The organism is Mesorhizobium sp. B2-1-3 (assembly GCF_006442495.1).
Lineage (GTDB): Bacteria > Pseudomonadota > Alphaproteobacteria > Rhizobiales > Rhizobiaceae > Mesorhizobium.
In genome coordinates this window covers 1-57,671 of record NZ_VFWL01000026.1, presented here as the reverse complement: position 1 = coordinate 57,671, position 57,671 = coordinate 1, and the positions used below count along the sequence as shown (strand labels likewise).

Sequence of the window (57,671 nt, the reverse complement as noted above, 5' to 3'; positions counted from 1 at the left end):
GGAGCCACTGTCGGCGAGCGTGCGCAGCATCGACATCACCGGTGTTATGCCGCTGCCGCCGGAGAGGAAAAGCGGCCGGTCGCTCCGCAGGTCATCCCAGTTGAAGCTGCCGGACGGGCCGTCGATCTCTATTTCGCTTCCCTGTTCGAGATTGTCATGCAGCCAATTGGAAGCGAGGCCGCCGGGGACGCGCTTGACGGTTATCCTGAGGTCTCCCACCCGGGTTGGCGGCGAAGAGATCGAGTAAGTCCGGACGGCCGGAGCGCCGTCGATCACGAGGTTCAGAGTGATAAACTGCCCGGCTTTGAACTGGCCGGCCTGCCCGCGCTTTGGACAAAAGACGAAGGTCTTCACCTCGTGCGTCTCCTGAACGATGCCGCGACAGATCAGCGTGTGACGTCCGCTGACGCGGTCGGATCGGCAGGAGGGAGCGAAAGAAACGAGGGCGTTCATCATCTGGCTCCCATTAAGGGGCCAAGAATGCCAGCAGGCCTACGTTCGATACAGGAGGAACCTCAAGCATCTATGATCGACAATATCGATCAACCTTCCAGCGACATGACCGCAAGATGAAGCGCGCGAATGCCTTTCTTTATGATTGGCTCATGCCGGCGTCGCGCGAGAATTGCGGTGTAGACGGGCTGATGCAGAGTTGGAGCACCTTCCACAATGTGGGAGGGTTGCTCGGCGGCGAAGCGACGCGCATCGTCGGCGCGCATGTAGCAGGTGCCGCCTGCGCGCCTCAGCATATTGTCGGCCAGCGTTTCGGAGCCCATCGAAAGCCGGCACGCAGTCAGATTTGGCAACGCCTCGGCATGAGCCTTCTCGAGCGCAACGGTGTAACCCGGCCGGATGTAATTGTCCGGGCTTACATCGCTAAGCCGGCGTGCCTTGGTCGAGACCATTGTATATTCCTCAACCATCAGTTGGTCATATGTGATCTCGGGCAGGTAGCGTGGAGCATAAACAACAGCAATATCGAGGTTTCCCAGGCTCAGATCAGATATCATCTGCGGCGAGTAGTCGGATTCGACATGGATCGAGGACCGCGGCAAGACCTGCAGCAGCATTTCCAACCAACCCGGCAGGATCGAGCGGGTCATTCCAACCTGGGCAGCGACCCGTAGGCTGCCTTCGAATCTGTTAAAGGCGCGCACGTCGTGACGGGCCTGGGACCAGGTCGACAACATTGACCGCGCGTAAACCTCAAACCGCCGCCCTGCCGCGGTCGGCTCGGCACCGGCGCGGCCGCGATGGAAGAGTTCGGACCCCACGGCGGCCTCCAGGTTCTTGACACGGGTGCTGACCGTCGATTGCGTCAGTCCGAGGCGCTCCGCCGACCGGTTGAAGTTTCGCGATTCAATGATGTCGAGAAACGTCTCTATTTGTTCCAACTGCATGGGCGAGCCATCGATTTTTGCGATCGTATCTAGCTGTTCATACGCTTGATCCGTGCACTATCAAAGCGGAAGTTCGGTGCAGAAGCCACGGTCTGTGACGGCCGCATCAAAGGAAGAGGGAAAAGTGTTCATAGTCGATTGCGATTGCCACAACTATTGGTCCAACGCGACGGTGCTGGAGCCCTACCTGTCCGGTGTCTGGAAAGACATGTTCATCGAGGGCGAGAAGACCGGCCCGGTCGGCGCTTTTCCGCACGGCCATCGCCCCTGGTTTCATCCGCAGGATTTCTCCCGCAAGGATGTGCGACCGAAGGTGGAGGCGGACAACTACCTGATCATGAAGGAGAAGCACCTCGATAAATACAATGTCGGAGTGGCAATCCTAACTGGCGACGAGCCCATCGAAGCGTCGACACTGGCAAATCCCTATTACGCTAGCGCGCTGGTAAGCGCCTACAACGACTACCAGATCAATGAATGGCTGCCGAAAGACAGCCGCTTCATGGGCTCCATCATCATCGCACCGCAAGACCCGCGCCTTGCGGCGGCGGAGATCCGGCGCCTCGGCGCGCATCCCCGGATGGCGCAAGTTCTGGCCTCCCAAGGCTCTGTGCGGCCGTATGGCGACCCGTTCTATCACCCGATCTTCGAGGCCTGTGCCGAGGTCGGTTTGCCGTTCGCCATACATCTTGGTGGACATGGCGGCATCAACTGGAACGCTGTCGCGCCAGCGCCCACCACTTTCTTCTGGGAGACCCATGCGATCCTGCACATGTCGGCCATGTCGCATGTGGCAAGCATGATTGCCCATGGCGTTTTTGAGAAATGGCCGGACCTCTACTTCGTGATCATCGAGTGCGGCGTCGCCTGGGTCCCGTCGGTCCTGTGGCGCCTGGATGCCGACTACAAAGCACTGCGAAAAGAGACGCCATGGCTGAAAATGCTGCCGTCGGAATATTGCCGGCGTAACATACGTTTCTCCACCCAACCGCTGGAGCAGCCTTCGAATGTCAACCACCTCTGGGCGATCCTGGAGGCCATGGACGGGGAGCACACGCTGCTGTTTGCGTCCGACTACCCCCATTGGGACTACGATGACGTCAACACTTTGCACATCCCGCCGGAATGGCGCCGCAAGGTGCTCGGCCAGAATGCGCTGGACGTTTACAAGCGCATTCCCCGCCCGCAAGCCGCTGCTGCAGCGTGACGACCTGAGATGGCTGAGAAGACGTATATTTGTCGCGCCGACGAGATCCAGGTCGGAACGCCGTTCATCGCCAAGGTGCGCAGCCTGTCGATCGGCGTGTTCCGGATCGGCGATAGTTTCCATGCGCTGCTGAATGTATGCCCGCATCGAGGGGCCCCCCTTTGTGAGGGACCGCAATGCGGAACGACTGCTCCCGTCGAGCGAGCCGAATTCATCTATCACCGTGAGAATGAAATCGTTCGCTGTGCCTGGCACGGGTGGGAATTCGACATCAGGTCGGGCGCAGCATTGGTCAACCCGTCCGTTCGCGCGAGGACGTTCCCAGTCTCCGTCGAGGCAGGGAGCATATACGTGACGGCCTGAGCATGGAGACACCCTCTGCCTACAGAGCGGGTATCGGAATCTCAACGACCGCCTTATGCGCTTCATCGTTTTTGCTAATGCGGCACAATTTGGGATGGATTGCCTGCACGTTTCGCTAACTTGACCAATAAGCTGAGAAAAATCAGCGCAACTCAACTGGGGAACGATATGAAAAACCGACTTCTTGCACCATCTCTCGGCGTTCTATTGTTGGCGCCGGTATCGTCGGCGTTCGGTGCAGACGTGACTATGCCGGATCCAAACTATGCTACCGCAACGGCGGTCATGAACGTCATCAAGAACGCGGCCGAACAGGAGCTTGGGCTCGACGTTTCCACCGTCACCACCACCGCAGTCCCCGTCATTTGGGAAGCCATGGATCGCAACAAAGGGGAGGTCGACATCTGGCCAGATGTCTGGCTGCCGAACCAGCAGGGCCTGGTAGACAAATATGTCAAAAGCGCCGGCACGGTGAAACTCGCGCAGAACGGCTACGAAGCCAAGCAAGGCTACTGCGTCACCCAGGTCACGATCGACAAATATGGCATCAAGGATGTCGCGGATCTCACCAATCCGGACAACGCCAAGATCTTCGACACCAATGGCGACGGCAAGGGCGAAATCTGGATCGGCGCGTCAGGCTGGCAGTCGACAAACATCGAAAAGGTGCGGGCCCGCGACTATGGATTCGCCGATTTCTTCGATCTCCAGGTGACCGACGAAGCGGTGGCCGCGGCATCGCTCGACCGGGCCGCGAAGGCAGACAAGCCATGGGTCGGCTACTGCTACGGCCCGCACCAGAATTTCGCCCGCTACAAGCTTGCCTTTCTCACAGAACCGAAACACGACCCAGCCAAGTTCGTGATGCTGCAGCCGAGCGAGGATCCTCAATGGTTCGAAAAATCGAAAGTGTCGTCGGCATATGCTGACACCACCGTGCACATCGCCTATGCTGCTTCGCTGGCCCAGCGGGAACCGGAACTGACCGCCGCTTTGGATCGGATTACTTTCAATCCGGACGACATCAGCAAATGGGCCTATGCAATCATCGTCGACAAGAAGCCGGCAGGCGATGTGGCGAAGGAATGGATCAAAGCCCACCCCGACGACGTGGCGAAGTGGTTCGGTCATTGAAGTCCAGGGCCGGCATTGCAGGCTCTGAACCGGCCTGCACTGTTGTCCGGCCGTTCAAATCCGTGATCGGACGGGAGCGGTAGCCGGTGGACACCGCACCGATCATTGCGCCGGGAGGAGCGGGCCTGGCGGACCCCGGAGACGCGGCAAGCCACGGTGCCGCCATCACTTTGAAGGGCGTCTGGAAAATCTTTGGCGCCCGCGCGCCAGAGGCGATTGTGGCGGTTTTGCGCGACGGCCTCGACAAGGACGAAGTGGCCAGGCGCTTCGGATGTGTCGTGGGCGTCGCCAACGTCAACATTTCGGTTCGGCCGGGTGAAATCTTCTGCGTCATGGGCCTGTCGGGCAGTGGCAAATCGACATTGATCCGCCATATAAACCGCCTACTCGAGCCGTCCGCCGGCGAGATTTTCGTCGACGGTGAAAACGTCATGGCCAAGTCGCCCGCTGAGTTGAGGGCATTGCGGTCTCGCAGGATCGCCATGGTGTTCCAGAGCTTCGGTCTGCTTCCGCATCGCACCGTACGCGACAACGTCGCGCTCCCGCTGGAGATCCAAGCCGCGACCAAGCAGCGGAGATTTGACGCCGCCGAGACGGCACTTGCCAAGGTGAACCTGTCGGGCTGGGGGGATCGCTACTGCCATGAGCTCTCAGGCGGGATGCAGCAGCGCGTCGGCCTCGCCCGCGCTTTGGCTGCCGATCCAGCGATCCTGCTCATGGACGAGCCATTCAGCGCGCTCGATCCCTTGATAAGGCGGCAACTTCAAGACGAGTTCCTGGCCCTCTCACGCTCGATGGGAAAGACAGTGATCTTCATCACCCATGACCTCGACGAGGCGATCCGGATCGGCGATCGCATCGCGATCATGAAAGATGGCGTCATCGTCCAGACCGACACGCCCGAGGAGATCGTCACATCTCCGAAGCACGACTATGTCGCGAAATTCGTCGCCGACATCTCGCGCCTGAAGGTGATCACCGCCGGGCGCATCATGGAGTCGGTCGAGAGTTTCAAGAGCCGGTCTCATCCGGAATTGGACGTCGAGCGGTTGCACAGGGTGGATTCTCGAGAATCCCTGGCCGAACTCGTCGAACTCGCGGCACGGGATGCCGCACCGCTTGCTGTGACAGATCCCGGTGGGTCTGTCGTCGGCATCGTCGACAGGCAGATCCTGCTCCACGGTCTGCGAAAGGGCGAAACCCGTGAACGCCCATGATCCTGTCGCTGTGCAATCGCAACCGGCAGAGGAAGGACTCGTTCGGGAATTCGTCCTCCGCAACCCCGATTACTATATCGATGTGTTCGCCCGCATCCGGCGGGCGTCCGGTGCCGTCTGGCCGTTCAACCTGGCGGCCGCACTGCTTGGGCCGGTCTGGGCCGCTGCCCGAGGCATCACACTTCTGTTCTGGCTCATCTTCTTCCTGGAGACGCTTGCGGTGGTTCAGATCGGCGTCGGCGCGGCTGGTAACCTCGGCGCCGCAGAGCAAGCACGAGCCGAACGCGTCACCAAGCAGGCACAGGCGCGCGCGGAACAGGCAAAAGCCGCCGAGGCAGCGGGGGCGGACAATGCAGCTGGCCTGAGATCATCAGCGGCCGCTCTGGAGAAAGCTGCCAACACGGCCAGAATGCGGGCCGACGCCGCAAAGGCGAAGGCGCCGGTTGTAATTGGGTCCGGTATTGTCACTTTGCTCTTCGCCAGGCTGATCGCCGGTTTCCTCGCCAACCGGATGCTGGAGCGGCGCTTCGCGCGCTGGCGTTCGAATCCGACGCTTCAGCGCGGGCTCAATCATCCGCTGGCGCTATGCGCCCTTGCCTTCTGCATCGCAGCCTATGGGCTTTCGGTCTATCGCTTCGCCGCGCCGACACCAGCCGTCTGGCTGATTGCCGCGCCCTCGAATCGCGAGTGGCAGGCCGCGTTGTCATCGGGTCTGGACAGCCTGATGGGAGCGGTGTCGCATCTCGGGGAGGGCTTTTTCGGCGGCATCACAGGCGCAATATCGTTGGTGCTCGATGCCTTGGCCTATGGACTGACGGGCATGCCCTGGCCAGTGACAATGGCGATCATTCTAGCCCTGGCCTGGCAACTGGCGGGGCCGCGCGTCGCCATCTTCACCGCGGCTGCGCTCGCCTATCTTGCCGTGCTTGGCTTTTGGGAAAAGAGCCTGGAAACAGTCGCCCTGTTGGGCACATCGGCCATTATCTGCCTCGCGATAGGAGTTCCGCTTGGGATATGGTGCGGACGCCGACCGCGCGTCTATGCCGCCGTGCGGCCGGTGCTCGACTTCATGCAGACCATGCCGGCATTTGTCTATTTGATCCCGGTGATCGCATTGTTCGGCATCGGCAAGCCGCCCGGCGTCATCGCCACGCTGATTTTCGGTACTCCGCCAGTGGTGCGCCTGACTGCGCTCGGTTTGCAGGGTGTCCCGCCGGCCATTAGAGAGGCCGCGCAAGCCTATGGTGCAACAAGATGGTTTCTCCTGACCCGGGTCGATCTCCCGCTAGCGATGCCTTCCATCATGGCCGGCATAAACCAGACCATTTTGATGTGCCTTTCAATGGTGGTCATCGCTTCCCTGATCGGCGCCAAAGGGTTGGGAGAAGATGTCCTCAATGCGCTTCAATACGCAGCTGTCGGGCAGGGACTGCTCGCGGGCTTCGCCATACTTCTCTGCGCCATGATCATCGACCGTATCGTGCAAGGACGAACCAGATAAAGCCGTTTGGGAACGATCTTCTCGTGGAGCTCGGCCGGTCAACATTCCACGAACGGGCCATCAAAGATGCGGTACCGGCTCTAGAAATAAGCCTGGTCCGGCTCGCTGGCCTTGCGGTTGGCGATGAAGGCCTGGAGCGCTTCGTCGATCGCCGGATCGAGCCCCGGATCCTGGTAGTCGTCGAGCAGCCTCTTCCATTGCCGGTTGGCGCGTTGCGCGGCGTCGAGCCGGCCGTCCTCGTTCCATTGCTCGAAGGAATTGTTGTCGCTGCTGGTGGAGCGATAGAAGGCCGAGAGGAAATTGGACTGCGTATGCGCACTGCCCAGGAAATGCGATCCCGGCCCGACCGCTTCGATCGCCTCCATCGCCTGCGCATTGAGCGACAGATCGATGCCTTCGAACAGGCTGGCGACCTTGCCGCAGAGATCGGCGTCGATGACCGTCTTTTCGAAACCGGTGACCAGTCCGCCCTCGAGCCAGCCGGTGGCGTGGTTGATCACGTTGGCGCCGGCAAACATCGACATCAATATGCCCCATGTCGCTTCCTGCTCGGCCTGTGCATCGGGAAGCTTTGAGGCCGACAGCGAACCGACGGTGTGGAACGGAACGCCGACGCGACGCGCCAACTGCCCGCAGGCGAGCACCATCTTGCCCGCTTCCGGCGTCCCGAAGGTCGGCGCTCCACTCTGCATCGAGATCGTGCTGGCAAAGCTTCCCATCAGGCAGGGCGCGCCGGGGTTGATCAGCTGTACGAGGCTGAGACAGGCGAGCGCCTCGGCCAGCACCTGCGCCAGCGTGCCGGCGACCGTGCACGGGCTCATCGCGCCGGCCAGCGTCCATGGCGTGCAGGCGACCGGCTGGTTGTTGCGGGCGCAGACCTTCAGCGAACCCGACATGTTGGCGTCGAGCACCAGCGGCGCATTGGTGTTGGAGACGTTGTAGAGCACAGCGTTGTGGGCGACGAACTCCTCGCCGAAGACGATCTTGGCCATGTCAACCGCGTCCTGCGCTCGCCTCGACCCGATGAACGCGCCCATGAAGGCACGGTCCGAATGGCGGATGTGGGTGTAGAGCATGTCGAGATGACGCTTGTTGGCCGGCAGGTCGACAGGCTCGCAAACGACGCCGCCCGAATGATGCAGATGCGGGATCATCTGATGGATCTTCACCAGATCGCGGAAGTCCGCGATCGTGGCGTAGCGCCGTCCGCGATCGAGATCGTGGACGAAGGGCGGCCCCCACGACGGACACAGCACGGTGTTGTCGCCGCCGATCACCACCGTGTTGGCCGGGTTGCGGGCGTGCTGCTTGAATTGCGAAGGCGCGGTGGCGCGGACGATCTTGCGGCACATGCCGGGCTCGAAGCGGACTCTGGTGCCCTGCACGTCGGCGCCCGCATCGCGAAAAATGTCGAGGATCTCGGGATCGTCATGGAACTCCATGCCGACCTCCTTGAGCAGCCGGTCGGCGTTCGCCTCGATCAGGCTCAGGCCTTCTTCGTCGAGGATATTGAACGTGCCGATCCGCCGGCTGATGTAGGGACGCCGCGGCGCCTGCTGGGCCAGGCGCTGGCCCTGTCTTCCGGCCCGGCCTCCGCTTCGTGGCGCTGGAGCGTCGATCATCGCGTCCTTGTCCATTGTCGTCTCCGTGATCAGGCAGGCATGAAGGCGGCCGGCGCATCGGCCTGAAGGCCGCGCAGCCGCAGATTGTCCGGATCGTAAGGCGCTTTCTTCAGCTCCCGCGCCGTCAGTTCCCTGCCGAGGATCGAGACGGTCAGGCCTTCAGCCGCAACACCGGGTCGCAGATAGGCGAGCGCAACGGTCTTGCCGGTCCGGAAGCCGTGGCTGCCGGAGGAAACGATCCCGACCGGGCGCCCCGCCTGCATCACGGCATGGGCGTAAAACGGCAGTCGCTCGCCGTCGTCGTCGATTTCGAGCAGCAGCATGGACCAGGCGTTTTCGCCGACCCGCTCCAGCATCGCCTCACGACCGACGAACATCCGGTTGTCAGTCTTGACCAAGGCACCCAGTCCGGCCTCCAGCGGCGTGCGCTCCGTGGTCAGGTCGGCGCCCCAGGCGCGGTAGCCCTTTTCCAGCCGCATTGCGTTGAGCGCGTAGATGCCGAACGGACGCAAATCGAACTGCGCTCCGGCTTTGGTGATCGCTTCGTAGAGCTTGCCGAACTGCGCCAACTGAACGTGCAGTTCCCATCCGATCTCACCGGCATAAGAGACCCGGAGCGCTGCCGTCTTGATGCCGGCCACGCGGATGATCTGCGCGGAAAGCCAGGGGAATGCAGCATTCGATAGATCGGCTTCGCAGATCTTTCCCAAGAGGTCACGGGCACGCGGCCCCATCACGCCGAGCACGCCGCGCCTCTCGGTGACGTTGTCGATCGTCACACCTGGAAACGCTGCGGCGCGTGAGCGTAGCAGACCTTCGTCATGTCGCTCCGCAAGTGCTGCGCTGGTCAAGTAGAACCCATCGTCGCCGAGTCGGGTCACGGTAAATTCCGACGCCACGCCGCCCTTTGCCGTCAGCGCGTGAATGAGCCCGATGCGGCCGTGACGTTCCGGTGGTCGGTTGGCGCCGAGCGAAGCCATGAAGGCGCTGGCGCCTGGTCCGCCGATCTCGAATTTGGAGAAGGCCGAAAGGTCGATGGCGCCGACGCTGGCCTGCACGTCACGGCACTCGCCGCGCACCGCGTCGAACCAGCCGGGCTTGCGGAAGGTCAGTGGCGGGTCACGGTCGGCGCCCTTGGCAGCGAACCAGTTCGGCCGCTCCCAACCATAGGCGGCGCCCAGCACTGCCCCCTGGCTTCTCTGAAGTTCGAGCGCCGGCGTCGTGCGGCGCGGGCGGCCGGCCTCGCGTTCCTCGTTGGGATAGTGGATGCCGAATTGCAGGCCGAACCCTTCCACCGCCTTGTCGATGCGATAGTCGCGGTCGGCATAATTGCCGAAGCGGCGTGGGTCGATGGCAAGCGCATCCATTGGCGGTGATCCGTCGACGATCCAGTCGGCGAGAAAGCGACCGGCGCCGCCGCCTTCCATCACGCCCATGCTTGAGCCGGTGAGCAGCCAGGCATTGCCGAGGCCGAATGCCGGACCGACCAGCGGATTGGCATCCGGCGTGAAGGTGATCGGCCCGTTGACCACCGTCTTGATGCCGGCATTGGCGAGTGCCGGGACACGCTCCATCGCCAGCGCGATGATGTGCTCGACCCGATCCAGGTCGGGCGGCAGCAAGTCCATGCCGAATTCTGGTGGCACGCCATCGACCGCCCAGGGGTGAGCCGACTTTTCATAGGGGCCGACGATAAAGCCGTCGCGCTCCTGGCGCAGATACCAGCTTTCTTCCGGATCGCGGATGATCGGCAGTTCCTTGGCGCCGGCGGCGATCCGGTCGGCAATCTCGGGGACGGTATCGGTCACGACATATTGGTGCAGCATCGGCACCACGGGCAGGTCGAGCCCCATCATGGCGCCAATCTCGCGGCACCATGTGCCGGCCGCGTTCACCACATGCTCCGCGACAATGTCACCCTGTTGTGTGCGGACCAGCCACTCGCCCGATGGCTTGCGCTCGATTGCCAGGACCGGATTGTGGCGCACGATCTCGGCGCCGCGCGAGCGCGCGCCGCTGGCCATTGCGTTGGTCGCCAGCGTCGGATCGACATGACCGTCATTGGGCTCGTAGATCGCGCCTATGATGCCGTCGGTATGGCAGAGCGGATAGATCTGCTTGAGCTCATCGGGACTGAGAATGTGGAAGTCATGGCCGACGAACCGGCCAAGCCCCTGCACATGGCGGAATTCGTCCATGCGCTCCGGCGAGCGCGTAATGCGCAATGCGCCGCTTGGGTGGAAACCTGTCGGCAACCCGGTCTCGGCGGTCAGGATTTCGCGATAGAGCCGCACCGAATGCGCGCGCATCTCCATGATCGTCGCATTGTGGGCGAAATGCGTGCAGAGCCCGGCGGCGTGCCAGGTCGAGCCTGCTGTCAGCTCCTGCCTCTCGACGAGCATGACATCGCTCCAGCCGCGCTTGGCCAGATGATAGAGCAGCGACACGCCCATGGCGCCGCCGCCGATAACGACCACGCGGGCCTGTTGTCTCATGAATTTTCCTCCGCGCTTACGCGCATGCGCGATCCGGTTGGGTCATAGGGTGGCTTGTCGAGTGGGCGCAGCCTGTAGCGCGCACCGGCCACCGCGATCTGGTAGTCGCAGGCAAGCAGCTGCGTTTTCGTCTCGCCTGGATCACAGGCAACGTAGCCCAGGCAAAGGCTGAGCCCCGTGCGAACGCCGAGGCCACCTGACGTCGTCAACCCGGCAAGTTTGCCGTCGCGATAGATCGGTTCGTCATGCAGCAGAAGCGGATTGTCGCCGTCGACGGCGAAATGCATGAGCCGGCGCTTCAGGCCATCGGCCTTCTGCTTCAGCAGGGCATCGCGGCCGATGAAATCATCCCTCTTCCAGGACACCGCGAAGGACAGGCCCGCCTCCAGCGGCGTGTCCTTCGGCCCGATATCATGGCCCCAATGGCGATAGCCCTTTTCCAACCGGCAGCCATCCAGCGCGTAGTGGCCACAAAAGGTCAGGCCATGGGCGCCGCCCGCTGAGACGATCATGGCAAGCAGGCTCTCGCCGTGTTCGACCGGCACATAAAGCTCGAAGCCGAGCTCGCCGACAAAGCTGACTCGGGTCGCCCGCACATTCGCGGTGCCGATGTCGATGCGGCGCGAAGTCGAGAACGGGAAGGCTGCGTCCGAAAGATCGACGTCGGTCAGGCTCTGCAGCAGCGCCCGCGAATTCGGCCCCATGACCCCGAGAACGGCCTCTGCGGACGTGGCGTCGAAGACCGAGACGTTGAGACCAAGATCCTCAGCATGGCGCGCGATCCAGTCAAAATCTTTCTGTCTGGTCGCGGCACCTGAAATAACCCGGAAGCCGTGCTCGTCGACTCGCGTGACCGTCACATCGGCCTCGATGCCGCCGCGTGCGTTGAGCATCTGCGTATAGACGGCGCGGCCTTCGGGCCTGTCGACGTCCCCCGCGCACAGGCTTTGCATCAGCTGGATCGCGTCGCGTCCACGCACATCGATCTTGGTGAAGGGCGAAAGCTCGAACAGGCCAACGCCTTGCGCCATTCGCTCGGCTTCGGCCCTGGCCGGGCTCCACCATTTCTGAGCGCCGACGGAATAGCCGCGCGTCTCCGTGCCGCCGAACCAGAGCGGTCGCTCCCAGCCGGTCGGCGCGCCGAACACAGCACCCGCTTCGGCGAACGTACGGTGAAAGGCGGAACGCCGCACGTCGCGCCCGGCGGCGGCCTGCTTGTAAGGCCAATGCATGCGGAAGAGGTCGGCAACCGCTTCCTCCATCCTGGCGCCGACGAAAGAGCGCGCCGCGGCGGCGCGGTCGAAGCGGGCGATGTCAAGCGCCCACAGATCGAGGCTGGGCTCGCCGTCGACGATCCATTCGGCCATGGCCTTGCCGGCGCCGGCCGACGACATCATGCCTGTCGAGTTGAAGCCGGCGGCGACATAGAAGCCGCGCAGATAGGGCGACTCGCCCATCAGCGGCCGCGTGTCGGGGGTAAAACTCTCCGGGCCATTCATGAAGTGCCTGATGCCGGTCTGCGACAGCGCCGGCAGGAGTTTCAGTCCGGCCGACATGAAAGGCTCGAACTGCTCCCAATCCTCGGGCAGTTCGAGGAATGGCCTGTCGCCAGCCGGTCCGCGAACATCGAAGAGCTTGGCGTTCGGCTCGAAGCCGCCCAACACCAGCTTGCCGGAATCGCCCTTGATGTAGATGCCTTCGTCGAGGTCGCGCAGGATGGGAAACGGATCCTGCAGACCGGCGATCGGCTCCGTCACGACATACATGTGCTCGACGGCCTGCAGCGGCACAGGAACGCCGGCGAGCGCGCCGATATCGCGCGCCCAGGCGCCGGCACAGTTGACGACGGTCTCGCAATCGATGGTGGCGCCGGAGGCCAGCTTGACGCCAACGACCCGGCCGTTGCGGGTCACGATGCCCGAACAGGCTAACCCCTCGAGGATGCGGATACCGGCGGCGCGGGCCCGTTTTGCATAGGCCGCACAGATATCAACTGGATTGGCCTGGCCGTCTTCCTCGACCCACAGCGCGCCCTCGACGCCATCGGTGACGATGCCGCGCACGTGCTCGGCCACGCCCGCCTGATCGACAATCCCAACGGTGAGGCCGCAGACATCGCCCAAATGCGCGATGCGCTTCAGTTCGTCCATGCGCTCCGCACGTCGCGCCAGCCACAGGCCGCCGGTGCGGCGGTAGCCGGACGCCTGGCCCGTCAGTTCCTCGAGGCGTGGAAACAGCTCGGTCGCATATTGCGCCAGCCTTGTCAGGTTGAGGCTGGCGCGTAACGGACCGACGATTCCGGCGGCGTGCCAGGATGTGCCGCTGGTCAGTTGGTGGCGCTCCAGAAGGACGACATCGCTCACGCCCAGTTCGGCAAGGTGATAGGCAATGCCGAGGCCAATGACACCGCCGCCAATGATCACGATGCGTGCGCTGCCATTCACCTTGTGGGATACCTTCGCTGGATTGGAACAGCGCGATCTTTTCCCGCTAAACCACTTGCGCTCAACCCAAATTTCGCAACATTAGGAAAACTTATGATGCTTCACGGGCGGAGTTGCGGGTGAAGAGCGGCAGTTTCGATTTCAACCTTTTCCGATCGATCGAGGTTTTCGTCGCCATCGTCGAGACCAGGCACGTCACCCAGGCGGCACAGATGCTGGGCATGACGCAATCGGCCGCTTCGCAGCATCTGAAGAACCTGGAAAGCGCGCTCGGCGTCAGCCTGATCGATCGCAATTTGCGGCCGATCGAGCTCACCAAAGCCGGCATCGCGCTGCATCGCCGCGCCGTTGCCATACTGGCCGAGGTCGAGGGCCTGCGCACCGACGCGCGGCGCGTCAATGCAGCACCGCTGCCGCTGTTGCGCATCGCGCTTCTGGCGTCGATCGCGACAACGCTGGCGCCGGCGCTTTCGGTCCTTGCCCGCAAGGGTTTCGGCATTCCCGAGCTCAGCCTGTTCGCGGGTTTGGCGACCGACCACGTCGCCTTGCTGCGGGCCCGCCGCGCCGACCTCGCCGTCACCTCCGGCGAGCTGTTCGAGATTGAGGGACTGACACGTTATCCTGTGATGACCGAAAAATTCCTGCTGGTGACGCCAAAGGGTTTTGCCGGCGATGTCGGTGACATCGTCAAGCTCTCCAAGAAGCTCGCCTTCGTGCGCTTCTCGCGCGAGACGCCGGTTGGCCTGCGCGTCGACCAGCATCTGAGCCGCCTGCGCATCGAGATCCCGCGTGCTATGGAAGGTGACCGCTCCAGCGTGGTGATGGCGCCGGTCGCGGCCGGCATGGGCTTTGCGATCCTGACGCCGACCCTGCTCATCGACGGGCTGGCGGAGGGTATGGAGATTGACGTCCATCCCTTGCCGTTCACCGGGCTGTCGCGCAACATCCTTCTGGTCGCGCGCGAGCGGGAGCTCGGAAACCTCCCCGAGGCTTTCGCCACGCGTACCGCGGAAGTGCTGACCAACGCGATCAGCACCCGCCTGCCTGGCCTTCCCGCCGACTGCTATGCCGTCGATCGCCCCTCGTCGCATGACTAATCAACTCCATCAGTTATCCTGATAAGGAGGTTTGGCGGTGTGCGCGCCGCGCATTCCGTGTTTTCAATCCAGGAGTTCGCAACACGGGAGACACGGCATGAACGCTCCGCACGTCCATTCCAACCTGGACATCGACTGGTCGACCGAGGCCATCGTCGATCGGCGGAACCGCTTCTATTCGGCCACGCAGCGCAAGTTCGTTCCTTACAAGGACCCGCTGATCCTCAAGCGCGGCAAGGGCCAGTATGTCTGGGACGAGAAGGATCGTAAATACATCGACCTGCTCGGCATGAATCTTTGCATCTCGGTCGGCCACGCGCATCCGCAGGTGGTCAAGGCGGCCACCGAGCAACTGGCGGAACTGACGCATTGCACGACGATGTTCTACCACCCGGTTCCGGCTCAGTACGCGGAGGAACTGGTGGCAACGATGCCGGCCGGTCACGATTGGGTCGTACATTTCACCAACAGCGGGGCCGAAGCGATCGATCTTGCGCTGCTGATGGCGCGCTCGCATACCGGCAACATCGACATGCTGGCGCTTGCCTCGAGCTATCACGGCGCCACTTTCGGCGCGCAGTCGGTGACCGGGATAGCGGGTTTTCGCCATCCCGTGCCCCAGCTTGGCGGGGTCACTTTCGTGGCCGAGCCCAACCAGTATCGCGGCATTCATGGCGAAGGCTTGCAGCCCTATCTCGACGAGGTCGAGCGCGCCATAGCGAGTTCAACCAGCGGCGGGCTGGCCGGCATGATTATCGAGCCGGTGCAGGGCTATGGCGGCATCGTGCCGATGCCGCCGGGCTACATTGCCGGCGCTGTCGAGCGTGTCCGCGCGGCCGGCGGTCTCTGTATCATTGATGAAGTGCAATCCGGTGTCGCCCGAACCGGCGATGCCTTCTGGGCGTTTGAATCCCATGGCATTGTGCCCGATATCGTCGTCATCGCCAAAGGTGTGGGCAACGGCATCCCGCTCGGCGCGGTCATCGCCAAGCGAGATGTCGCTGAATCCATGGCCGATAAATTTCTGTTCCACACCTATGGCGCCAATCCGGTGGCATGCGCGGCCGGCCGAGCCGTGCTAAAGGTCATAAAAGAGGAACGACTCCAGGAGAACGCCCGGGATGTTGGCGCGGTGCTCAAGGGTCGCCTTAACGACATGAAGGAGCGCTTTCCAATCATCGGCGATATCAGGGGCCGTGGGCTTATGCTTGCGATCGAACTCGTCAAGGACGGCGCGACGAAAGAGCCGGCGCCGGAGGAGACGCTCGCCATTTTCGAGGAAACGCGCCGCAACGGGCTCGTCGCCAGCCGCTCGGGACCGTACCGCAATGTCATCCGCATGTGTCCGCCGCTTTGCTTAGCAATGTCCGATATCGAGGATGTCGTCGACCGCTTCGAAAAAAGCTTTGCGGCATTCAGCGGTCAATAACGGTTCCTGTGCTCGGAGGGGCACAAACCTTTGGCGGCGGCTGAGCAGCAGAGAGAATCATTCGGAAAGGACCGGGCCCGCCCAAACCGGCTCTGTCGACGTGCGGAGGCTGAGCTGTCAGAAACATGCTTGTTGGATTGAGGTCAGTTATCCTCTGGGAGCCATCCAGTCTTTGCTCGGTCATAGCAAGATCGTGAACACGGTCCGCTATCTGGGAGTCGATGTAGAAGATGCTCTCGAACTTGCCGAGGCAACTGAGGTGTGATCAAGAGCGGCTCCACTTCACGAGTGGAGCCGTGAACAATTTGCGCGTGCATCTCGGCCATTTGGTGAACGCTGCCAGTGGCTGAAAGCTGGCATTCGACGCATGCAGAGAAGGCTTTCTGCTTATCGTTCGTCATGTGATAGGGTGATTTCAATTCGATAGGAAGATCATCCTTATGGCTGCGTCGCCGCTCGTGAGGTCCCGCCGTAGCCGGTGAACAGACATGCACGCTTTCAACTATCCCAGCTGGAACAGGATCGTCTTCGACCGCAGCCGTGGCACGCCGTTGAACGAGCAACTTTTCGAGCAGTTACGCCGCTGGATACGGGATGGCATCGTGGCGCCAGGAGCGCGCCTGCCGCCAAGCCGCGTCATGGCCGAGGAACTCGGGCTCTCGCGCAACACCGTTGTCCTCGCCTATGAGCGACTTGCCACGGAGGGCTATGTCGCACGTCGGATCGGCGCCGGCACCTTCGTCGAAACCATGCTGCCGGAAGACAATCACCCCCGAGCCGAGACGGCGGGCATACCGGTGTCAGGTCCAAATGCGCTCCCGGCACCCTCGCGCCGCGGCCAGGCGCTGCTCGACATGAACCTGCCAGCCGAACGCATCGAGACCTACGATCTCAGCGCCGGCGTGCCGGCGCTGAACGAGTTCCCCTATGACGAGTTCGCTCAGATCGCTAGCCGCCGCTGGCGCGAGCACGCCAGCGCCCACACCGGCTATGACTATTCGCGCGGCGCGCCACTGCTGGCCACCCGCATCGCGGGCTATCTGGCGGAGGCTAAAGCGATCAACTGTCGTCCCGAACAGATCATCGTCATCGGCAATACGCTGCAAGCGGCCGCTCTCGCGTCTCATGTTCTGCTCGACCGCGGCGACACCGTTCTGGTCGAGGATCCTTGCCACATGCCCGAGATCGCCACGCTGGAAGCCTTCGGCCTTGTCACCGTTCCCGCCCCGCTCGACAGGCAAGGCTTCGACACAGAAGCCGCCGGCGTGATGGTCCGAGAGGCGCGTATGGCCGTTGTCTCCCCGACCGAGCAATGGCCGTTCGGCTGCACGATGACGGCGGATCGCCGGCAAAAGCTGCTTGATTGGGCGGCGGACCGGCCCGGCTGGATATTCGAGGATGATTCCAATAGCGAGATCCGCTGGTCGGGCGAAGCGCAGACGACGCTCTACGCGCGCGATCCGCGGCGGGTCATCTATACCGGCTCGTTCAACCGCATGCTGGCGCCCGGCCTGCGGCTCGCCTATTTGATCGCGCCGATGCCGCTGGTCGAGGCGTTCGCCCTCGCCCAGCGTATTTTCTCCTTCTACGCACCGCTACCGGACCAGGCGCTGGTCGCCGACTTCATGGACCAGGGGCGACTCGCCTCGCACCTTCGGCGTATGCGCACCATCTACCGCGATCGCGCCGCCTGCCTGACACAATGCCTGCGCGCAAAGCTGCGAGACGGCTTCGATGTTCCCGACGTTCACGCCGGCCTGCACCTGACCGTCCACGCACGCGAACCGTTTGACGACGTGGCCGTATCGCGAACACTGCTCCAGAAGGGGCTGGACTGCCCACCACTCTCGCGCTACGCACGCCGGGAAACCAAGCCGAGGGGTCTTGTGCTGGGCTTCGGCAACACGTCGGTCCGCCGCATCCCGCGTTGCGTCGACATCCTCGCGCAGACTATCCTCGAACACGGTTGACGACGCATTCACAGCCCACGGGACTGGAATTGGTCCGCTGCCCGTCGGCGAAATTGGCTCTTTGGGCAGCCGCGCTTCCGGGACAATCTCCGTGTCCAGCCGATCGGGAGGCAAGGGCACCAAGTGGACATGGACCAAAACACCGTCCTGCGGGCAAATAACATCCGTAAGAGCTTCGGCGCTCTGGAAGTCTTGAAAGGCGTCGACCTGGTCGCCCATGCCCATGACGTGATCACCATGATCGGCGCCAGCGGGTCGGGCAAGAGCACCTTCCTGCGCTGCATGAATCTTCTGGAAATTCCCGACGCCGGCACGATCGCGGTGGAAGGCGAGGAATTGACGCTGGATCGCAGTTCGGGGCGCGCGAAGCTGAATGCGCGCCAGATCAATCGCATCCGCAGCCGCATCGGCATGGTCTTCCAGAGCTTCAATCTGTGGAGCCAGCGCACCGTGCTCGACAACGTGATGCTTGCACCGATGAAGGTGCTCGGCCTGTCCAAACAGGAGGCCCGGCAGCGAGCCGGGGCCTATCTCGCCAAGGTCGGGCTGTTCGAGAAGCGCGACCACTACCCCGCGCATATTTCCGGCGGCCAGCAGCAGCGCGTCGGCATCGCCCGCGCGCTGGCGATGGAGCCGAAGCTGATGCTGTTCGACGAGCCGACCTCCGCGCTCGACCCGGAACTGGTCGGCGAGGTGCTCTCGGTCATGCGCACGCTCGCCGAAGAAGGACGCACGATGATCGTCGTCACCCATGAAATAGGTTTCGCGCGCGAGATCTCGCGCGAGGTGCTCTTTCTCCACCAGGGCATGGTGGAGGAGCGCGGCCCGCCGGGACAGGTTCTCGGCGATCCGCAATCGGCGCGCTGCCGGGCCTTCCTGCAGCGCGTTCTTTGAACAGGACAAACAACAGGGGAACGTGATGAAAAAACTTGTCTTGATGCTTGCGGCCGGCCTCGCCGCCTTCGCCACGCAGGTCTCGGCGCGCGACCTGCGCGTCGGCAGTGAATGCACATACCCGCCGTTCAACTACAAGGACGCGAACGGCGAGTTGCGCGGCTTCGACATCGATGTCGCGAAGGAAGTTGTCAAGCGCCTCGGCGCCGACGCCTCCTTTGTCTGCATGCCTTTCGATTCGCTTATTCCGGGCCTTGTCGCCGGCAAGTTTGATCTTCTCGCCGCGTCGATGTCGATCACCGACGAGCGCAAGAAGAGCATCGACTTTTCGATCCCGTACCGCTCCTCCACCGCCCGGTTCGTCGGTCCGGACGGAAGCGATGCCAAGCCGCTGACGGACGACGGCAAGCCCAACCCCGATGGTCTCAAGGGCAAGACCATCGGGATCGAGCGTGCCTCAACTTACGAGAACTACATGCGAGACAACTTTCCTGAGGCCACGATCCAGCTCTACGACACGGCCGACAACATGCTGCTCGACCTGACCTCGAAGCGGACCGATCTCGTCTTCGCCGGCCCGATCAAGCTCGCCAACGACTTCCTCAACAAGGACCGAGGCAAGGGTTACAAATTCATCGGTCCGGAGATCAAGGACGTGAAGTATTTCGGGCCAGGCGTGGGCATCGGCATGCGCAAGGACGATGCCGGCCTTCGCGACGAGCTCGACAAGGCGATGAAGGCCATGATCGACGACGGCACGTTCAAGACCATCAACGACAAGTACTGGTCGTTCAGCGTGCTGCCGGCATCGAACTAGGCCGAGCCGTACGGTTCATCGCCGGCCATTTCACCCGATGGCCGGCGTCTTTCTTCTTGCCACCGCAGGAGCGGCAGATGGACATTTTCCAGGGATGGGGTTTGGAGGTCGCGCGCGGGCTCATGACCACCGTCGAGGTCGCGCTGCTGTCGCTGGCGGTCGGCCTCGTTTGGGGCATTCTCGGCGCGCTGGCACAGCTCTCCTCGAACTGTGTGCTGCGCGCCATCGGCCGGGGCTTCACTCTGGTCGTGCGCGGCACGCCCGAACTCCTCATCATCCTCATCGCCTATTTCGGCGGCACGGTGGCCCTGACCGGCTTGGCGAAGATGATTGACCCCAGCATCCGCTTTCTCGAAGTGCCGGCGATGCCGGCCGGCGTCTTCGCGCTCAGCCTGGTCTTCGGCGGCTACGCGGCCGAGGTGCTGCGCGGCGCCTATCTCGCCATTCCCAAGGGCGAGATCGAGGCGGCAGATGCCTTCGGCATGTCGGCCGCGACCAGCTTCATCCACATCCGCCTGCCGCTGATGTGGCGCTACGCGCTGCCCGGCCTCGGCAACAACTGGATCTCGCTCATCAAGGACACGTCGCTTATCTCCATCGTCGGGCTGGAGGAGCTGATGCGCATCTCCACCATGGCGACGCAGGTCAATGGCGAACCCTTCCGCTTCTACCTCGCCGCGGCGCTGATCTACCTCCTGCTCACCATACTGAACACCTCGATTGTCGACGCGCTGGAACGGCGTGCGACGCGCGGCGAGAGGAAGCTGGCGCGATGAACTTCGAGCTTATGGTCGAGAGCCTGCCGGCGCTGCTGTCGGCCACCGTCACGACGATCGAACTGCTCGTCGCCTCACTCTTCTGCGGCATGGCGGTGGCACTTCCCGTCGCCATCCTGCGCGTCAGCGGCCCGGCGCCGGTGCGCCTCCTGCTGCACTGGTACATCTACTTCTTCCGCGGCACGCCGCTCCTGGTCCAGATCTTCCTTGTCTATTACGGTCTCGCCCAGCTCGAGGTCGTTCGCGACAGCTTTCTGTGGCCATATCTGCGCCAGGCCTGGGTCTGCGCCATTCTGACCTTCAGCCTGAACACGGCCGCCTACACCGCCTACATCCTGCGCGGCGCCATCGAGGCGGTGCCAGCCGGTGAGATCGAGGCGGCGCGTGCCTGCGGCATGTCGACGGCGTTGACCTACCGCACGATCATCCTGCCGGGCGCCTTCCGCATCGCCCTGCCGGCTTACGGCAACGAGGTGGTCAGCATGCTGAAATCCACATCACTCGCCTCGACCATCACCGTCATGGAGCTGACCGGCGCCGCCAACACGATCGTCGCCCGCACCTTCGCGCCCTATGAGCTCTTCATCACCGCGGCGCTTATCTACCTCACCATTACCTACGTGCTCACCACGGCGTTGCGCGCCCTCGAATACAGGCTTTCACGACACACGCGTCCTCTGGACGAACCCGCAACCCCACTCATAGAGGGAGCCGACAATGCCGGCATCTGACCCCAAGACCTTTACGGCTTTCGCCGGTTCGCTGGCAGACGTCAGCCGGGCGACAATCCAGGAAGCGCTCAGCGAGCAACACGGCTTCGTTTCCAAGGGCGATGCAAGCCCTGTCACCGCGGTAGACCGGGAGGTCGAGGAGAGGCTGCGCGCGCGCATCCAGGAGGCGTATCCCGACCACGGCATCCTCGGCGAGGAATTTGGGTCCGTCGGCCTCGACGCGGAATGGGTCTGGGTCATCGATCCGATCGACGGCACCAAAGCCTTCATCACCGGCATTCCGACCTTCGGCACGCTGATCGCGCTGGCCCGCAACGGCGTTCCCATGCTCGGGGTCATCGACAATCCCGTCACCAACGAGCGCTGGCTGGGCGCCGACGGTTCGCCGACCACCCTCAACGGCAAGCCCGTACGCACGCGCGCCTGCCAGGACCTTAGCGAGGCCCTTGTCGGCAACGGCAACCCGGAATCCTTCGACGACAAGGATACGGCCGCCTACAAGAGGCTGCGCCGCCAGGTGCGCTGGAGCGTCTATGGCGGCGGTTGCCATGCCTATGGCCGCGTCGCCGACGGCGCGCTGGACATCAATGTGGACGGGGGGCTGGACGCCTTCGATTATTGCGCACTGATCCCGATCGTGCGTAACGCCGGTGGCGTCATGACCGACTGGCAGGGCGGCGAGCTGACGATCCGTTCCGGCCGCCGTTCCGTCGTGGCCAGCGCCACACCTGAGTTGCACAGAACTGTGCTAGGCATCCTGGCCAACGCGACCTCACCGGCCCGCGCGGCTTCCTGAAGAAGAGGAATCGTACACACATGCAGATCGAAGAATTCACCCTCGAACGCATCCAGTCGCTCTACGAGAACATCGTCGAGTACAACCTCTCCGATAGCGGGGTACACCCCTATTCGCTCAACGAACTGCTGAGCCCGGAGGAACGCGAAAAGGTGCTTGCCGCCGAACTCGGTTACGGCTGGACGAACGGTGCCGTCGTCCTTCGCGAGGCGATCGCGGCCACATACAAGAATCGTACGGCCGACGAGGTGATGGTCACCAACGGCTCGGCCGAAGCCAATTTTCTGATGGCGATGACGCTGCTGGAGCCGGGCGACGAGATCATCGTCGTCGTCCCCAACTACCTGCAGATCAGGGGATGGGCGAAGGCGCTCGGCGCGGTGGTACGTGATGTGCCGCTGCGCGAGGAACTGGGCTGGCTGCCCGATCCGGCCGACATCCGCGCGGCGATTTCGCCCCGCACCAAGGTCATCACGCTCTGCACGCCCAACAATCCGACCGGACGCGTGGTGCCGGCGGACCTGCTCGGGGAAATTGTGGCCATCGCACGCACCAACGGCATCTGGCTACATACGGACGAGGTCTACAAGGGAGCCGAATACGGTACCCTCGAGCCGCCGAGCAGCGTCGACCTTTATGAGAAAGCCATCGTCACCAGCGGCTTGTCGAAGGCGATGGCGATGCCGGGCCTGCGCATCGGCTGGCTGGTCGGCCCCGCTGCCGAGATCTATGCCTCCTGGCAGCGCAAGGACTATACCTCCATCACTACCGGCGCGGTCAGCGAACTGGTCGCGTCGATGGTGTTGCAGCCGGCGCGCCGCAAGGCGATCCTCGACCGCAGCCGGGACCTCCTGTCACGCAATGTCGACATGATGGTGCGCTGGGTCCGCGCCAACGAGGGGCTGGTCTCGCTGGCGCCGCCGCAGGCAGGCGGCATGGCGTTCGTGCGCTATCACTTGCCGATAAATTCGACCGAGCTGGCGCATCGCGTCAAGGACGAGCAGGGCGTGCTTGTCGCGCCGGGCGACGTCTACGGCATGGACGGCTATTTCCGCGTCGGCATCGGCGCGCCGGCGCTTGTCCTGGAAGGCGGGTTGGAACGTGTGCAGCTCTTCCTGCGCGGCCTTGCCCGCTCGGCGGCCTGAACGGAACGACCATGGCTAGGTCAGCCGCAAACATGCCGGTCATCCTCGACCGGGCGGAGATCCTGCGGCGGCTCGACCACGCCGCCGGTATCGCGGCCGTTCGCGAAAGCCTCGTCGCCTACAGCGCCGGGGCAGTCCAGCAGCCGCCCGTCGTGCATATGGGATTCGCGGCGGCGAACGGCGACTGCCATGTGAAATGCGCCCATGTGCCGGGCGCGCCGATCTTCGTCGTCAAGGTCGCGACTGGGTTCTACGACAATCCGACCAAGGGCCTTCCAAGCGGCAACGGCATGATGGTGGCGCTGTCGGCCACGACAGGCGAACCGGTAGCGCTGCTGTTCGATCAAGGCATGCTGACCGACTGGCGCACTGGCTATGCCGGCGCGCTGGCGACCCGGCTGTGCTGGCCTAAGGGCGCGACGCGCCTCGGCATCGTCGGCACCGGAACCCAGGCACGCATGCAGCTACGCGCGCTGCGAGCGCTGGCTCACGGCGAGCCGCTTTCGGTCGCGGTATGGGGCCGCTCGCCAGCGGCAGCGGGACGCTTCGCCGCCGACGTGGCCGATCTCGGTCTCCAGGTATCGCCAGTCGGCTCGCTCGCCGACCTTTGTTCCGATTCACAAGTGATTGTCACCACGACGCCCGCGACCGCGCCGCTGGTGCGCGCTGAATGGATCGCGCCCGGCACGCACATTACAGCCGTCGGAGCCGATGCGCCCGGCAAACAGGAATTGGAGAATACGTTGGTCGCGCGTGCCGACACGTTGCTCGCCGATTCGGCCCTGCAGAGCATCGACCATGGCGAGTTCGCTCATGCCATCGCGGCCGGCCTCGTCGAGCCAGAGCGGATCGGTGAGATCGGCGTATCGCTGCGGACTGGCTCATTGACGCGCAAGCCTGGCGACATCAGCATCGCCGACCTGACCGGCCTCGGCGCAGAGGACGCGGCAATCGCCGGCGCCATCCTCGCGAGCGCCGGCACAGCCGCAACCTCTTGACCTAGGGCAGAACCATGTCGAACGAAGGTGACATCGCCGCCGCTGCCGCGCGTTCCGTGCGGGCGCATGCCCGCATCCGCGGTCATATCGCGAAGACGTCGCTGCTGGGCGCGTGCGGCGGGAATTTCGACTACGACGAACTGACGGCCGCGATCGCGGCGGTGCGACCGACCTGAAAGGGAATTCCATGACGACTGGACGATGGGACATCGAGGCGGTGCGCGGGGCCTTCCCGGCGCTGGCGATCACCGACGACGGCAAGCCACGTATCTATCTCGACGCGCCGGGCGGCTCGCAAGTACCGGCACGCGTGGTCGAGCGCATGAGCGAGGTGATGCTGCGAAGCTGCGCCAACGAGGGCGGTGCCTTCCACACCTCGCGTGATAGCGACCGCATCTTGGTGGGAGCGCATGCAGCGGCGGCCGCCTTGCTCGGTGCACAGCCGGACGAGATCGTCTTCGGCCTCAACAGCACCTCGCTGATCTTCCATTTTTCGCGCATGGTGGCACGCGACTGGAAACCGGGCGACGAGATCGTGCTTACCCGCATGGACCATGATGGCAATGTCGGCCCGTGGATCATCGCAGCCGAGGAACGTGGCGTCACCGTCCGCTGGCTCGAGTTCGATACCGAAACCTTCGAATATCGCTACGACATGCTGGACGAACTGATCGGCCCGCGCACGCGTCTGGTTGCCTGCAATCACGCGAGCAACATCTTTGGCACCGTCAACGACGTTGCCCGTATCGTGGCTGCTGGTAAAGCTGCCGGCGCCGTCACCATGGTCGATGCCGTGCAGTCGGCGCCGCATTTGGCCCTCGACGTGTCGGCGATCGGCTGCGACCTGCTCGCATGCTCTGCCTACAAGTTCTTCGGTCCGCACGCCGGGGTCATGTATATACGGCCGGAGCTGCGCGACCGGCTCACGCCGCTCAAGGTGCGGCCCGCCTCCTTCGACATGCCGTGGCGCCACACCCCCGGCACTCCCTCCTTCGAGGCGCAGGCCGGCACGCAGGCGGCGATCGAGCACATCGCTTGGCTCGGCGAGCAGTGCGCCGGCGTCGACGTTGCCGCGCCGCTGCGCCAGCGCATCGTGGCGGGATTGGAGGCGGCGACCGACTACGAAGCCGGACTGATGGACCGGTTCCTGGCGGGTGTTGCCGGCATTCCCGGTTTCAAGCTCTGCGGCATCGCCAGCCGCAACCGGCTGGACGCCCGTGTGCCCACCTTCAGCTTCCGGCTGGCCAAGAAGTCGCCGCAGGAGATCGCAGCCGCGCTGGCGGGCGAAAACATCTTCGGCTGGGCCGGCGATTTCTACGCTTATGAAGCCTCCGGCCTGCTCGGCCTGCGCGAGCAAGGCGGAGTCGCTCGGCTCGGCCTATCGCATTACACCACAGCAGACGAGGTCGACCAGGCCGTTTTGGCCGTCGCCCGGCTGGCAGCCTGACGGGGGAAAGCATGGACTACGCACGCATGGTGATCGAGAAGGAATCACCGGAGGAATACGGCTATGACCGCATTCGCTTCAACCTGTCGGAAAGCTCCGTACGAGACCGTAAGCTGTCCGATTTCCATCTCTCCGTCCCTGACCTGCTGCTGCCCTATGGCGAGCATCGCGGCGACCCTGAGCTTCGGGCGTTGGTAGCCGCGCAGGGCAAGGGCCTCGGCCCCAACGACGTTTTGGTGGCCGCCGGCGCCGCTGGCGCGCTGTTCATCATCGCCACCACGCTTCTATCGCGCGACGACCATCTTGTCGTGGTGCGGCCGAACTATGCCACTAACATCGAGACGCCGCGCGCCATCGGCTGCGGCATCACCTTTATCGACCTCAAATTCGACGATCGGTTCGGCCTCGACATCGATGCCGTCGCCAGCGCTCTGCGCCCGAACACCCGCTATGTCAGCATCACCTGCCCGCATAACCCAACCGGCACGATGATCGGCCGCCCTCAACTGGACGCGCTGATCGCCTTGGTCGAAAAGGCGGGATGCAGGCTACTGGTGGACGAAACCTACCGCGACCTGACCCATGGCGAGATGCTGCCCCCCGCCGCCTCGCTCAGCCCCGCCGCGATCAGTGTGGCTTCGCTGTCCAAGGCTTACGGCGCGCCGGGCATCCGCGTGGGCTGGATCATGACGCGCGACGTGCACTTGATGGAGCGCTTCCTGGCGGCGAAGGAGCAGATCGGCATTTGCGGCAGCGTCGTCGACGAGTGGATCGGCGCCCGCATCCTGGAACGCCGCGACGCCTTCCTCGCCGCGCAGGCGCCAGTGCTGGCCGGACGCCTTGCCATCATGCGCGATTGGATTGAGAGCGACGAGCTGATCGAATGGGTCGAGCCCCAGGGCGGCGTGGTCTGCTTCCCCCGTTTCCGTCATGGTCCGGGATTCGATTTCGACGACTTTTACGCCGACCTGCTGGAAAGCTATGGCACCTATGTCGGTCCGGGCCACTGGTTCGAGATGCCGCGCAACCACATGCGTGTCGGCTTCCTCTATCCTCTTGAGGACGAACTGCGGGGTGGCCTGGCGGCGATCTCCGCAGCGATTCGCAAGCATTCTTCCCGGCAAAGGTCGTGACATATACGGCGATGTCCTGCCGCCGAAGGCGGCCGTTGCCGGGGCACCGGGTGAGGCCGACGCGCGCCCTTCGACGATGGCAGTAAGGTCTATCTGGAAATTCCTGTGCCGCATCGATCAGGGCGAGGCACCCCCGCTCTTCATCATCGGGCGGGCGGAGGCAGCCAGCGACAAAGCGGCGCCTGATCCTGGGCTGCAGATCACGCTCGCGCATCAACCGCCTGACCTTCTTGGGGCTGACGACGATGCCGCGCTGCCGCAGCGCCGCCTGCATGCGGCGATAGCCGTAAGCTTCGAAGCTGTCGGAGATTTGACCCATCGTCTCGACGAGCGCTGTGTCATCCACGGCGGTGTCGGGCTGATCGTAGTAGGTTGATCGCGCGCCATCAGCCGGCAATCCTGCTTGTTCAATTTGTCCGGTCCCAGGGGCGAACTCCAGATGGAAGGCGAATTTCCGCAGTCTTGGGTGCGATTCAGTCAGCTCGTGACATTCGTGAACGCGCGCAGAAAAGAGACCGTTTATTCTCGCGGCATCCCGAAACCGTCGCGAATTTTCCTTAACGGGTACCGCTTTTGACGATCTATCTACTCGCCATCCAGGGGCATAGATTGCAGGAACAGGAGATACTCTCGGATCCGCCACTCTGCGTGGGCGGCTCTACGCACGGGCGAGATCATTTTGGGTCACTTAGTCAGGGTGCAGCGTGGGCTATTGCGTGAGTTTTCGAACCCCAAGTCGGCCAGGGGCGAAAGGAAAATACGCTATGGGCTGTGGCACAAAGAGAATGGATCGGCCACCTAAGAAGGCCGGGCGAGGGCCGTCCAGTGTGCGTGGCCCAAAATGTTAGTGAGCCGGACAACGGCCGTTTAGCAGTACATGCAGAGCTCAGAGGCCGGGTGACAGTGAAGGGAAGTGGCCGCACCAAGGGGAGTTGTTCTACGAGCAACTCACAATGTCCTACTCACGCATTCGTGGCTGTCATTATCCCTGCCTACAACGCAGAACAATTTATCGAACGCACCTTGGCGTCGGTGATAAACCAGACATACAGAAACATCGAAATAATAGTCGTTGACGACGGTTCGATTGATGAAACTGCATCAATTGTCCGCCGACTATCCAATGACGATCCGCGTATCAAGTTGCTACAACAGAAGAACAGTGGCGTCGCGTCGGCGCGGAATACGGGGATACGTGCAAGCAAAGGAATCTATATAGCTCCTATAGACGCCGACGATCTCTGGCACCCAACCAAACTCGAAAAGCAGCTGCGTGTTTTCGCTGCAGCAGGCAATGATGTTGGGCTTGTCTATACGCTTTACCGGACGATTGATGCCGATGATAAGGCGATCATTACGCCTAAGCGCATGCACCCGCACGGATGGGTATTCATGCAGCATCTCGGACAGAACTTTATCGGTCACGGAAGTTCGGCAATGTTCCGGCGCGATGTCTTACTCGAAATGGGTGGCTATTCCTCGCGACTGCGCGAAAACGGTGCGGAGGGTTGTGAGGACTTCTTCCTCCAATTGAGTATCGCCTCGAAATACCGATTCGATGTCGTCAAGGAGCACTTGGTCGGATACCGCCGAACGCCAGGAGCTATGTCGCAAGATTTCGTCCGAATGCTCATCTCGCGTCGGATGGTGCTCGAGAGCCTCTTTGCTCGCTGCAGCGAGATGGTGAGCCCGATCCTATCGGATGTGATGTTCCGTAACGATGTCGAGATCGCCAGGCTCGGGCTTAAAAGGCGCCGCTTTGCTGCCGTCGGCATGAACTTCGCCAGAGTGCTCTGGCGATCGCCCTCGCAGTTCGCGAAAGTCGTCGGTGCGACGCTCGCCATTTTCCGGCGCAAGGCGAAGCAAGGAACCAAGCTGGAACGCGAAGGCCGCAGCTCGGGGATCGGGAAACCGTTCTGGGACTACGCTGTCGATGAGCTTTTCGATCGCGGCGAGAATACCGATTACCGTGCCTTGCTCAACAATCTGGCTGCAATGGACAGCAAACTTGGACCCTGCGGAGGCTATTTGGCGCAGCATCCCGAACGAGGAACCTTTGCAATGCCCCAAGAGGGCAGCGGCTCAGACAGCCCGTTTCTCCTTAGAGGCTTGGAATGAAGAAGCTGCTGCTGTCGGAAGAGCAGATGTCGTCGGGCCGCAATTTGGCTCAGAGGGCAGAATGCACTTTTGAGCGGACAGTGAATGAACCGACGGTCAGTGTGACCGTGCTCATTGTCACCTACAATCACGCTCGCTACGTAGCGGCAGCGATCGACAGCGTTCTCATGCAAGATACGGAATCCGGTGTCGAGATCCTGATCAGCGAAGATTTTTCGACGGACGGTACCCGGGAGATCGTGGAGCGGTATGTATCCGATTATCCCGAAAGACTATCGGCGATCTATTCTGGCAGCAATTTGAGATCCAACGAGGTCGTTGCGAGAGGACTCCGGGTTGCGCGCGGGCGCTATGTCTCGATCCTTGATGGCGACGACCTGTGGACATCCAAGACCAAGCTGCGAGATCAGGTGGCCCATCTTGACGCGCATCCTGAGCTCTCGGCCATATTTTACAATGCGCTCGTGGCGCACGGCGACGAGATCACGTCGCGGCGGTGGACGCCACGGGATCAGAAGCCCTTAATCACACAAAGGGAAATTTGGGAAGGCAATCCCTTCGCCACTTGCGGCGGTATGATGCGAACCGCGTGCGTTCGGGATGTACCGTCTTGGTATGCAGATTTCTTTCCGATTACTGATTGGCCGCTGTATGTGCATTGCGCAAAGGCAGCAGACCTCGCCTTTGTCGACGAGGTGGCAGGTATCTATCGTCTGCACCCGGGTGGGCTTGTATCGGCGCTGCCAAGCCCGCTCAGGCTTGATGCGATCGAGGGATTCTACCGGCGAATGGCGAATGTCATGGATGCCCGTGGGGCACAGTTTGCCCGTGGCGGCTGTTCCCGCTACTTTTACGAATGGTCGAAGCAGTATCTGAACGGAGGTGACTTGCCGTCGGCCAGATCGTGCCTCCTACGATTGCTGCGAAGCGGCACTGGCGGAAACAACGTGCCGAAACGCGATATCGCGCGGTTGGCACTGCTCCTGCTGAAATCCTCGGTGCTCGGGAGATGACGGCTTTCCGCAACTTCGAGAATCGCGATCCGGTCCCGTCATTGCCACAGGGGGCTGTTCGTCCGAAGTGGTCGGTGATGATCCCCGTCTATAATAGCGCCCGCTTTCTTGCCTCAACGCTGCAAAGCGTGCTCGCGCAAGCCCCTGACCCGGCTCATATGCAGATCGAAGTGGTTGACGATTGTTCGTCCGACGATCCGCAAAAAGTCGTGAACGAAATCGGGGGAAGGCGTGTCGGCTTTTTCCGCCAGCCGCAAAACCTCGGCCACATCGGCAACTTCCATACCTGTCTGAGCCGAGCCCAGGGGGAACTTGTCCATCTCCTGCACGGCGACGATGCCGTCCGACCAGAATTTTACGAATTGCTCGGTCGGGGTTTCGATGCGGATCCGAGAGTAGGAGCGGCGTTCTGCCGGACGGTCTTCATGGACGCCCACGGACAGGAGTTGTCGATCGAACCTGCAATGCAGTCAATCTCCGGAAGGCTTGAGAATGCGGTGGTCCGATTGGCGCTCGAACAGCGCATCATGACGCCGTCCATCGCGGTCCGACGCGCGGTCTACGAAGAACTCGGCGGCTTCGACCGGCGGCTGAAATGCAGCGAAGACTGGGAGATGTGGATACGCATCGCTTCTCGTTTTCCTGTCTGGTACGAACCGCAAGCCCTTGCGCTTTATCGGATGCACCCGCAATCGAACACAGGGCGCCATATCCGGAATGCCGCGGACATGGCCTACACGCGAATGGCGATTGATATTTTCAAGAGCTATCTTCCAAGCGAACTCGCGGACGATGTCGCCGCATCGGCTCGGCGGACTTATTCGCAAAGCGCTCTCGAAACCGGACGGCGACTGCTTGGCTCTGGTGATTGGGCTGGATGCCTCGCGCAAATGAGTGAAGCCTTCCACCTCGATCCGTCGCTCAAGACAATTGGACGTATGCTGCGGCTCGTTGCGAAGCAGGGAGGCGAGATTGTCCGCCCAAATTGAAACTGTGCAACGGCAGCCGGCACGGCTGCGGCAAGGTGAGCCTGTCCGTCTCGTTTTGGCCGGATGTGGCGCCGTCACGAAGCTCTACCATGCGGAAGCGCTGTCGCGCCTTCAAGGCAGAGGCCAGATCGCAGTCGCAGCCATCTTTGATCCCGAAGCGAAATCGGCCGCGGTCGTACAGGCGCGGCTGCCCGGAACGAAGGTTGCAGCCAGTTTCGACGGCCTTTTGGCTGCGGGCGCCGATGTGGCGATCATCGCTTCGCCGCCTCGATACCATCTTGATCAGTCGATGCAGGCGTTGCGGGCCGGCATGCATGTTCTATGCGAGAAGCCGATGGCCACGAGCAGCTCCGACGCGGACCTTATCCTCGCGGTAGCGGCAGCCAACAACCTGCATGTGGCAACAGGCCTCGTCAGAAGGCAGTTCCCTGCCACCCGATCGATAAAGGCCATGGTCGAGAGTGGATTGATTGGAAAGATCCAAAGTGTCTGTTGTTTTGAGGGTGGCCCTTTCCAGTGGCCTGTCGCTTCGACGAGCTATTTCAGCCGCGCGGAATCCGGCGGTGGCGTGCTTCAGGACATAGGCACGCATTGCCTCGACCTCCTGACCTGGTGGTTCGGAGAGCCCCATGAAATCCACTACGCCGATGACGCAATGGGCGGCGTCGAGGCGAACTGCCTTGTCCGGTTAGGTTTTGGCGGCTTCGAGGCAACGGTCCGGCTGAGCCGTGATTGGGCTCGTCCGAACCTTTACCGTCTTGAGGGCGAACGTGGCTCGATTTCTTGGGCAGTCAATGAGACTGAGCTTGTAGAGATCGCCTTGAAAGGATGCCGCACGGCAGCCACCGCCTCCTTCACCAACACCGACGACCGGTCGCGCGATTTCGTCGACGCGTTCTGCGATCAGATTTCGGACTTGGTCGACACGGTCCGAAATGGAACCCTCCTTTCCGGGTCAGCCACAGCGGGGCGCAACGTGCTCAAGCGAATCGAGGAATGCTATGCCAGACGGAAACGGCTGGACATGCCTTGGCTCGGAGCAGAAGACTTTCGCCACGTCATTGCTTCCGCCGAGACCAGACAATGACCGGCACTGTTGCCGTGCTTGGCGCCAACGGCTTCATAGGTTGCCGGACAGTGGAGTTGCTGCATCTTTCCGGCTGGGCTGAGGTGAGGCCGATCGTTCGCAGGCCGAGTGCTTTCGCCAGCCTGTCCCGCTTTGCGATCGATGGAAGGGTGGCGGACGCGCATGACGTTCCGGCTCTTACTGCGGCCCTTCTTGGCTGTCAGTCCGTTGTTCATGCAGTTGCCGGTGATAGTCGCACGATCGTCGATGCCGTCGAGCCTGTCTATCGTGCCGCCGCCGCTGCGGGCGTCGTTCGCCTGGTCTACCTCAGTAGCGCATCCGTTCATGGCCAATCGCCGCCGCCCGGAACGGACGAAACGAGCGCGCTGCACGACGGCCAGACGGTCGAGTACAACAATGCCAAGGTTCGTGCTGAACGTCGTCTCGGGGAATTGTCACGGGACGGTGCAGTCCAGGTGGTGGTGCTGCGGCCCGGAATTGTCTTTGGCCCGCGCTCCAGCTGGACGGGGGGCTTCGCCAACGATCTCCTCGACGGCTCTGCCTATCTGGTGGATGGCGGCCATGGCATCTGCAACAGCGCTTATGTCGACAATGTCGTTCATGCGATCAAGCTTGCCATCGAAGTGCCCGAGGCGGCTGGGCGAACCTATCTGGTCGGGGACCGCGAACGGATAAGTTGGGCAGATCTTTGCCGCCCGATCGCCGAGGCATTGGGCTTCGACCTGGCTGCGATTTCGGTTTCCGCGCCATTGTCATTCGCGCCGAACTGGACACAATGGCTGAGAGATGGCGACCTTTACCGGCGGCTTGTCCGAAGCCTCCCGAGACCCGTTCGTAGAGGACTAAAGGTAGGCTATGCCGAGTGGCGGAAATCAGGGCTCGATCAGAGGCCGCCTATGGCTCCAAAGATCAAGGTATCTGAAGAACGTGCGCTGTTGCACCGGTGTCGGGTGAAACTCCCGTCGGCCAAGGCCGAGCGCGAGCTCGGATACCAGCCGGTGGTCGGCTTCGAGGAGGCATGTCGGCGCTCAGTCGCATGGCTAACCTTTGCCGGCTACCCGACTGCGCGGAGCCAAGTGGGCGAAAGATGACCGTCAGACCCGCCGCAGCCTGTGTCTCGGTTGTCATTACGACCTATAACCATGCTCGATTTCTCGCGGAAGCGATCGACAGTGTCCGGAACCAGAGCGTGCGGCCCGATGAGATCATCGTTGTGGACGATGGTTCGTTGGACAATCCCGAAAATGTTGTTCGCCGGTATGTCGACGTCCACTACATCCGCCAAGAAAACCAGGGTTTAGCCGCTGCCCGCAATACGGGAATGAAAGCAGCACGTGGCGAATTCATCGCGTTCCTGGATGCCGATGACAGGCTGCGCCCGACGGCGCTCGCTACCAATCTTGCTTTGTTCCATGACAGTCCGGATTGCGCCTTGGTCTATGGAGCCTATTGCTACATCGATGAGGCCGGCGCAGTCAGGAATTCAGTTCCGCTGAGGCCGGTGGGAGAGGACCCGTATGCCGGATTCTTGACCGGCAACCTGATTGGAATGCATGCGACAGTGCTCTATCGGCGTAGCACATTGGAGGCTGCTGGCGGATTTGACCGATCCCTGCGGGCTTGCGAGGATTACGACGTCTACCTTCGCCTGTCTCGGGCAAACAAGGCCGCATGCACCCCGGAGTGTCTCGCAGATTACCGCAGGCACGCAACGAATATGTCCAACAGCAATCCGATGATGTTGCGCGCGGCGCTCAAAGTCCTTGGCCGGCAGAGGAATCTTGCGCGGACCAATCCAGACTGGACGGTCGCCTACCATCAGGGCGTCGAAAATTGGAAACGCTATTATGCGCACATGCAACTGGGACAGCTTAGTACAGCGGTTCGATCCCGTTCTTCGCTCGGCGGTCAGCTCCTGAACACCATTGCCGTTTCGCTCGCAGCGCCATTGCAGACCACCATGATGCTGCGGCAGCGTTTCAAGGGCTGGTCAAGTCGGCGCCGATCGGGCGTCCGGTTCGGTGACCTCAGCCGCCCGCTGCCCTTCAGTACAAATTTCGGTTTTGATCGCGGCAAGCCAGTGGACCGCCGCTATGTCGAGACTTTCCTCGCATCATGTTCGCTGAACATATCCGGCAGGGTTCTGGAGATCGGGGACAACGCCTATACGACCCGCTTCGGAGGCAGTCGAGTTGCCAGGAGCGACGTTCTAAACCGATATGAAGGTCACCCGCTGACAACCTTCGTGGGCGATCTGGCCAACGGCGACGACCTGCCGCCCGAGACATTTGACTGCATCGTGCTCACCCAGACACTGCACCTCCTTTTCAACATGCCTGTCGCGGTTGCAACCCTATGGCGGATGCTGAAACCGGGAGGCGTGCTTCTGGTCACGGTCCCTTGGGTAAGCCCGATTGACCGAGGAGAATGGGGCGAGAGCTGGTTCTGGTCGATAACCCCGGCGGCACTGGGCCGGCTTCTCTCAGACAGGTTCGGGGTGGAGAATGTCGAAGTCCGCCACTATGGAAACGCCTATTCGGCTACCGGGTTTCTCTATGGCTTGGCAGAACATGAGCTGAATTCGGCAATGCTCGATGTGCATGACCCATGTTGCCCGGTGATTGTCGCCGCGCGCGCTTTCAGGCGATGAGCGGCGTGACAGTGCGTCAAGCTCTTAGCAAGCTCCTGCGACGGGGCCGATTGCTTGCCGGTTACAACCGGCCGCTCGTGCTGATGTATCATCGCGTCGGAGAGCCACGCGTCGATCCTTGGGAACTCTCGGTCTCGCCACAAAATTTCGCACGCCAAATCGAAATCCTGACAAAGGCGCGCGATATTGTTCCCCTGCAATGGCTGGCACAACGGCTTCGGGACGGAAAGCCAGCGAGAAATGCCGCGGCAGTTACCTTTGACGACGGTTATGCGGATGTCGTGCAAAATGCCGTGCCGGTCATGCTACGCATGAACGCTCCTGTGACCGTCTTCGTCACTACCCACGCGCTCAGCGACCCCTCAGTGTTCTGGTGGGATATTCTGTCGCGCATCACTTTGGAAACGCCTGCTCTCCCGGAGAGGCTCGCGATCCAGATCGCGGGCCGAAACTATGATTGGCTCCTGACGGAGGACGCCACGCGCGCGAAATCGAATCTCGTCATCAGCCGCACGGCGCTCCATTTCGGCTTGCACGCACTGCTGAAGCCGTTGAGAGTACACGAACGGAGTAGGGCGCTGCAGCAACTGGCAAGATGGGCAGGAACCGACGCCAGCCCCCGAAGGTGTGACCGCGCCATGACTCATTCGGAGCTGCGGCATCTCGCCGACACCGATGGCGTTTCGATCGGTGCCCACACCTGCACGCATCCATCCCTGCCGTTGCTGAAACGGGACAGTCTTGAACGCGAGATCTCCGCTAGCCGCCAACAATGCGAAGAGATCACAGGGCGGAGGGTGGCGGGATTCGCATACCCCTTCGGAGACTTCGACGACAGCACCGCCGAAGCGGTAAGATCTGCTGGCATGGACTATGCAGTAACCACCCTGCCGCGTGAAGCTGGGCTCAGGGTCGACCCCTTCCGACTGCCGCGGGTCACGGTCGCTGATTGGGGTGAGAGAGAGTTCCGGCGCGCGGTCCTTTGCCATGGCTGACCATGCATGCCGAGAACCGCGCGTCACGGCAATCATCGTCGTGTTCAACGGCGAGAGATACCTCCGGGAAGCTATTGACAGCGTTGTAGGTCAAAGCTTCACCGACTGGGAACTCCTCGTCGTCGACGATGGCTCGACGGACCGTTCATCTGTCATCGTGCGCGACTATGCGCAGCGCCTGCCAGGCAAGGTGCGACTACTCTCCCATCCCGACAAGGGCAATCATGGTATTAGCGCGTCGCGCAACCGCGGGCTGGCCGAGGCGCGGGGCGCCTATGTCGCGTTTCTCGATGCAGACGATACATGGCTGCCCGAAAAGCTGTCCGAACAAGTCTGCATCATGGAAAGTGATCCGGCGCTCGGTCTAATCTACGGCCGGACGTTGATCTGGCATAGCTGGGCAAAGCTTGCTGGTCGTGCGGACTACTATTACCCGCTCGGAGTCGAACCGAACGCCCGATACGATCCGCCCGTGCTGCTGGAACTGCTGCTGCAGAACCAAGCCCAGACGCCGACAACTTGCAACGCCCTGATGCGTTCAAGTTTGTTGGCAACGCTCGGGGGATTCGAGAACAGCTTCCGCCTGATGTTCGAAGACCAGACTTTCTTTGCGAAGGCGCTCGCATTCGCGCCCGTCTACGTGTCCGGCCAGACCTGGGCGAGATACCGCCAGCACGTCGAAAGCTGCTCTGCCGCTTCTGCCAGGGTAGGCGCTGACGAAGCCGCGCGTATCACGTTTCTCAGATGGCTGAATGGGGTGATGGCGGATCAGGGCGCCTCCTTCCGCATTCGTTCCGCAATCTGGAAAGTGCTCGCGCGCGAAACCTGGAAGACGAGCAAGCGAAGCATCGTAAGACGGCTGCAGCGATGACTTCCGTGCCGCGGGTGACGATCATAACCCCCTTCCTCAATGCGGCGTCAAATCTGGGTGAAGCGATCGCCAGCGTCCGGGCCCAGACGATTGCAGATTGGGAGCTCTTGCTGGTTGACGACAATTCGACGGACGACAGTATCATGATCGCCAATGATGCCGCGGCAATCGATCCTCGAATTAAGGTGCTGCGCAGGCCTCCCGGATCCAAGCGTGGCGCCGCGGCAGCGAGAAACGCCGGAATAGCGGCCAGCTGCGGCGATTTGCTTGCCTTCCTGGATGCAGATGATTTGTACGAGCCGCATATGCTGCAGACGGTCCTGGCGGCAGCCGATGCCAACCCGGATGCCGCAATGATTTTCGGGCCGACCAAATGGTGGTACCCGGATGGAGCGCGCTCCGACTGGGTCGAGCCGACGGATGGACTTGCCGCACGCTTACATCAGCCCCCCCGGCTTTTGGGTCGGCTGCTGCTGATGCAGGACGGCCACGTTCCGTGTACCTGTTCCGTGCTCTTGCGGAGAAGCGCGGTTAGCACGGTTGGTGGCTTTGAGGAGCACTTTGAGCTCTATGAAGACCAGGCTCTGTGGGCGAAGCTATTCCTGCGATTCCCAGCCTTTATCACTCCTGTAACTCTCGCACGTTACCGGCAGCATTCCAGTTCGGCCTCGGCGATTGCCACTCAGCGAGGGCTCTACGATCGGATGGGGAAACACCCCGCCCGCGCCGCTTTTCTGGACTGGATCGCGGAGCATATGATGGAAAGTGGAACGCGGGATTTCCGCCTCCAATTGGCGCTGCGGCTGGCACGCGCGCCCTATGTCACGCCTGCAACGATCGGAAGCAAAGCCGAACAGCTTGCCCTGAAGATCATGATGTGGACAGCAAAGCAGCGGCGCAGGGTTTGGCGACAGCTTGCGCACGTGGACAGGTGAAAACAGGCGTCACTTCCTGACCACCCATCGATGCGGGAAGCTGACATTGCCAAAGCCAGGCTGGGCGCTGACCGGTCGATCGTCGAGCAAACCGGGCATGACATCGAACACAGCGGCCGTCTCGACATGGTCTTCGACCACCCTGTCGTCCGCCACCAGCGCTACGTCAATCCTGTAGCGCCCTGGTCTCAGCATAAGGCTGTCCACATGTACCGTGTAGACTTCGCCGTGACGGTCATGCAGGGAATGCTCCCGGCTATCAAATGAGGTCACAGGATCCCCGAGATCATCAATGATAGTCACAAGGCACTGCAATGTTTCGCGCGGCCCATCAACCTGAAGCCGAAAAGTTGCCGGCTGCCCGGACGCGACGGGACCCATTTCATTGAAAACTTCGATGCCGACCACACGGAGGCGGCCGCGCCCGGTGCGCGTGGATCGCACACTCAGATCGGTTCCTGCGCGGGCCTCAAGCGTCTGGAGATAATCCCGGACCACGTCCTGAGTCGGACCGTCCGCCTGGATCATCCCGCCGTCGATAAGGATTGCGCGGGTGCAAAGTCGCTGCAGAACCGGCATCTGGTGACTGACGATCAGCACGGTGCGGCCTGTCCCGGCGATGCTCGCTGCCTTGGCGATGCATTTCTTCTGGAACGTGGCATCGCCGACGGCCAAGACCTCATCGACCACCAGAATGTCGGGATTGACGTGGGCGGCAATCGCGAAGGCCAGACGCAAGTACATGCCGCTTGAGTATCGTTTGACAGGCGTATCGAGAAACGGCTCGACCCCGGAGAAATCCACGATCTCGTCAAGCTTGGAATTGATCTCGATGCGCCGCATGCCGAGTATGGCCCCGTTGAGATAAATGTTCTCACGGCCGGTCAGTTCGGCATGGAACCCCGTGCCGACCTCCAGCAAAGCTCCCAGCCGTCCATGTATCGTCGCGCGGCCGGAAGTCGGCTCCACGATCTTCGCCAGTATCTTGAGAATGGTGCTCTTTCCTGCACCGTTGGGACCGATCACGGCAAGGACTTCGCCTGCGTGCACCTCGAAGGAGACGTTTTTCAACGCCCAGAACGGCTCGTCCGCACCTTTGCGGTGGCTTGTATCGGCCTCCCCGCGAAGACCCCGCCTTTTGCTGGCGAGCGCGTCTCGCAGCGTGGGGAAGCTGTTGTTCGCCACACCAAGTCTATACGCCTTGGAGAGATTGGCAGCCTGGATCACGATGTCGGTCATCACTCAGATCAGGTCCGGAAACGCGCGTTCGGATTTTGAGAAGATAGTCAGTCCGGCAACGAGAAGGGCTAGCGAGGAGAGCGTTGATATCGAGATCATGAGCCAGTCCGCAGGCGTGCCCAGCACGCTCCAGCGGATGGCTTCGACTGTCCCAACCATTGGGTTCAGACTATAGAGCGGCCGCCACAATTGAGGAACGAGATTGGCTGGATAGACGATCGGGGTCATGAACAGAAGTATCTGAAGGCTGAACGGCAACAGATAGCCCACATCGCGAAAGCGAACGTTGATCGCCGACAATGCCACGCCCACTCCAGTCGCTGACGCAGCCATTACGAGCACGAACAGCGGCAAGAAGACTGCTTGTGGTGCCGGCCAGCTTCCGAATGCCAGCATGGCGGCGAACAAAAGAGCGAAGCCGACGAGCATATCGGTCAGGCATGAGGCCATCGTGGAGATGGGAATGATCAGACGCGGGAAATAGACGCGTTTCACCAGTTCCTGGTTTCTGACGAGGCTGCCCGTCATGCTGGCGACGGCTCGCGAAAAAAAACTCCATGGCACAAGCCCACACAGAACAAATAGCGGGTATGGCGCGCCGTTGGACGAAATGCCTGCGAGCTTGCCGAAGAAGATGCTGAAGACCGACATAGCAACGAGCGGCTGCAGCATTGCCCAAAGGATGCCCAGATAAGTCTGCCGGTATTTGACCTTGAAATCACGCCAGGCCAGGAAGAACACAACTTCCCGATATCGCCAAAGCTCGGAAGGTTCGAACAGTCCTCGCTTGCGGGACGGATCGATGATTGTCACGACAGCTGATTGCGCGCCTGTCTGGTCCGACACGATGATGGCGTCCGCCTCCCTTGACAGCCCCATTGAGGCTTACATTTCCGCGCAGTGCAATCAGCACTTTTGATGGTGCCTGCCGTTCACGAGCCTCACCATTCGAGAGCGCATACCAGCCGCCCTCAATGCTCGACCAGATCCTCCGGAGGCGCGAGATCGCGCCGCATATCCCCGTTGTTCGATAAGTCCAATCGGAAGGAGGGCATTTCTCGCACACGGACTTTATATTCGATCCGGATGCGAACGAACACCTGCCCGGGCCGTCTGAGTTTCTACCGCTATTCTCCCACCTGTGCTGGGTTGTCGAGGATACATTTCCCTATTGAACTTGTGGTGATGTTATGCCCATCGAAGATAGTCAGGCTACAGAAATCTTTCGTTTTTACAGTGTAGTGTATGCACTGCACCGCTGGTGACAGGGTCCTTAAGATGTGCCATTGTCCAACGGGGTGGTACTATTTGCGCGGATTAGGGTTGTTCGGGCGATGCGCGTTGCGCGAACCATCATTGCGTGGAGGGAGTGACATCTCATTGGAAATTCAGACGGCTTGACGAGTCAGCGTTCATAGCTCCTGAGCAAGCTGCAAAGCTTTGGGTCGGAAATGAAAAGTGTTCTTGTCGCGGGAGCAGCCGGGTTCATCGGATCCCACCTGGTTGATCGACTGTTGTTAAGGCAAGAAATCAATCGAATTGTTGCTGTTGACAATTTCTGGACTGGTACGCGTGCCAATCTGGATCATATCGCCGACCCTCGCTTGGTCGTGATAGATGTGGCTGTTGAAGATTTTCAGCAGGGGAGCCTTTTTGACGAGATCTATCATCTCGCCTCGCCTGCTTCGCCTCCCTGGTATATGCAAGATCCGGTACGAACCATCTCGGCCAACGTAATAGGAACTATGCGGCTTCTGACCCTTCTTCGCGCCGGGGGCCGCTTCTGTTTCACGTCCACGTCTGAGGTTTACGGCGATCCGCTGGTAACGCCGCAACCGGAAACTTATAGGGGCTCCGTTGATTGCACCGGGCCGCGTTCATCGTATGACGAAGGTAAGCGTTGCGCCGAGGCCCTGCTTTTTGAGAGTAACCGATTGAGCGGGCTCGACATTCGAGTTGCAAGATTGTTCAACGTCTACGGACCTAGGACACGACCTGACGATGGACGTGCAGTATCAAATTTCATCACGAATGCGCTGTTCGGCAAACCTATAATCGTTTTTGGCGACGGCTTGCAGTCGCGGAGTTGGGGATACGTCAGCGATATCGTGGACGGCCTAGAACAATTCTTCTGGGGGAAGGAGCATGGTTATATTGGTCCCCTGAACATCGGAAACGATCGTGAGATTTCCGTTGTCGATGTTGCCCGTTACGTCGCTGGCTTGGTGCCAGGCACCAAAATCGTGCATGTTGATCCGATTCCCCAAGATCCGACGAACCGCTGTCCGGACTTAACCCTAGCGCGGAGGATCATCCCCGGCTGGGCCTGTCAAATACCTCTTGAAGAGGGTGTGCGCCTCACCCTGGACTGGTTTCGCCGCCAGCAACAGAACGACTTGTCCAGTGTCTCCTCGGACTCGATGGTTGCCGCATCGGTGTGAGTGGGATCCGCCCCGATAAAATGTGACCGAAAAAGGGGAGAAATGTGCTCGCCGCAATCCGGATTCTTCGACCAACGTCGCGGTATGCTCAACCGGCCAGTTCGATGCTGTGAACGCGCGCTTCCGCGCATCGTTCAGGGCCCACCAAAGGCGACATACAAGTGCGGAAGGCTCCTCCGCGGCAATGCATGCTCCCAGCAACTCCTCCAACGCGTGGTCGGCAACCTTATGGGTGTTCGAGCGGCGCGGATGGCCTCGGCGACGATTCCAGTTCGTGATGGTCACTCACATCTTGCGCTGGCAGGTAATAAAGCCCGTACGATCGGAAGGCTGGGCGATCAGAGGCAGTGGCATGTCTTGATCAGGAAGATTACTCCCACGGAGTAAGGCAGGGCTAAAAGCCCCAAGGCGATCCAGAAGCCGGGTTCGGCCATTGCGGCGAGATCTGACAGAAGTTGCTTCATGTCGCCTCAGTCCTCGCCCCTGATCGCTCCGCATCCGATCCACAAGGAAAGAGCCCGCTCTTGAGGGAGGGGGAAGCGGGCTCTTGGCTGGGGCTTATGACCCAGCAGCACGGCGGACTTGAATTTGTACTGCGCCGGCTGCTGTCCAAACCATAATCGGGCAGCTTTGTTCCCCGTCGTCGGCTATGGTCCTGGGCGCAGCCCGTGGTCCCGCCGAGGCGGCGGTCTATCTCAAAGCATAGAGATAGGCGGCGATGTCACGCGCTTGCTGCTCGGTGATGCCGGTGGAGGGCATGGCGGTGTGCGGATTGATGTCCCTTGCTGACCGTATCCAGTGGATCATGTTCTCCGGATTGTTAGCCAGCACACCGCCAACATAGATCCTGTCAGATAGACTGGCGTCCAGGCGTGGGCCGACGTGGCCTACCGCACCGGGTACACCGGTGATGGTGTGGCAGCCGGCGCAGCCATTCGCCAGCATGATCGGTATCGCACGTGCACCGACGCCGCCGGTAGCGGCATCCGCCTCTTGCTGCACCCGACGGGCTCGGTCGGCCCACAATGCGAGCGCGCCGCCCGCGACGACCAGCAGAATGCACACGGCGATGATCAATTTAGATGGGCCAGGGCGCATGCGCGACCTTCCTGGTTCCGCTCGTCGTTATCCAGAGGCCGGCCAGCAATAGCGCTGCCCCGCCATAGATAAGGCCGGCCGGGACCCACATAACGAGCCCGGCAAGCTGCTGGTCCTCGATCGGGCTTAAATTCCACACTGCCGCCCCGGCAGCATTCTCCGGGTACCAGAGCTTCGGCGATAGAAGAAGCAGGACGCCGAGCAGGCCGGTGTGCAGGGAGGTGAAGAAAAGATGCATCACGGCATTTCCATAGGTCTGCTGTTGGCTTGGGCGCGGCAGCAACGCCCACCAGAAGAGCAGGCCTGTGCCGAGGAAGCTCGCATGTTGGGCATAGTGCAGCACGCCATGCTCGAGCGCTGCCTCAAACAGGACCGGAATGTGCCACACCCATATCGCGATCCCGTGAACAATCGTTGCGGTGACAGGCCGGCTCGCAAAGGTCCAGAGCGCTCGCAGCGATTTGCCATGCCCAACCATACCCAGGGCACGCCGAAACGTTACGGGAAATGCCCACAGCAGAGCAGGGGCGGGGCAGGCGATGACCAGCAGCGGCGCCGCCACTGCCATCAGCAACTCGTGCTCGATCATGTGCGCGACAAACAGCCGCTCGCCGAGAGCATGGATCGGACTGACCAACGCTGCCGTCAGTACGCTCCAGCCGGCGGCAAACAGCAGCGCCTGACGCATCCGTAGCGGACGGCCGCGAGTGCTGCGGCGCCACAGCCTCATCGCACCGGCCATGTAGATGAGCGCGACGGCCGTCAGCGGGGCCGTGATGGGAAGCGCAAGTGTCCATCCGGCCTCGGGCGCGCCGGAGCCATAGCAGATCGAGGTGGAGAAGAGAGTGGCCAGGTTCATCGCAGACACTCGTCCAGGATAAGTGCGGCGCTTCCCTGCATGATGATGACCAGTGCAAACAGGAGAGCCGCCAGCATGCCGAGATCGGCGACGAAATGCTCGGTACCGCGCGTGCGTTCTGCTTTGAAAGCAGCGCCGCCTTGCCGCTTTGCCTGCCAGGACAGAGCACCGCCCAGAAGCGAGAACAAGGCCAGCAGCAACGCTAAGGGAAGCACGACCGGCACCTGGTGATTGCATTGCCAGGGAACCAGCGAGTAGTTCAGTTGCGTCGAGACCGCCCAAGCCAACGGGCCCGACAAAAGCCCACCCCAGGAAGTTCCCAACCGGACCGCGCGCATGTCAGCCGAGCCTCGGTACCCAGTAGATCAGCAGATAGATCGGAAGCCAGGTTGCGACCACGAAATCCCAATAGAAAACATTGTCGCCGATGTCGCCGAAGCGTCGCCCGCTATAGCCATGGCGCGTGAACATCAGCACCGTCAGCACGATCGTATCGCCGACATCTGTTATCAGATGCGTGGTGTGGAGCCCGAGCAGCACCCAAAGCATCGAGCCGTAGGCGTTCGTATCCCAGTAAACGTTCAAGGCCGGAAACTCGAACCAGCGCACAAGGAGCGGGGCGAGGCCGAGCAGCGACATGACAACCAGTCCGATCCGCACCGGCACGATGGCGCATTGCTTGGCATAGCGATCGAGGATGTGGTTCGGCACCAGGCTGGCGATCAGCAGCAGCGTGACGATCGTTCCTGGCCAATGGTTCGGCTGCGGTGCACTCAACGGCCATTCAGGCCAAGAGACCGCCAAGTAGAGATAGGCGGCTGCGGCGAGCGCAAAGCCGGTGCCCTCCAGAGCCATGAAAGCGAGCGTGCCCCACCAGGTCGGGCTGCGCGGACCATGCCCAAAGGTGGGGAGACCGGAAACATCTGTGACGGGACGCTCGTTCATTCCTCGTCCTCCGGATCACCTTTTGGCCAGAACCAGCCGATCAAGGTGACGGCGATTGGCAGGGCGCCCCACACGATGGCCCAGGGGGTGAAGATCGAATAGAGAAACGTGCCGCCTACGGCGAACGCTGCAAAGAGCGGCCAGATCGACGGTGTCGCCGATTTCTCGCGAATGTCGGGATGGGCTTCAGCGACTGTCGAGACCAGCAGCTCGCGCGCGTCGACGCGAAGCCCGGTCGCTACGGGAAGAGCGTCGCGCTCGGCCCAGAGTGGCTCCGCGTTGGTGACGACCGGAATGCGCGCGAAATTATAGCTCGGCGGCGGCGAGGGCGTTGCCCATTCCAGGGTGCCGGCCTCCCAGGGATTGTTGCCTGCCGCTGCGCCTTTCAACGCGCCATGCACAAGATTGAAGGTGAACTGGACGAAACTCAGGAAGAAGACCACCGCGCCTGCTGTTATGAACAGGTTGATGTTCCCCCAGCCAAGCTCGGCCGGATAGGTGTAGACCCGTCGCGGCATGCCCCACAGCCCCACGATGTGCATCGGGAAAAAGGCGGCGTTGAAGCCAATGAAGGCCAGCCAGAAATGCAAGCGGCCCAGGCGCTCGCTCATCATTCGGCCGGTGATTTTAGGAAACCAGAAATAGGCCGCACCCAGCAGCGGGAATACCGATCCGCCGATCAGCACATAGTGGAAATGCGCGACGACGAAGTAGGTGTCGTGCACCTGCAGATCCAGCGGCACGGAGGCCAGCATGACGCCGGTGAGACCGCCGATGACGAAGATGAAGAAGAAGCCGAACACGAACAACATTGGCGTGCGGATCACCGGTCTGCCGTCCCACATCGTTGCCAGCCAGCAGAAGATCTGTACGCCGTTGGGAATAGCGATCATCATGCTGGAAGCGGTGAAGAAGCTGGCGCCGAGCTTGGGCAGGCCTGTCGCGAACATATGGTGGACCCACAGGCCAAAGGACAGGAAGCCGACCGCGATCAACGACAGAACCATGCCGAGATGGCCGAACACCGGTCGGCGGGCGAAAGCCGGGATGATCGAGGAGACCATGCCGGTCGCCGGCAGGAAGATGATGTAGACCTCGGGGTGACCGAAGAACCAGAACAGATGCTGGAACAGCAAGGCATCACCGCCTTCGGCCGGGTTGAAGATGTGTGTGCCGACCAGCCTGTCGAGGATCAGGAATGTCGAGGTGATCATCACCGCCGGCATTGCGAAGACGACGACAAAGGAGGTGACCAGCATCGCCCAGACGTATAGCGGGATCTTGTCCAGCGACATGCCGGGAGCACGCTGCTTCAAGATCGTGACGATCGTCGCCACTGCCACAGCCAGTGAAGACACCTCGGTATAGGTAATCATCTGCGCCCAGACGTCGGCGCGCTTGCCAGGGGCGAATTCGGGACCGGACAGCGGCACATAGGCGAACCAGCCGACGTCCGGCGCCATGTTGAGAGCGAAAGACACCCAGGCGAACAGGCCGCCCGAAACATAGACCCAGTAACTGAACGCATTCAGCCGCGGAAACGCAATGTTGCGGGTGCCGACCATCAGCGGCACGAGATAAATGCCGGTCGCCTGCACGATCGGTACCGCGAACAGGAACATCATCGTGACGGCGTGCATGGTAAACAGCTGGTTGTAGAGGTCCGGCCCGATCAGCCCACGCTGTGGTCCCGAGAGCTGAACACGCATAGCCACTGCGTTGAGCCCGCCCAGACACAGAAAGATAAAGGCAGTGATCAGATAGCGCCTGGCGATCACCTTGTGGTCGACGCTCGAAAGCGCGCCGACGATGCCGGGGGGCGTACGCCAGGTGCGCTCCAGCCGCCGCTGGAGGTCGGCTTCCTCCATGCCGGTATCGCGCGGTCCGTCATGCTCGGGAGCGAGATCTCCCTTTGCTTGGGCTTCCGCCCGCAGGTCGCGTCCGCTCGTCAGGTCGGCGCTGGTCATTTCAGCCCCTCGAGGTAAGCGACGATGGCATTGAGCTCGTCGCCGTTGAGAGCCATTACAGGCATGTGGGAGCCGGGCTTGATGCCTTGCGGATCGGCGATCCAAGCGGCGAGATTGCCGCGGCTCATCGTCAGCGTTCCGGCTGCGAGAGTTTGCCGGCTGGCTATATGGGTAAGATCGGGCGCTACCGTGCCACCTGCGGGTGTGCCGCCGATCCTGTGGCACATCACGCAGGGCCGCTGGAGGAAAAGATCCGCGCCGGCCTTGGCTTCGGCATTGGTCGGAGCGGCGGCAGGCCGCAACTGGTCGTCCAGCCAGGCATCGAACTGCGGCCGCGGCTCGGCAATGATGAAGGTGCCCATGTTGGCGTGCTGCGCGCCGCAGAACTCAGAACATTGACCACGATAGACGCCTGGCTTGTCAGCCCTGATGTCCAGCACATTCATATGTCCGGGGATGAGGTCGAGCTTGCCGGCAAGGCTCGGCACCCAGAAGGAGTGGATTACGTCTGTTGAAGTCAAAAGAAGCCGAACCGGCTCGCCGGCCGGAATATGGATTTCGTTCGCCGTCGTCAGGATGCGGCTTGGCTGGGCATTCTCGTAGCGCACTTCCCACCACCATTGATGGCCGGTCACGCGGACCGTCAGCGCCTCATCCGAGCCGATCCCGGCAAGCGTCCTGTTGGCGAAAAAGCTCAACAGGGTCAGCCCAATTAGGATCGCCGCAGTCACCCCAACCGCGGTCAAGACCACGCGCATTTTGCGATGTTCGGAAGCGAGGTCGAGCACGAGCGGATCTTTTCCTGTTCGAACTCGCTGGAACAGGGTGGCGACCAGCACGACCATCACCAGCATCCACACGGCCGCGCACAGGGCAGTGAAAAACCAGATCAGCCAGGCGAGCTCGCCCGCGGCCGGGCCTTTCGGATCGAGAGCGGACTGCCAGCCGCTGCAACCTGAAAGCGCCAGGAGAGCGGCTGCGCAACTCGCTTTGGGAAAAAATCGTTTCACGGCGATTTCCCCAGCGTCGCGGCATCGGGGAGGCGATTTTCCGACGGATGGACCATCATGTCGTCGTTACGCTGTGGTGCGGCGGAGGAGGGGGCGTTGCCGCTCAGCGAACGTACGAAGGCTGCAAGCTCCCAAATCTGATCATCGGGTATCTTGTTTCGGAAGCTAGGCATGCCGTTAGGCCGCCCGTCCCGGATCGTTGCGTGGATACTCTCGATCGAGCTGCCGTAAACCCACTTCTCATCCATCAGCGCCGGTCCCATGCCGCCGCCGCCATTGGCATGGCACCCCGAGCAATTGAACCAGCTGAACAGGCGCTTGCCCTCGCTAAGATGAAAGGCGTTGGCCTCGAAGCTGGCCGCCTTGTTGTCGCTCGGGAGCGGCCTTTGGCCGCCTGGCTCCAGCGCAGTCACCGGCGTTGGCTGTTGGCCGGACCCAAGGGCCGATTGCGGACGTGTGTCGCGCTCTTCCCGCTGGCAAGCGGCAAGGGCCAGCATCGCCGACAAGAGCACGGTGAGGTTCCGCCTCATCGGTCCGCGCTCCCGCCGGTATCAAGGCGCGGCACACCGTATCGGGCCAGGGTCGCGTCGATCTCAGCCTTGTGCTTGGCAAGGGCTGCATCCACTTCGTCGCGCAGCCCGTCGTCCCCGCGTCGGACGCCCATGGAGATGTCGTAGACCATTGGCAATTGAGGCCCGTCGATTCGAGGTGTCACGGGCGTGATGCGCAGCGGTGTCTTCTGCTTGGCGGCGAAATAACCAGCGAGCGGGCCCCAGACGACGGCAACATCGATCTCGCCGCTGGCCACCGCCTCGACAATGCGCGCGGGCGGGTTGGGAGCCGAATAGTCGCCATAGACTGGATAGCCGACGAGATGACCGACAATGCCGCGGCGGCCGAGTGCCTGGGCCGGTGGGGAGTTGGCCCCGTCATCGCCGATGAGCTGCACGCCGATGCGCAGAGTGCGCAGGCGTGGATCGTTGAAAGACGTGATCTCGGGACTGTCCCGCCGCGTCACGAAGACATAGGTCGAGCGGTAATAGGGAGCGGTGGCGCGGAGAATTTCGAGATTGGCGGGAGTGCCAAGTATGAGATCGCACAGGCCTGCCTTGAGCGTGTTGCGAACGAACCCGCGGCGTTGGGCCCACCAGGTATAGGAAAGTCTTGCATCCAGCTCTTTGGCGATGATCTGGGCAATCTTGTTTTCGAAGCCCTGTCCAGCGGCGTTGGAAAACGGCATGTTGTTAGGGTCGGCACATACCTTGAGTTCACGTGCGTCGGCGGCAACCGCGAAGAGCAGCGAGGCAAACGCTACCACCGCGGCCACAAGACGCCCGTTCGCCTCGCGTCTTCGAACTGTCTTCAACTCGAAAGCATCAGGGGAGCCGGAACACATAGAGCGTGCCTCCCGCCGTGGTCGCGTTCTTCAGGTCTTTCATCGCGTTAACGAAGCCGAGCGCGGCGGTAGCGTCGCGCGGGTCGAGATCGCCCGAGACGATCGCGCCGGCCCAACCACCGACGCCCGACAGGATCGCGACATATTGGTGCCCGTCGGGGCCGCGATAGGTGACCGGCTGGCCGATGATCCCGGACGAGGTCTTGAACTGCCAAAGCAATTCCCCTGTCCTTGCGCTCACAGCTTTGAACCAGCCCTCCATTGTGCCGTAGAACACGACGTTGCCGGCGGTGGCGACCGCGCCACTCCACACCGGAAAATTCTCTCTCAGGCTCCAAGCCGGCTTCGCAGCCGCGATGTCCCATGCGGTGAAGGCGCCGCGGTTGCCACCCGGGCCCGGGATCATGCGCACATTCATGCCGACATAGGGGGTGCCGGCGATGTAGTTCACCTCGAGGCCCTCTTCGTCCATGCACAGATTGTTGTGTGGGATGTAGAGCAGTCCTGTCTTCGGCGAGAACGCAGATGGCTGCCAATCCTTGAGCCCGGATGCTGTCGGGCAGATATCCCGGATCACCCTGCCGGTGCCGGTTTTCTTGTCCGGGTTTTCGATCAGACGCCCGGTTTTCAGATCGACGCCCTTGCTGGAATTGACGGCCCCATAGGGTGTCGCCGACAGGACTTCCCCGGTGGTCCGATCCAGAATGTAGAGATAGCCGTTGCGCTCCGGGCGGACGAGCACTTTGCGCGGCTTACCCTGCCAATTCATATCGAGCAGGATCTGCTCGTTGATGCCGTCGTAGTCGTGCAGGTCGTGCGGGCTCCATTGGTAGAACCATTTCGCGGCTCCGGTATCGGGATCGCGCGCGAAAATCCCGGAGGTCCATTTGTTGTCGCCGGGTCGAAGGTCCGGATTCCACGGCCCTGGATTGCCGGTCCCGTGATAGATCAAGTTGAGGTCCGGATCGTAAGAGATCCAGCCCCACATGTTGCCGCCGCCGATCTTCCAGGCTTCCGGCGGCCATGTGGTCACGCCAAGGTCCTTGCCCTTGTCCATGTCGTAATGCGGCTTGAAATCCGGCCCGATCAGCACGTCCTTGTCCGGTCCGGTGCCGTAAGCCGTCCAGACGACATGTCCGTCGCCCGCGTCCAGCGCCTTGACCCAGCCGCGCACACCCATCTCGCCGCCGGAATTGCCGACCAGCACTTTGCCCTTCACCACAAGCGGCGCCATGGTTATGGTCTCGCCGATGTTGATGTTGCCGACATGCGCGTTCCAGACCGGTTGGCCAGTGACAGCATCCAGCGCGATGGTGTGACCATCCAGCGTGTTGAAGAAGAGGCGCCCGTCGGCGAAGACCGCACCGCGGTTGACGACGTCGCAGCAGGCAACGCCCTGCGCGGCAGGTTCGGGATTTGGCTCAAACTTCCATTTCATCGGCGCGCCCGGTTTGGAAAGATCGAGCGCGTAGACGATGTTTGGAAAAGGTGTCACGATATACATCGTGTTGCCGACGACGAGTGGCGCCGCTTCCTGACCCTTGTTCACTCCGGTCGAAAAAGTGAAGGCAACTTGAAGGTTCTTGACATTGTCCTCGTTAATGTCCGCCAGTTCGCTGTAGCGCGTCGAGGCATAATTCTTAGCCGGCATTGTCCATTGGCCGTCATCAGGTGGCGCGGCCGCGGCGGGCGGTGTGATGGCGGGTGTCACCGCGGACTGCGCGGCCGCGGCGTTCAGCAATGAGCAGCCTGCGGCCAGCACTAGCCACTTCAACGGCCTAAAGTCGAAACCGCGGCCCCTTTCCGCTCCTCGGCCGTCTGGTGTCGCAGATGCGTATTTCCCCGCCACTTTCAGAGATCCCCTCATTTGCGGATCGAACCTCCCACTCCGGCGCCCAGTTCCGCCGCGACGTCCGCCTCGGTTCCCGCGCACAACGGATGACCCCAGCCGGAGGCGCTCTTTCCGCCAGGATCGAGATCGTAGACGATGGCGTCCTTGGCGTTGGGGTTGACGCCCGCCGGAACCTTGTCCAGGCCCAGGGCCGCACGCAGGCGCCAAGCGACATTGTGATCGGCGCAGGAGGAGTCGCCGCTGATGCCAAGCCCGCCGACAATCGTTTTGCCGTCGTAGAGAGCAAGGCCGCCGCCAAATGCCACGACGCCGCCGATCGGCTTGCCAATCAGCGGATCGCTCGCACTCCCAAAGGTCTTGCTGTCGCCGGCATAAGCGGCTGCCTGGTTGACAGGATTGGTAAGCTGCAAGCCGAACAAGGGGCCACCCGGCTGAACAGAAGCATATAGATTCGCCGTCGAGAGAGCCATCTGGGCAACGCTGAGCCCGTTGGCCGTGCTGGCCTTTTCGGCTGCGATCAGCCGGCTGCCGGGCCACTGCGCATCGCTGGTGGGGCCGCTGAAAGCAACGGCGCAAACTGTCCCGTCACGCGTAACGATCGCCGCCCATTCATTGGTCTCGAAGCCGCCATTGGCGGGGCCTCCGCTTGCTTTGACGTTTGCCTTGAGGGCAGCCAGGAGCTTGGCGTGGTCGGCGGGGCAGGGTAGCTGTGCCCAGGCCCTGCTTTGCAGCAATGCACAATTAACGAGTACCAGGAGGCTGAAAGCCAGGGAGGAAAGCTGTGGGCGACCCATGATCCGGAGCATTCGTTGAACACAATGTGGAAAGTGGGAGCGCTCACAGAGCAAGGAATCCTCGCCAGATCCCTTGGCAAACTGAGCTATGTTCCCACGCTTTCAATGGAACTCGGACGAGGCCCCTATGTTCCTAGTTCCTGAAATTATGATGGAAGGCACAGACGTTGCGACCATGGGCAGCAGTTCACTCTGCTGCCGACCGTGAGCGGGCCGATATAGACATTGCCGGGCCAAACAGCTCGACTAGTTCCTCACGGCTCTTCGCACCTATGGATTTTCGACGCCTGAAAGTGCGGACGCTATGCGCAAGGTAACCGAACCGATGGACAGGCGGTTTTGCGCCCAGGCCACAGACCTGGAACAGCGTTATGGCATCATGTGAGCCTGATGCGCATCCATCGCTCCCATGTTCTGGCTGAGATGGTTCATGATCCACACCGAGCCCAAAACGACCAAGGTCACGATCAGCACACCGAAAGCGAGCGCGAGCACGTTGTTGGTGTTGTCAGGTCCTGTCGTCAGGTGCAGGAAAAAGACGAGATGGACGCCCATTTGTGCGATGGCAAGCACCGTCAGGGCCGAGATCACGGCCGGCTGGTAAATTAGATCGGTTTGTGCCGCAATGAAGGACGCCACTGACAACAGGATTGCCAGGCCAAAGCCCAGCAGATAGCCGGAAAGGCCTCCCGCCACCTCGTGTTCCTCGCTGCGTTCTTCGCCTGGTGCGGAATCGCGGCGGTCAAGCATGTCCTCGTGCCGGCTGTCCATTTCGCTCATGATGACGCTCCCAGCAGATAGACCAGGGTGAAGATGGCGATCCAGATGATGTCCAGCGCGTGCCAGAACAGGCTGAAGCAGTGAAGCCGGCGCAATATGTCGGGACGAAAGCCTTTTATCCAGAGCTGCGCCATCATGGTGCCGAGCCAAAGCAGGCCAAGTCCAACATGGGTTCCGTGGCAGCCCACAAGGGCGAAGAACGCGGACAGGAAGGCGCTGCGTGATGGGCCCGCCTGCTCATTCACCATGGCCGCGAATTCCTGCACCTCCAGGAACAGGAAGGCCGCACCAAGCAGGCCGGTCACCAGCAACCAGAACTGGGCGGCGGCCATTGACCGGCGGTGGGTCGCGAGCATCGCAAGGCCGCCAGTGAAGCTCGAGATGAGCAGCAGCGCCGTCTGTGCCGCGACGCGCGTCAACTCAAACAGCTCCTTGCCTGTTGGCCCGCCCGCCGCCGAATTGGACAGGACGGCATACGCGGCGAAGAAAGCCGAGAACATTATGATGTCCGACAACAGGAAGATCCAAAAGCCGTAGGCAACCGTGACGAACTTCGAGGCCGGGCCACCCTCGCCGTGGCCGGTCGCCGAGAATACGTGGTGGCCATGCCCTGCGGTGCGGCCCAGCCGGTAGGGATCGCGCGTTGCGGTGCCGGCGGGGATGTCGCTCATGCCACACGCTCGCGTCTACGCATCCAGGCAAGCTGGGCTGCCTTGCGGTCAAGATCGATGCGGCCGACCTCCTCGGCAGGGATCTCGTAATCGCCATGCTCGCGCCAGGCGAATACAACGAAGGTGGCATAGGCCCCGATGAAGCCGACAATCGCCAACCACCAGATGTGCCAGATGAGCGCGAAGCCAATCAGAGTGCTGAAGAAGGCGGTGACGAAGCCTGTGGGGCTATTGCGCGGCATCTCGATCGCCTCGTAGTCCTCTTCGGTCTCCTGACTCTGCTCGTCCATTGCCCTTTGCTTGACGGTCCAGTAGGGCTCCTCGTTTTCGACATGCGGCAGCCGCGCGTAGTTGAAGACGGGCGGCGGCGAGGATGTCGACCATTCCAGCGAGCGCCCGTCCCAAGGGTCGCCGGTCTCGTCGCGCAACTCGTCGCGATGCCTGATCGAGACGACAAGCTGCGTGACCTGGCATGCGGCGCCGACGATCATCACCACGATTCCGAAGGCCGCCACGACAAGCCACGGCGCCCACATATCCATGTCGATATGCTGAAGGCGGCGGGTCATGCCGAGAAGGCCGACGATATAGAGCGGCACGAACACCAGAATGTAGCCGGCAAGCGTGACCCAGAACGCCGCCTTGCCCCAACCCTCATGCAGCCGGAACCCGAAGGCTTTCGGGAACCAGTAGGTGAAGCCGGCAAAGGCCGCGAACAGCACGCCCGAGATGATGACGTTGTGAAAATGCGCCACGAGAAAGAGCGAATTGTGCAGCATGAAATCGGCCGGCGGAACGGCGAGCAGCACGCCGGTCATGCCGCCGATGATGAAAGTGGTGACAAAGCCTAGCGCCCACAGCATTGGCGTTTCGAAGCGCACGCGCCCGCCATACATGGTAAAGAGCCAGTTGTAGATCTTGACCCCGGTGCCGACGGCGATAACCGAGGTGGCGATGCCGAAAGCCGCATTGACATCAGCGCCGGCGCCCATGGTGAAGAAGTGGTGCAGCCAGACCATGAAGGAGACGATGCAGATGAACATCGTCGCCGCAACCATCGAACGATAGCCAAACAGCGGTTTCGACGAGAAGGTCGAGAAGATCTCCGAATAGATCCCGAAGGCGGGAAGCACGAGGATGTAGACCTCGGGGTGACCCCAGGCCCAGATGAGATTGACGAACATCATCTGGTTACCGCCGGCTTCGTTGGTGAAAAAATGGAAGCCGAGATAACGGTCGAGGGTTAGCATGGCGAGGGTTGCGGTAAGGATAGGGAATGCGGCGACGATGAGCATGTTGGAGGCAAGCGAGGTCCAGCAGAACATCGGCATGCGCAGATAGCCCATGCCTGGCGCGCGCATCTTGAGGATGGTGGTCGCCAGGTTGACGCCCGTGAGCAGGGTGCCGACGCCGGAGATCTGGATCGACCACAAATAATAATCGACGCCGACGCCTGGCGAGTAGGTCGTCTCCGACAGCGGTGCATAAGGTAGCCACCCGGTGCGCGCGAATTCGCCGACGACGAGCGAAATGTTGACGAGCAGCGCGCCGGTCGCGGTCAGCCAGAAGCTCACTGAGTTCAGCGTCGGGAAGGCGACGTCGCGGATGCCGAGCTGCAGCGGGATGACGAAATTCATCAGCCCAATGACAAAGGGCATCGCGGCGAAGAAGATCATGATCGTGCCGTGGGCCGAAAAGACCTGGTCGTAGTGCTCCGGCGGCAGGTATCCCGGCCCGTGGATGGCGAGCACCTGCTGGGTGCGCATCATGACGGCGTCAACGAAGCCGCGCAGAAGCATCAGCGCCGCCAGCACGATATACATGACGCCGATCCGCTTGTGGTCGACGGAGGTTATCCACTCATGCCAAAGATAGGGCCAGTAGCCTTTGATCGTTACCCAGGTCAGAACGGCGGCGGCGGCCAGGAAGACGATCAGGGCCGCGCCGAGCGGAATAGGCTGGTCAAAGGGAACGGCCGACCAGTCGAGCTTGCCGAGCATCGTCATCCTCCTTCATCGTGCTGGTGAGCCATGGGCGGCGCTCCCGCCTTGGGCTCAGCTTTCGGGCTCACCTGCGGCTCTCCGGCGGCGGTCGCAGCAGGTCCCGGCCCCGGAGGTAGCGTCTGGCGCACGACCGCATCGAACAAGCCCGGCTGCACATGGCCGAACGAGGATGCCGGCGCGTTGATGCTTTGCCTGGCAAGCTGGCGATAGGCGCTGGCGTTGAGCACGCCGCCTCCGCCATGCAAGGAGGAGGCCCAACTGGCGAAGGCGTCAGCCGAGACTGCCCTGACACGGAAATTCATGTCCGAAAAGCCATCGCCACTGAAATGCGCCGACAGGCCGACGTACTCGCCCTCGCGATCAGCCTGCAGGTTGACCTCGGTCTGCATGCCGTTCATGGCATAGACCATGCTGCCGAGCTGGGGCACGAAGAAGGTGTTCATGACGCTGGCCGAGGTCAATCTGAAACGCACCGGCATGCCGGTTGGAATAACCAGCTGGTTGACCGTTCCGACACCTTGATCGGGATAGAGGAACAGCCACTTCCAGTCGAGCGCCACGACTTGGATTTCGAGTGGCGGCCGGCTGGAGTCGATCGGCTTGCGAGGATCGAGATGGTACGATCCATAATAGATCAAGCCACCAAGGAAGAGGATGGTCAGCGTCGGAATCGACCAGACTATGAGCTCGATCCGGCCGGAATAGGTGAACTCTGGATCATACCGAGCCCTGCGGTTCGAGGCACGGAATATCCAGGCGAAGGCAAGCAGCGCGACCAGCGTCGGAATGACGATGACCAGCATCACGGCCATTGAGTTCAGGAGAATCGTGCGGTTCCCCGCGCCGACCGGTCCCTGCGGGTCGAGCACGCCTCCCGCGCAACCCGACAGGGTTACCGCCGCGAAAATCCAGAAAAGCGATAGGCCTCGACTACAACGGTGTAACACTGGAAAACATCATAGCCAGCCGCCGTCCCGGGGATCAGTACCTGCATAACTGAGGCGCGGGCTGCTTGTTCCGCAAAGGCGCGCTTTTGTCTCCGGCGAAGGGCGCTACGTCGAGATGACGGAGCGTCTCGCGCGCCCCACGCTCCGATCTCACCTTGTTCTACGTCAGCGTTACGGCAAGCTAACGTGCTGCAGGCTGGATGCTCTTCCTGCGGAAACGGACAGCAAATGTCCAACTCGGGGGTACCGCGGGTGCTACGGCGAACGCGAGCCCTACAAGATGCAACCCGACCTCGGGCGTGACGCCGTTGCACGCTGGGATGTTTCGCGATCACGCAATATCGGTTGGCTTGGCTCTTAAAGGTTCCGCCCTGTGTGCTCCTTCCCGGCGAGCCGTTGAGCTCGCGGTTCGCGATCCGCGTCGGCAGGTCTCCGATTGCCTGCTATGTAGGTGCGATTTCAGGCAACCAACTCGAGCTGCCAGCATTGATTTGGGATAGTCTCGGGAGAAATGCCATGCTGCAATTCAACCTGCCTCGAGAAGTTGCAATCGGTGATGAAGTTGCCCTGACGAGTACGGTCATGGACATGCTTCCCAGTGGGCGTGCCAGGGTGAGCATCCCCTCCTATGATCGTCCTTATGCGATCGATGCGCCCCCCAGAACTCACGTCGGAGACAAAGTCGTTCTTGTTGGGGACGTCACTCGGGTCGATCCCGCAACCAACAAGCTGAGCGTACGGATTGACTGTGGCGGTGTGGTTACCGTCCACAAGTCGGCGATCATAAGGCTCAAGAAGAATTGCGCGGCCCGAAATGGCTGACGCATCACCCTGCGACGTAAGGCTCGCCAACGAGGCCGAGCTCGCGGGATGGGATTATCCACGCCATCTCACCGCGCCAGCCTTACCGACGGGCTGCGCTCGATGAAGCTTGACCCCAACCCGCGCGCTGTATCGGCTACGGGAAGCCCTGTGCGACCAGCCGTGACAGGCATGATCGAGACAGGTCGCGACGCTCCGCGTCCGATATGGCGTGACTGGTGAGGGGAGATGCCACACTGGGTTCGCGGTACCTGGATTCTCTTGAAGGACGCCGTCACCGGCTTCATCGACGATAATGCGTTGAGCCACGGGGCGGCGGTAGCTTTCTACGCCACTACATCGCTGGCGCCGATCCTTCTGATCGTCGTGGCGATCGCCGGTCTGGCCGTGGGCAAGGATGCGGCCCAGCTCGCCCTGTCAACGGAGATATCCGGCGCGATGGGCGCGCAGAGTGCCGATCTACTCAAGGCGACGATCGAGACGGCTTCGCACCGATGGTCCGGGACGCTTGCCACGCTCATCGGATTGGTGACGCTCTTCTTCACTGCCTCCGGTGTTTTCGGTGAGATGCAACAGTCGTTGAACGAGATCTGGAAGGTAAAAGCCGACGGCCTGTCGCTTTCGCGCCTGGTGCGGGCGCGCGCGGCAAGCCTCGGCCTGGTTGCCGCGTTGGGCTTCATGCTGCTGGTATCGCTGGCGGCAAGCGCAGCGATCACCGCGCTGAGCGATGTCATCAATCACCACCTGCCGTTCGGCGAACTGGTGCTCAGCAGCGTCAACACCGTTGTCTCTTTCTTGCTAATTGGGCTGCTCTTCGCGGCGATCTACAAGGTCTTGCCGGATCGCACGCTCAAATGGCGCGATGTTGCCGTCGGTTCGGTGGTTACTGCGTTGCTGTTCACCATCGGCAAGTCGCTGATCGGCTGGTATATCGGCACCAGCGCGATAGCGACTTCCTACGGAGCGGCAGGCGCGCTTATGGTGGTGCTGCTTTGGGTCTATTATTCAGCGCAGATATTCCTCTTCGGTGCAGAAATTACGCGCGCTTACTCGGTCAGGCGCGGAAGCCGGCCAGACCTTGCGCCGGTAGTGGCGTTGAGCGGCGACAAGATAGACACGCCGCGCCGGCCTGAGGTGCATGACGGCGAGATCGCCGCATGGATTGTGGTAAGCAGCCTGATCACCGCGCTGCTCTCGCATTTGTCGCGGCGAAAGCAGGATTGACGCCGCGCGGGGGCACCGTTGGCATGGAAAGCCGCACCAGCCGTGATGCGATCGTGCGCGTCGATGCTGATCAGGCGGGCGGAACAGAACGATCCGGCTGACGTTTGTGCCGAGGATCGGCGCGACAGGAGGACTGCATGGCGGCCCCACGAGCAGTTTGGAAAGGGTTTCTGAAAGTCGGGTCCGTGTCGTGCGGAGTGAAGCTTGTGGGTGCAACCAGTGAGGCATCGAAAATCCACTTCAAGATTTTGAATCGGAAAGATGGATTGCCCGTCAAGGCTGCCTATGTTGACGAAGAGACGGGCGATGTCGTCGATAGCGAAAACCAAGTCAAAGGCTACGAGGCAGA

The 57,671-nt window shown here is 61.8% G+C and carries 54 protein-coding genes and 1 pseudogene (1 of these 55 running past the window's edge); 33 read left to right on the top strand and 22 right to left on the bottom strand.

The genetic code is table 11. From position 1 onward, the window contains the following. Together FJ973_RS28955 and FJ973_RS28950 are read right to left on the bottom strand one after the other, a co-directional pair. Nucleotides 1-453, bottom strand: the start of a protein-coding gene (locus tag FJ973_RS28955; RefSeq protein WP_181170981.1) for a hybrid-cluster NAD(P)-dependent oxidoreductase. Its footprint begins 603 nt before the window's first position; 453 of the gene's 1,056 nt are visible here — the first part of the coding sequence; it begins with the start codon at nt 451-453; its stop codon lies beyond the left edge, outside the window. An 89-nt stretch (nt 454-542) separates the two neighbouring features. Next, nucleotides 543-1,400 carry a LysR family transcriptional regulator gene (locus FJ973_RS28950; protein ID WP_140521272.1) on the bottom strand — a complete coding sequence of 286 codons (858 nt, stop codon included), beginning with the start codon at nt 1,398-1,400 and terminating at the stop codon, nt 543-545. A 124-nt stretch (nt 1,401-1,524) separates the two neighbouring features. On the opposite strand from FJ973_RS28950, the gene FJ973_RS28945 reads away from it, so the two are divergent. The 5 genes from FJ973_RS28945 to FJ973_RS28925 all read left to right on the top strand — a co-directional run bounded on the left by FJ973_RS28945 (nt 1,525) and on the right by FJ973_RS28925 (nt 6,822). Continuing rightward, nucleotides 1,525-2,607: an amidohydrolase family protein gene (locus tag FJ973_RS28945; protein WP_140558747.1), complete on the top strand. Its 1,083-nt coding sequence runs from the start codon at nt 1,525-1,527 to the stop codon at nt 2,605-2,607. A 9-nt stretch (nt 2,608-2,616) separates the two neighbouring features. Continuing rightward, nucleotides 2,617-2,970 carry a Rieske (2Fe-2S) protein gene (locus FJ973_RS28940; RefSeq protein WP_140500687.1) on the top strand — a complete coding sequence of 118 codons (354 nt, stop codon included), beginning with the start codon at nt 2,617-2,619 and terminating at the stop codon, nt 2,968-2,970. A 120-nt stretch (nt 2,971-3,090) separates the two neighbouring features. After that, a complete protein-coding gene (locus FJ973_RS28935) occupies nt 3,091-4,104 on the top strand; it encodes a glycine betaine ABC transporter substrate-binding protein (RefSeq protein WP_140558739.1) in 1,014 nt (337 codons plus the stop codon). Between the two features lie 86 nt (nt 4,105-4,190). Then, nucleotides 4,191-5,321: a betaine/proline/choline family ABC transporter ATP-binding protein gene (locus tag FJ973_RS28930; protein WP_318013590.1), complete on the top strand. Its 1,131-nt coding sequence runs from the start codon at nt 4,191-4,193 to the stop codon at nt 5,319-5,321. Continuing rightward, the gene (locus FJ973_RS28925; RefSeq protein ID WP_140558738.1) at nt 5,308-6,822 is read left to right on the top strand and encodes an ABC transporter permease subunit; all 1,515 of its coding nucleotides are present in this window, start codon (nt 5,308-5,310) and stop codon (nt 6,820-6,822) included. The genes FJ973_RS28930 and FJ973_RS28925 overlap by 14 nt, the downstream gene beginning before the upstream one ends. 80 nt (nt 6,823-6,902) lie before the next feature. Here FJ973_RS28925 and FJ973_RS28920 read toward each other — a convergent pair whose 3' ends face one another. From FJ973_RS28920 to FJ973_RS28910, 3 genes are read right to left on the bottom strand one after another with little or no spacing between them, the layout of a single operon-like run. Next, nucleotides 6,903-8,459, bottom strand: a complete 1,557-nt coding sequence (locus FJ973_RS28920) for a trimethylamine methyltransferase family protein (protein ID WP_246675965.1) — start codon at nt 8,457-8,459, stop codon at nt 6,903-6,905. Between the two features lie 14 nt (nt 8,460-8,473). Further along, nucleotides 8,474-10,939: an FAD-dependent oxidoreductase gene (locus tag FJ973_RS28915; RefSeq protein ID WP_140558737.1), complete on the bottom strand. Its 2,466-nt coding sequence runs from the start codon at nt 10,937-10,939 to the stop codon at nt 8,474-8,476. Then, entirely contained in the window at nt 10,936-13,383 is a 2,448-nt protein-coding gene (locus tag FJ973_RS28910; RefSeq protein ID WP_140558736.1) for an FAD-dependent oxidoreductase, read from the bottom strand. Before FJ973_RS28910 ends, FJ973_RS28915 begins: the two co-directional genes overlap by 4 nt. Before the next feature lie 119 nt (nt 13,384-13,502). Between FJ973_RS28910 and FJ973_RS28905 the strand changes: the two genes are divergently transcribed. The 24 genes and pseudogenes from FJ973_RS28905 (at nt 13,503) to FJ973_RS28800 (ending at nt 37,274) form a co-directional block, all read left to right on the top strand. Continuing rightward, on the top strand, nt 13,503-14,480 hold the full coding sequence (locus FJ973_RS28905) for a LysR family transcriptional regulator (RefSeq protein WP_140500683.1): 978 nt from the start codon (nt 13,503-13,505) through the stop codon (nt 14,478-14,480). A 97-nt stretch (nt 14,481-14,577) separates the two neighbouring features. After that, nucleotides 14,578-15,909: an aspartate aminotransferase family protein gene (locus FJ973_RS28900; protein WP_140500682.1), complete on the top strand. Its 1,332-nt coding sequence runs from the start codon at nt 14,578-14,580 to the stop codon at nt 15,907-15,909. Nucleotides 15,910-16,063: 154 nt separating this feature from the next. Continuing rightward, nucleotides 16,064-16,174 (top strand): annotated as a pseudogene (locus FJ973_RS31520) (integrase); the annotation flags it as partial. A 223-nt stretch (nt 16,175-16,397) separates the two neighbouring features. Continuing rightward, on the top strand, nt 16,398-17,879 hold the full coding sequence (locus FJ973_RS28895) for a PLP-dependent aminotransferase family protein (RefSeq protein ID WP_140558735.1): 1,482 nt from the start codon (nt 16,398-16,400) through the stop codon (nt 17,877-17,879). A gap of 129 nt (nt 17,880-18,008) precedes the next feature. Continuing rightward, entirely contained in the window at nt 18,009-18,773 is a 765-nt protein-coding gene (locus tag FJ973_RS28890; protein ID WP_140500680.1) for an ATP-binding cassette domain-containing protein, read from the top strand. 25 nt (nt 18,774-18,798) lie between these two features. Beyond that, the gene (locus tag FJ973_RS28885; RefSeq protein ID WP_140558734.1) at nt 18,799-19,590 is read left to right on the top strand and encodes a transporter substrate-binding domain-containing protein; all 792 of its coding nucleotides are present in this window, start codon (nt 18,799-18,801) and stop codon (nt 19,588-19,590) included. Nucleotides 19,591-19,667: 77 nt separating this feature from the next. Then, nucleotides 19,668-20,366: an ABC transporter permease subunit gene (locus tag FJ973_RS28880; protein ID WP_140500678.1), complete on the top strand. Its 699-nt coding sequence runs from the start codon at nt 19,668-19,670 to the stop codon at nt 20,364-20,366. Next, nucleotides 20,363-21,097, top strand: a complete 735-nt coding sequence (locus FJ973_RS28875; RefSeq protein ID WP_140500677.1) for an ABC transporter permease — start codon at nt 20,363-20,365, stop codon at nt 21,095-21,097. The genes FJ973_RS28880 and FJ973_RS28875 overlap by 4 nt, the downstream gene beginning before the upstream one ends. Then, entirely contained in the window at nt 21,084-21,893 is an 810-nt protein-coding gene (gene hisN / locus FJ973_RS28870) for a histidinol-phosphatase (RefSeq protein WP_140500676.1), read from the top strand. Before FJ973_RS28875 ends, hisN begins: the two co-directional genes overlap by 14 nt. A gap of 20 nt (nt 21,894-21,913) precedes the next feature. After that, complete coding sequence (locus FJ973_RS28865; protein ID WP_140558733.1) at nt 21,914-23,038, top strand: aminotransferase class I/II-fold pyridoxal phosphate-dependent enzyme; 1,125 nt, start codon at nt 21,914-21,916, stop codon at nt 23,036-23,038. 11 nt (nt 23,039-23,049) lie between these two features. After that, nucleotides 23,050-24,036: an ornithine cyclodeaminase family protein gene (locus FJ973_RS28860; protein ID WP_140558732.1), complete on the top strand. Its 987-nt coding sequence runs from the start codon at nt 23,050-23,052 to the stop codon at nt 24,034-24,036. 14 nt (nt 24,037-24,050) lie between these two features. Next, a complete protein-coding gene (locus tag FJ973_RS31070) occupies nt 24,051-24,212 on the top strand; it encodes a hypothetical protein (protein WP_181170980.1) in 162 nt (53 codons plus the stop codon). Between the two features lie 11 nt (nt 24,213-24,223). Further along, nucleotides 24,224-25,483: a cysteine desulfurase-like protein gene (locus tag FJ973_RS28855; RefSeq protein WP_140558731.1), complete on the top strand. Its 1,260-nt coding sequence runs from the start codon at nt 24,224-24,226 to the stop codon at nt 25,481-25,483. An 11-nt stretch (nt 25,484-25,494) separates the two neighbouring features. Further along, entirely contained in the window at nt 25,495-26,616 is a 1,122-nt protein-coding gene (locus FJ973_RS28850) for an aminotransferase class I/II-fold pyridoxal phosphate-dependent enzyme (RefSeq protein ID WP_140558730.1), read from the top strand. Between the two features lie 76 nt (nt 26,617-26,692). Further along, nucleotides 26,693-26,992 (top strand): hypothetical protein, encoded by a 300-nt coding sequence (locus FJ973_RS31515; RefSeq protein ID WP_246674991.1) that lies wholly within the window; start codon nt 26,693-26,695, stop codon nt 26,990-26,992. A 596-nt stretch (nt 26,993-27,588) separates the two neighbouring features. Further along, on the top strand, nt 27,589-28,734 hold the full coding sequence (locus tag FJ973_RS28840; protein ID WP_181170979.1) for a glycosyltransferase family 2 protein: 1,146 nt from the start codon (nt 27,589-27,591) through the stop codon (nt 28,732-28,734). Beyond that, a complete protein-coding gene (locus FJ973_RS28835; RefSeq protein ID WP_140558728.1) occupies nt 28,731-29,747 on the top strand; it encodes a glycosyltransferase in 1,017 nt (338 codons plus the stop codon). Before FJ973_RS28840 ends, FJ973_RS28835 begins: the two co-directional genes overlap by 4 nt. After that, nucleotides 29,744-30,736 carry a glycosyltransferase gene (locus FJ973_RS28830; RefSeq protein WP_140558727.1) on the top strand — a complete coding sequence of 331 codons (993 nt, stop codon included), beginning with the start codon at nt 29,744-29,746 and terminating at the stop codon, nt 30,734-30,736. Before FJ973_RS28835 ends, FJ973_RS28830 begins: the two co-directional genes overlap by 4 nt. Then, nucleotides 30,720-31,823, top strand: a complete 1,104-nt coding sequence (locus FJ973_RS28825; RefSeq protein WP_181170978.1) for a Gfo/Idh/MocA family oxidoreductase — start codon at nt 30,720-30,722, stop codon at nt 31,821-31,823. The genes FJ973_RS28830 and FJ973_RS28825 overlap by 17 nt, the downstream gene beginning before the upstream one ends. Further along, complete coding sequence (locus FJ973_RS28820; RefSeq protein ID WP_348642408.1) at nt 31,733-32,914, top strand: NAD-dependent epimerase/dehydratase family protein; 1,182 nt, start codon at nt 31,733-31,735, stop codon at nt 32,912-32,914. Before FJ973_RS28825 ends, FJ973_RS28820 begins: the two co-directional genes overlap by 91 nt. Continuing rightward, nucleotides 32,911-34,473: a glycosyltransferase gene (locus tag FJ973_RS28815; protein ID WP_140558724.1), complete on the top strand. Its 1,563-nt coding sequence runs from the start codon at nt 32,911-32,913 to the stop codon at nt 34,471-34,473. The genes FJ973_RS28820 and FJ973_RS28815 overlap by 4 nt, the downstream gene beginning before the upstream one ends. 50 nt (nt 34,474-34,523) lie before the next feature. Beyond that, complete coding sequence (locus tag FJ973_RS28810; RefSeq protein ID WP_181170976.1) at nt 34,524-35,468, top strand: polysaccharide deacetylase family protein; 945 nt, start codon at nt 34,524-34,526, stop codon at nt 35,466-35,468. Continuing rightward, complete coding sequence (locus tag FJ973_RS28805; RefSeq protein WP_140558722.1) at nt 35,461-36,339, top strand: glycosyltransferase; 879 nt, start codon at nt 35,461-35,463, stop codon at nt 36,337-36,339. The genes FJ973_RS28810 and FJ973_RS28805 overlap by 8 nt, the downstream gene beginning before the upstream one ends. Continuing rightward, nucleotides 36,336-37,274, top strand: coding sequence for a glycosyltransferase (locus tag FJ973_RS28800; RefSeq protein ID WP_181170975.1), 939 nt, complete (start codon nt 36,336-36,338; stop codon nt 37,272-37,274). The genes FJ973_RS28805 and FJ973_RS28800 overlap by 4 nt, the downstream gene beginning before the upstream one ends. Nucleotides 37,275-37,283: 9 nt before the next feature. Here FJ973_RS28800 and FJ973_RS28795 read toward each other — a convergent pair whose 3' ends face one another. Both FJ973_RS28795 and FJ973_RS28790 read right to left on the bottom strand, forming a co-directional pair. Then, nucleotides 37,284-38,513 (bottom strand): ABC transporter ATP-binding protein, encoded by a 1,230-nt coding sequence (locus FJ973_RS28795; RefSeq protein WP_140558720.1) that lies wholly within the window; start codon nt 38,511-38,513, stop codon nt 37,284-37,286. A 3-nt stretch (nt 38,514-38,516) separates the two neighbouring features. Next, nucleotides 38,517-39,359, bottom strand: coding sequence for an ABC transporter permease (locus tag FJ973_RS28790; protein WP_181169484.1), 843 nt, complete (start codon nt 39,357-39,359; stop codon nt 38,517-38,519). 605 nt (nt 39,360-39,964) lie between these two features. Between FJ973_RS28790 and FJ973_RS28785 the strand changes: the two genes are divergently transcribed. Next, nucleotides 39,965-40,954: an NAD-dependent epimerase/dehydratase family protein gene (locus tag FJ973_RS28785; protein WP_140558719.1), complete on the top strand. Its 990-nt coding sequence runs from the start codon at nt 39,965-39,967 to the stop codon at nt 40,952-40,954. A 338-nt stretch (nt 40,955-41,292) separates the two neighbouring features. Here the strand turns inward: FJ973_RS28785 and FJ973_RS31660 are convergent, their stop codons facing one another. From FJ973_RS31660 to cyoA, 15 genes are all read right to left on the bottom strand, one after another. Then, nucleotides 41,293-41,418, bottom strand: a complete 126-nt coding sequence (locus FJ973_RS31660) for a hypothetical protein (protein WP_263486168.1) — start codon at nt 41,416-41,418, stop codon at nt 41,293-41,295. 226 nt (nt 41,419-41,644) lie between these two features. Next, nucleotides 41,645-42,031 (bottom strand): c-type cytochrome, encoded by a 387-nt coding sequence (locus tag FJ973_RS28780; protein ID WP_226880554.1) that lies wholly within the window; start codon nt 42,029-42,031, stop codon nt 41,645-41,647. Nucleotide 42,032: 1 nt separating this feature from the next. Next, nucleotides 42,033-42,911, bottom strand: a complete 879-nt coding sequence (locus FJ973_RS28775; protein WP_140500657.1) for a cytochrome c oxidase assembly protein — start codon at nt 42,909-42,911, stop codon at nt 42,033-42,035. Continuing rightward, entirely contained in the window at nt 42,908-43,249 is a 342-nt protein-coding gene (locus tag FJ973_RS28770; protein ID WP_140500656.1) for a hypothetical protein, read from the bottom strand. The genes FJ973_RS28775 and FJ973_RS28770 overlap by 4 nt, the downstream gene beginning before the upstream one ends. Nucleotide 43,250: 1 nt before the next feature. Next, entirely contained in the window at nt 43,251-43,856 is a 606-nt protein-coding gene (locus tag FJ973_RS28765; protein ID WP_140558718.1) for a cytochrome c oxidase subunit 3, read from the bottom strand. Then, nucleotides 43,853-45,823 carry a cytochrome c oxidase subunit I gene (gene ctaD, locus FJ973_RS28760; protein WP_140558717.1) on the bottom strand — a complete coding sequence of 657 codons (1,971 nt, stop codon included), beginning with the start codon at nt 45,821-45,823 and terminating at the stop codon, nt 43,853-43,855. The genes FJ973_RS28765 and ctaD overlap by 4 nt, the downstream gene beginning before the upstream one ends. Continuing rightward, a complete protein-coding gene (gene coxB / locus FJ973_RS28755; RefSeq protein WP_140558716.1) occupies nt 45,820-46,833 on the bottom strand; it encodes a cytochrome c oxidase subunit II in 1,014 nt (337 codons plus the stop codon). Before coxB ends, ctaD begins: the two co-directional genes overlap by 4 nt. Next, entirely contained in the window at nt 46,830-47,363 is a 534-nt protein-coding gene (locus tag FJ973_RS28750; protein ID WP_140500652.1) for a c-type cytochrome, read from the bottom strand. The genes coxB and FJ973_RS28750 overlap by 4 nt, the downstream gene beginning before the upstream one ends. Beyond that, entirely contained in the window at nt 47,360-48,160 is an 801-nt protein-coding gene (locus FJ973_RS28745; RefSeq protein ID WP_281407028.1) for a substrate-binding domain-containing protein, read from the bottom strand. Before FJ973_RS28745 ends, FJ973_RS28750 begins: the two co-directional genes overlap by 4 nt. A 49-nt stretch (nt 48,161-48,209) precedes the next feature. After that, nucleotides 48,210-49,970 carry a methanol/ethanol family PQQ-dependent dehydrogenase gene (locus FJ973_RS28740; RefSeq protein WP_348642407.1) on the bottom strand — a complete coding sequence of 587 codons (1,761 nt, stop codon included), beginning with the start codon at nt 49,968-49,970 and terminating at the stop codon, nt 48,210-48,212. Nucleotides 49,971-50,092: 122 nt separating this feature from the next. Further along, nucleotides 50,093-50,815, bottom strand: a complete 723-nt coding sequence (locus FJ973_RS28735) for a heme-binding protein (protein ID WP_224519043.1) — start codon at nt 50,813-50,815, stop codon at nt 50,093-50,095. A 429-nt stretch (nt 50,816-51,244) separates the two neighbouring features. Beyond that, nucleotides 51,245-51,655: a cytochrome o ubiquinol oxidase subunit IV gene (gene cyoD / locus FJ973_RS28730; RefSeq protein WP_140558713.1), complete on the bottom strand. Its 411-nt coding sequence runs from the start codon at nt 51,653-51,655 to the stop codon at nt 51,245-51,247. Beyond that, complete coding sequence (gene cyoC / locus FJ973_RS28725; protein ID WP_140558712.1) at nt 51,652-52,326, bottom strand: cytochrome o ubiquinol oxidase subunit III; 675 nt, start codon at nt 52,324-52,326, stop codon at nt 51,652-51,654. Before cyoC ends, cyoD begins: the two co-directional genes overlap by 4 nt. Next, on the bottom strand, nt 52,323-54,326 hold the full coding sequence (gene cyoB / locus FJ973_RS28720; RefSeq protein ID WP_181170974.1) for a cytochrome o ubiquinol oxidase subunit I: 2,004 nt from the start codon (nt 54,324-54,326) through the stop codon (nt 52,323-52,325). Before cyoB ends, cyoC begins: the two co-directional genes overlap by 4 nt. Before the next feature lie 2 nt (nt 54,327-54,328). Further along, on the bottom strand, nt 54,329-55,276 hold the full coding sequence (gene cyoA / locus FJ973_RS28715) for a ubiquinol oxidase subunit II (protein WP_140558710.1): 948 nt from the start codon (nt 55,274-55,276) through the stop codon (nt 54,329-54,331). Nucleotides 55,277-55,792: 516 nt separating this feature from the next. Here cyoA and FJ973_RS28710 point away from each other — a divergent pair. From FJ973_RS28710 to FJ973_RS28700, 3 genes are all read left to right on the top strand, one after another. Further along, a complete protein-coding gene (locus tag FJ973_RS28710; RefSeq protein ID WP_140521307.1) occupies nt 55,793-56,098 on the top strand; it encodes a preprotein translocase subunit YajC in 306 nt (101 codons plus the stop codon). Nucleotides 56,099-56,326: 228 nt separating this feature from the next. Continuing rightward, nucleotides 56,327-57,322 carry a YihY/virulence factor BrkB family protein gene (locus FJ973_RS28705; RefSeq protein WP_140517449.1) on the top strand — a complete coding sequence of 332 codons (996 nt, stop codon included), beginning with the start codon at nt 56,327-56,329 and terminating at the stop codon, nt 57,320-57,322. Between the two features lie 137 nt (nt 57,323-57,459). Next, nucleotides 57,460-57,671 (top strand): Ku protein (locus FJ973_RS28700; protein WP_348642406.1); only part of this gene is annotated, 212 nt, incomplete at its 3' end.

What these genes read in the sequence shown, in the direction of transcription:
- FJ973_RS28710 (WP_140521307.1), top strand. Translation starts at nt 55,793, where the DNA reads ATGCTGCAATTCAACCTGCCTCGAGAAGTTGCAATCGGTGATGAAGTT.
- FJ973_RS28875 (WP_140500677.1), top strand. Translation starts at nt 20,363, where the DNA reads ATGAACTTCGAGCTTATGGTCGAGAGCCTGCCGGCGCTGCTGTCGGCC.
- FJ973_RS28775 (WP_140500657.1), bottom strand. Translation starts at nt 42,911, where the DNA reads ATGAACCTGGCCACTCTCTTCTCCACCTCGATCTGCTATGGCTCCGGC.
- FJ973_RS28855 (WP_140558731.1), top strand. Translation starts at nt 24,224, where the DNA reads ATGACGACTGGACGATGGGACATCGAGGCGGTGCGCGGGGCCTTCCCG.
- FJ973_RS28915 (WP_140558737.1), bottom strand. Translation starts at nt 10,939, where the DNA reads ATGAGACAACAGGCCCGCGTGGTCGTTATCGGCGGCGGCGCCATGGGC.
- cyoD (WP_140558713.1), bottom strand. Translation starts at nt 51,655, where the DNA reads ATGAGCGAAATGGACAGCCGGCACGAGGACATGCTTGACCGCCGCGAT.
- FJ973_RS28895 (WP_140558735.1), top strand. Translation starts at nt 16,398, where the DNA reads ATGCACGCTTTCAACTATCCCAGCTGGAACAGGATCGTCTTCGACCGC.
- FJ973_RS28705 (WP_140517449.1), top strand. Translation starts at nt 56,327, where the DNA reads ATGCCACACTGGGTTCGCGGTACCTGGATTCTCTTGAAGGACGCCGTC.
- FJ973_RS28800 (WP_181170975.1), top strand. Translation starts at nt 36,336, where the DNA reads ATGACTTCCGTGCCGCGGGTGACGATCATAACCCCCTTCCTCAATGCG.
- FJ973_RS28820 (WP_348642408.1), top strand. Translation starts at nt 31,733, where the DNA reads ATGCTATGCCAGACGGAAACGGCTGGACATGCCTTGGCTCGGAGCAGA.
- hisN (WP_140500676.1), top strand. Translation starts at nt 21,084, where the DNA reads ATGCCGGCATCTGACCCCAAGACCTTTACGGCTTTCGCCGGTTCGCTG.
- FJ973_RS28805 (WP_140558722.1), top strand. Translation starts at nt 35,461, where the DNA reads ATGGCTGACCATGCATGCCGAGAACCGCGCGTCACGGCAATCATCGTC.
- FJ973_RS28900 (WP_140500682.1), top strand. Translation starts at nt 14,578, where the DNA reads ATGAACGCTCCGCACGTCCATTCCAACCTGGACATCGACTGGTCGACC.
- FJ973_RS28860 (WP_140558732.1), top strand. Translation starts at nt 23,050, where the DNA reads ATGGCTAGGTCAGCCGCAAACATGCCGGTCATCCTCGACCGGGCGGAG.
- FJ973_RS28785 (WP_140558719.1), top strand. Translation starts at nt 39,965, where the DNA reads ATGAAAAGTGTTCTTGTCGCGGGAGCAGCCGGGTTCATCGGATCCCAC.
- FJ973_RS28890 (WP_140500680.1), top strand. Translation starts at nt 18,009, where the DNA reads ATGGACCAAAACACCGTCCTGCGGGCAAATAACATCCGTAAGAGCTTC.
- cyoC (WP_140558712.1), bottom strand. Translation starts at nt 52,326, where the DNA reads ATGAGCGACATCCCCGCCGGCACCGCAACGCGCGATCCCTACCGGCTG.
- FJ973_RS28750 (WP_140500652.1), bottom strand. Translation starts at nt 47,363, where the DNA reads ATGAGGCGGAACCTCACCGTGCTCTTGTCGGCGATGCTGGCCCTTGCC.
- FJ973_RS28830 (WP_140558727.1), top strand. Translation starts at nt 29,744, where the DNA reads ATGACGGCTTTCCGCAACTTCGAGAATCGCGATCCGGTCCCGTCATTG.
- FJ973_RS28850 (WP_140558730.1), top strand. Translation starts at nt 25,495, where the DNA reads ATGGACTACGCACGCATGGTGATCGAGAAGGAATCACCGGAGGAATAC.
- FJ973_RS28885 (WP_140558734.1), top strand. Translation starts at nt 18,799, where the DNA reads ATGAAAAAACTTGTCTTGATGCTTGCGGCCGGCCTCGCCGCCTTCGCC.
- FJ973_RS28765 (WP_140558718.1), bottom strand. Translation starts at nt 43,856, where the DNA reads ATGAACGAGCGTCCCGTCACAGATGTTTCCGGTCTCCCCACCTTTGGG.
- FJ973_RS31070 (WP_181170980.1), top strand. Translation starts at nt 24,051, where the DNA reads ATGTCGAACGAAGGTGACATCGCCGCCGCTGCCGCGCGTTCCGTGCGG.
- FJ973_RS28880 (WP_140500678.1), top strand. Translation starts at nt 19,668, where the DNA reads ATGGACATTTTCCAGGGATGGGGTTTGGAGGTCGCGCGCGGGCTCATG.
- FJ973_RS28865 (WP_140558733.1), top strand. Translation starts at nt 21,914, where the DNA reads ATGCAGATCGAAGAATTCACCCTCGAACGCATCCAGTCGCTCTACGAG.
- FJ973_RS28770 (WP_140500656.1), bottom strand. Translation starts at nt 43,249, where the DNA reads ATGCGCGCGGTCCGGTTGGGAACTTCCTGGGGTGGGCTTTTGTCGGGC.
- FJ973_RS31660 (WP_263486168.1), bottom strand. Translation starts at nt 41,418, where the DNA reads ATGAAGCAACTTCTGTCAGATCTCGCCGCAATGGCCGAACCCGGCTTC.
- FJ973_RS28795 (WP_140558720.1), bottom strand. Translation starts at nt 38,513, where the DNA reads ATGACCGACATCGTGATCCAGGCTGCCAATCTCTCCAAGGCGTATAGA.
- cyoB (WP_181170974.1), bottom strand. Translation starts at nt 54,326, where the DNA reads ATGCTCGGCAAGCTCGACTGGTCGGCCGTTCCCTTTGACCAGCCTATT.
- ctaD (WP_140558717.1), bottom strand. Translation starts at nt 45,823, where the DNA reads ATGACCAGCGCCGACCTGACGAGCGGACGCGACCTGCGGGCGGAAGCC.
- FJ973_RS31515 (WP_246674991.1), top strand. Translation starts at nt 26,693, where the DNA reads ATGGCAGTAAGGTCTATCTGGAAATTCCTGTGCCGCATCGATCAGGGC.
- FJ973_RS28950 (WP_140521272.1), bottom strand. Translation starts at nt 1,400, where the DNA reads ATGCAGTTGGAACAAATAGAGACGTTTCTCGACATCATTGAATCGCGA.
- FJ973_RS28940 (WP_140500687.1), top strand. Translation starts at nt 2,617, where the DNA reads ATGGCTGAGAAGACGTATATTTGTCGCGCCGACGAGATCCAGGTCGGA.
- FJ973_RS28815 (WP_140558724.1), top strand. Translation starts at nt 32,911, where the DNA reads ATGACCGTCAGACCCGCCGCAGCCTGTGTCTCGGTTGTCATTACGACC.
- FJ973_RS28835 (WP_140558728.1), top strand. Translation starts at nt 28,731, where the DNA reads ATGAAGAAGCTGCTGCTGTCGGAAGAGCAGATGTCGTCGGGCCGCAAT.
- FJ973_RS28920 (WP_246675965.1), bottom strand. Translation starts at nt 8,459, where the DNA reads ATGGACAAGGACGCGATGATCGACGCTCCAGCGCCACGAAGCGGAGGC.